Source organism: Rhodobacteraceae bacterium Araon29 (assembly GCA_039640505.1).
Taxonomy (GTDB): Bacteria; Pseudomonadota; Alphaproteobacteria; order Rhodobacterales; family Rhodobacteraceae; genus CABZJG01.
Map to the genome: position 1 here is coordinate 1532844 of CP046865.1, position 57671 is coordinate 1590514.

Sequence of the window (57671 nt, forward strand, 5' to 3'; positions counted from 1 at the left end):
ACAATTAGGGCGTCTAAATATCATTGATGTGTAGAAGAGAATACTGTTTAATATTCTTTAAGTTGTTGACTCGTAATAAATATTTAAATTTTGAGGATTTTGTGGATCATAATAACTTTATAAGTTCCGCGTATTTAGCTAGGCGTGCAGACCGAGACGAAAAAAATGAGGCGACACTGGTTTGGATGGTGTCATGGGGCGTTCTTTCTGCTGCTAGTTTTCCTGTGCGTTGGGCACTAAACCTCTATTTCATTACCATTCCGATGGCTGTGGGAGTTTGTTTTGTTCTAAGCGCTCTCTTGGGCTTATTTTGGCTTATTCGAGCAAAGAAAGTTATTCACAGCGCTCGAGATGAATACCATAGCCGCCGCAGGGAGTTGCAGAAAAAAATGCAAGAAGAGCATCTAGAGAAACTAAGAAAATCTTCATTATAGCATTCTGCCAAACAGGGTATTGTATGCGAATTATTGTGTAATGCGGCTTGAAGTATTTGGGGTGGATTTAGTTTTGGGACTTCTACAGCAACGCAGCCATTGACCTGTTTACGCCTCATAACTTCAATTGATACATTACCTCGATAGCGGTACTGCCTCCTGCTGAAACCCCAACAGGGCCAGCAATTGCGCTACAGCTTGCACCTACGCTGGTACCACTTCTATCTTCTTGATCTGACATTGTCTTTCTCCTTAATATAATTTGTTCAATGATTAACCTTCAGAAAGTCGAGCATCCAACTGTATCGAATTTCAATGGTCCGCTGTATGCAGGCCAATACATGATCGAATTCAAATTTCCGGCAGGTTCCCGATATCTCCAAAAAAAGTGGAAAAGAACTATAGTAAGTTTCCCTTAATTTGATTTCATCGAGGTTTTTTTCATAATCAAACAAGGCTGTGAATAGTCCAAATGCCAATGCCGTTTTATTTTTAAAGCATAGTAATCGCTGGTCTTCGGATAACCTTGTGTGCGCCAAAATGACCACTGAGTTTACTTCAAAACGTGAGTTTTTGCCTTTAATGTGAGAACCGGAAGGAAAGATAAGACAATCATCCCCATCTCTAGCGTTGCCAATACTAAGCCGAGATTCCCGTTGGTGAAGTGCTTCGAACAATGGTGTGTTTGGCCATAGACCTTCCAATCTTTGCCGCAACCCAGGGTCCATAAATTCACCCTTTGGCGTAAAATCGGCGACAACGAGGCCGAAAGAATAATCATCGCTCGTTGAAGTCTCATCAGTACCATTTAGAATAAGCTCGCTTGCCGATGCCATCGCATAAAATTCAACAAATAATTTAGCTTTCTCCAATACCTTGGAACTGTTGCCACTTTCATCATGAAAACCGACCTTAACAGGACTGCGCCAATAGGGTGGAATATCGTTATCAAACAGAAGATAAAAACGGCGAGCTCTATCTTCCTGCGTGCCAGCCGTTTGATCGGCACTTTCAGCGCTGCTTATAAATGGCAGGCACAATACGCCAAATGCAAAGAAGGCACAGGCTGAGGCCCAGCGTTTACAACTTAGTCCCATAATTTCCTCCTAATGTCGTCATCCCCAACTTTCGGAAAAAACTGAACTAAATTGGTTGGGCAGCTTTGGTTTGAACCATAATCAGGTCGCATGGCAGAAACACCGCCGTGCCAAAGACGCGAGTCCGGCAACCCCGAGGTTATGATCTCAAGTGAAAATACGGCAAGTGCGCTATTGGCAATATTGCCCAAAGTGACTGCCAGTGCCGCTACGCCGTCACCTAGATTAGAAATGCCCGTTGCAAAGAATAAAGACCGATAAGACCGGTTTGAAAAAAGTAAGTTCATGAACCCATAAAATGAAAATAAAAATAGCGGATGCAGCGGGACGCACGATAAATAGCGTACCGCCTTAAGTTAATAGTTTAAAAACAGATCAAGTTTTGATCGAAATTATGCCGCCGTGTCAAGGAACAGTCGTTACCATTATTGGACAGCAAGTTTGTATGAGCAAAACCTGCCCTCCGCGATTTCCAATGTGGCACCATTAAATATTTACGTGTGGCGCGTTACAGATCCTATCAAACCGAATTCAGTGGTCTGTCATTAGCTCTCTGCGGCATCCGCAGAATCTGCATTCAGTAATCCGTAGTTCTGTACGCCAATTTCATCCAAAAGACCGATCTGGGTTTCTAAAAAGTCGATATGACCCTGTTCATCTCGAATTAACTCTTCAAAAAGATGCATCGACGCATAGTCACCCACTCCAGAGCAATATTTTCTTGATTCATTATAGAGACTTACCGCTTCCATTTCGGCATCAAGATCACACGTCAGTGTTTCGCGTATATTTTGCCCAATACGCAAAGGATCAAGGGTCTGCAAATTTGGGTGCCCTTCCAAAAATATGATCCGGTCAATCAGCTTGTCGGCATGCTCCATTTCTTCAATGCTTTCTTCGCGCATTTTTTTGGCCAGCTTTCCATAACCCCAATCTTTTTGCAGCCGGTAGTGAAGCCAAAATTGGCTTACGGCGGTAAGCTCTACCTTCAACGCCTTGTTCAAATACTCTAAAACTTTTTTATCGCCCTGCATGTGAATTCTCCTTATTCAAATTTATGCACTGCAAGACTATTACTGTTTGGCAAGATCATAAAAAAAGTAGTTAGATGCTGTAGTGGCAATAGCAGCCATACTATTTCTATTTGCTTGGAAAAATGATCCTGCTCATCTCGCAGTAATTGCTGTTCTTCCCAAGATATACTCAGCGTTGCACGACAAAAGGAGCAAAGCAATGAAAACTTTGCTTGGAAATACCTTAAATATTAAGCCTGTGCTCCTAGTGGCTCCCTTAAAGTGCAGAGTTCAGCTGGGACTTTCAGGCTTTTATTCGATCGCATCGTCGCAACAAATAGCTTCATGCACCCACCACAATTGGGCGCTTTGCCCAATGCGTGATAGATTTTGCCGGGTGTGATGATTGCTGCCGGATCGGAAGAGCGCATCCATTCAACAGCAGAATGGATATCGTCATCAGAAATTATTTCACAGCTGCAAATGATCATTTAAGGACTCGTATCGGAATCAAGGATTATAATTGACTAAAACTGTCGGGTTGTCAATTCTGATAAAAAAACTAAGGATAGGTCTGGTGGAGAAAACAAATAGTGTATTTCACCTATTCTTTATGTCCGGTTTGCCATGAGGGGCTTGCAAATCTCTCTGACAGCACATCGGGGCATAGGCCAGTCCCGTAACGCAGGTTTTGACCCACCAAAAGAAACGTTTGTCTGAATAGAACAGGCCGCTTTGAAAGACATCTCGTGCAATCAAATGGCCCGATTTGAAAGAGCCATATACTTAGGCCTTCAAGTTCCGAAAAAGAAAATTTGTCAGCCGCTATTGCCGTAGGATCAAGCAGACGCGCCCGCCGCCACCCGCCGGGTGATCCAGCCGCCGCCTAAGATGCGGCTGCCATCGGGGTGATAAAACACGCAGGCCTGACCGGGGGCAACGCCCTCTTCGGGATTGAGCAACTCCACTTCGGCGCGGCCGCCGTCCAAGGGCCGCAGGATCGCCTCACGCGGTGGGCGGGTCGAGCGCACTTTAACCGCAACCTGCCATTCAGGCTGGCTGCCGAGCGGTGCATCGCCAAGCCAGTTGATCCCGCTGACCGGCACATGGCGCGTGGACAGCAGTTCTTTAGGGCCCACAACCACCTGTTTTTTATCCACATCAAGCGCGGTGACATAAAGCGGCTCGCTTAAACCGCCGATACCGAGCCCTCGGCGCTGGCCGATGGTGTAATGAATAATCCCATTATGACTTCCCAGCACCCGTCCGTCTGCATGGACAATATCGCCAGCATCGGCAGCCCCGGGGCGCAGCTTTTCAATCACGGCTGCGTAGTCGCCATTTGGTACGAAGCAAATATCCTGACTGTCCGGCTTGTCGGCCACCGCGAGCCCGTATTTTTGCGCTAGGGCGCGGGTGTCATGCTTTGATGCCAAATGCCCCAAGGGAAAGCGCAGAAAATCAAGCTGTTGTTGGGTGGTGGTGAATAGAAAATAGCTCTGATCTCGGTCTGCATCGCTGGCGCGGTGCAATTCGGCGCCATGCGCGCCAATTTTACGCTGAATATAATGGCCGGTGGCCATGCAGTCTGCATCCAAATCACGCGCCGTGTGCAGCAGGTCTTTGAACTTCACCCGCTCGTTGCAGCGAATGCAGGGCACAGGGGTGGCGCCGGCCAGATAACTGTCGGCAAATTCATCAATCACCGCCTCTTGGAAAATATTTTCATAATCCAAAACATAATGCGGAAACCCCATGTCATTGGCCACACGGCGCGCATCGTGGATATCAAGTCCGGCGCAGCAAGCGCCTTTTTTGGCCAGGGCCGCACCATGATCATAAAGCTGTAAGGTCACGCCCACCACATCATAGCCTTGCTCGGCCAGCTGCGCAGCGACAACCGAGCTGTCCACACCGCCCGACATTGCGACCACCACACGGGTTTCGCTAGGCGGCTTGTCAAAGCCCAAAGAATTCAGATTTTTTGATCGGTCGAGGGGCATAGCGCTGCTTTCAAAAGAACTGTGCTAAAATATAGTAAAATCTTAGGCAATCACAAGCCCAGGCTTCATCTTGAATTAACCGGTTGGTCGACAGTTTAAACTGGGTTTAGGATTTGGTGAACAAAGATATGTCGATCAAGGATAAAAACGGCCCCTGTGTGGTCAAACTGCCAGATAATACAATTCTGAGCCGTGCAGATCTACCGCCGAAAGACACAGCGCGCTGGGTTGTATCGCGCAAATTAATCGTGGTGCGCGCTGTTATCTATGGTTTGATAAGTCTGGATGAGGCATTGGATACATATGCCATCAGCGAAGAGGAATTTTTTACTTGGGTTGATTTGGCAGCACAGCATGGGGAAAAGGGCCTTAGGGCGACATATTCACAAATATATAGACAACCTTAACGAGAAATGACAAATTACAATAAATGGTAACGCGGGATTAACCTTTTCGCCGCACTCTAACGAGATCGTTGAACAAATTGGAGTTTAAGATGCGCGTTCTATTGGTCGAAGATGATCCTACCACAGCAAAAAGCATCGAAATGATGCTGACCCATGCCAATTTAAATGTCTATTCAACTGATTTGGGCGAAGAGGGCATCGATCTGGCAAAGCTCTATGATTATGATATTATTTTATTGGATCTGAATTTGCCGGATATGACTGGCCATGACGTGTTGCGGCAGTTGCGGCTGGCGCGCATAGACACCCCGATTTTAATTCTAACGGGATCGGATGATACAGAAAATAAAATCCGCGGATTTGGCTTTGGCGCCGATGATTATCTGACCAAACCGTTCCAAAGAGAGGAATTGGTGGCGCGTATTCATGCCATTGTGCGCCGCTCAAAAGGCCATGCGCAATCCATTATCTGGACCGGAAAAGTTGCGGTAAATTTGGATGCCAAAACCGTTGAGGTTGAGGGCAAGACCGTTCACCTGACCGGAAAAGAATATCAAATGCTTGAATTGCTGTCGCTGCGCAAAGGCACTACCTTGACCAAAGAGATGTTTCTCAATCATCTTTATGGCGGGATGGATGAGCCAGAACTAAAAATCATTGATGTATTCATATGCAAGCTGCGCAAAAAGATTGCTCAAGCAACAGATAATGAAAACTATATTCAAACCGTTTGGGGACGGGGCTATGTGCTTAAAGATCCCGAACCCCAACAGCAGCCTGAGGCGCGGCTAGCGGTCAGCGCTTAATCAGGTTTCGTCGTCTTAGGGTCTAGACCAATGCGGCCGGTCGATTTATCACCATAGTATGGATGATTTGAAAGGCCGCAATTCGTGAGTGATGAAAGTGATGTCTCTAGGTTGACGCCAGATCAGGCGCGATCTGAACTGGCCCGATTGGCCAGCCTGTTGCAGCAGGCTAATATTGACTATCATCAAAATGATAATCCATCCCTATCGGACGCTGAATATGACCGTTTAAAGCAGCGCAATGCGGCTATTGAAGCGCAGTTTGCTGGGTTAAAGCGCGGTGATAGCCCTAGTGATCAAATCGGCGCTGCTGCGGCACAGGGCTTTGGCAAAGTCACTCATGCTTTGCCGATGCTGTCACTTGGAAATGCCTTTGACGTTAAAGATGTACAAGACTTTGAAGACCGCATCCTGCGCTATCTTGGCATCGACGATAAAGCCAAGCTGGCCTATACGGCCGAGCCGAAAATTGATGGTCTGTCGCTGAGCCTGCGGTATGAAGGCGGCCGGCTGGTTCAGGCTGCCACCCGCGGTGATGGCCAAGTGGGTGAAAATGTCACCGAAAATGCTCGCACTATCAGTGATATTCCCCGGACTATTGAGGGTGCGCCGGATGTGTTAGAGGTGCGCGGCGAAGTTTACATGCGCCACAGTGATTTTCAGGCCTTGAATGCGCGGCAAGCTGAAAAGGGCGCAAAACTGTTTGCTAATCCGCGCAATGCGGCCGCCGGATCGCTGCGCCAGCTTGACGCGGCAATCACCAAAGAACGTCCACTACGGTTTTTTGCCTATGCCTGGGGTGAGCTATCAGCGCCGCTTGCCAGCCATCAAAGCGCGGCCATCGCACGGCTGCAAAGTTTTGGGTTTTCCACCAATCCGCTGACCAAGCTGTGCTCGTCTGTGACTGATCTTGTGGCGCAGTATCAAACGATTATGACCGCGCGCGAGAAGCTGGATTATGATATTGATGGGGTGGTTTACAAAGTCGATGATTTGGCGCTGCAGGGACGTTTGGGGTTTCGCTCCACCACACCGCGCTGGGCTATCGCGCATAAATTTCCGGCTGAAATGGCTTGGACCCGACTTGAAGCGATTGATATTCAGGTCGGCCGCACCGGGGCGCTAAGCCCGGTGGCACGCCTGACGCCGATCACCGTGGGCGGGGTGGTGGTGTCCAATGCAACTTTGCACAACGAAGACTACATCGCCGGGCGCGGCGCCAATGGCGGCCAGATCCGTGATGGCAAGGATATCCGTGTCGGCGATTTGGTTCAGATTTACCGCGCCGGGGATGTCATTCCGAAAATTGCTGATGTTGATCTATCCCAGCGGCTGGACGGCAGTGCTGTTTTTACGTTTCCCCAGCACTGCCCCGAGTGCGGTTCGCCCGCTGTGCGCGACCCTGGCGATGCGGTGCGGCGTTGCACGGGTGGGCTGATCTGTCCGGCGCAGGGGGTCGAACGGCTGAAGCATTTTGTCGCCCGTAAAGCCTTTGACATCGAAGGGCTTGGCGCAAAACAGATCGAGATGTTCTTTTCTGATGATCTTTTGCCGGTGCGTGAACCGGCAGATATTTTCACTCTTGAGGCGCGCGATGCGGTGTCATTGGCGCCGCTGAAAAACCGCGATGGCTGGGGCGGTAAAAGCGCGTCCAACTTGTTTTCCGCCATAAATGAACGGCGCAACATTGGGCTTGGGCGACTGCTTTTTGCGCTGGGAATTCGCCACCTTGGCGAAGCGGGCGGCAATTTGATCGCCGCACATTATGGCGATTGGGCGGCTTTGGTTTCCGCGCTGGATCAGGCGGCAGCGGGCGAGGGGCTTGAATGGGATAATTTGCGCGCTATTGACGGGGTAGGTGAGGTTATGGCCCGATCCTTGATTAGCGCTTTTGCCCCGGGACCAGAGCGCCGGGCCATCGACCGGCTGGCCTCGCATTTGACGGTGCAGGATGCCCCAAAGCCGCAAACCGATGGCAGCCCTGTAGCCGGCAAAACGTTGGTCTTTACCGGTACGTTGGAGCAAATGAGCCGCGCTGAAGCCAAAGCCCGCGCTGAAACCCTTGGCGCCAAAGTGGCCGGCTCGGTGTCGGCAAAAACCGATTTACTCATCGCAGGGCCCGGGGCCGGATCAAAGGCGAAAAAAGCCACTGATCTGGGAATAGAAACGATTGACGAAGCCGCTTGGCTGGCGCTGATTGAGGGATTATGAGCAGCCGCCCCGAAGCTCTTTTCCCGCTCTTTGCCGAGCTGACCTCGCTGGCAGGGGTGGGCCCGAAAGTGGCGCAGAATATGGCGGGGCTGTCCATTGCGCGCCCCCGCGATGTTATTTTTACGCTGCCCTACGCCGGCATTGACCGGCGGTTGGTGGCCTCGCTCAAAGGGGCCGAACTGCCGCAAACGCTCACGGTTGAGGTGCTGGTGGGCGCGCATCAGCCGCCGCGGACGCGCAGCGGGGCCTACCGCATAATGGTAGAGGATGCCGAAAGCGCCTTTCAGCTGGTGTTTTTTCATGCCCGTGCAGAGTATTTGCAAAAACAACTGCCCAGCGGCGCGCGGCGGCTGGTGTCGGGCAAGGTTGAGCTTTTTGATGGTCTGGCGCAGATGGTGCATCCTGACCATATTCTTTTGCCGCATCAGGCCGAAGAACTTGCCCATTATGAACCGGTTTATCCGCTCACAGCAGGTGTCACGCAGAAAACCATGACCAAAGCCACCCGCGCAGCGCTCAAGCTTGCGCCGGATTTGCCCGAGTGGATTGATCCGGCGCAAAAACAGCGGCAGGGATGGCCCGATTGGCAGGCGGCCGTGAGCGCCGCGCATCAGCCGCAAACCGCATCCGATTTACGCGCCGATCATCCGGCGCGCGAGCGGTTGGCCTATGATGAGTTAATGGCGCACCAACTGACCCTGGCTTTGGCGCGGGCGCGGGTTAAAAAAGCCGCAGGGCGCAGCACCTGCGGCACCGGCGCGCTGCATCAAAAGGTGCTGGCGGCGCTGCCGTATACCCCAACAGGCGCGCAAACCCGCACAACCGCGGAAATTACCGCTGATATGGCCGCGCCAGCCAAAATGAACCGGCTGCTGCAGGGCGATGTGGGCGCAGGCAAAACTTTGGTCGCCTTTATGGCGCTGCTAACGGCGGTTGAGGCCGGCGGGCAGGGGGTGATGATGGCCCCGACCGAAATTTTGGCGCGTCAGCATCTGCAGGGGCTCAAACCCTTGGGCGCAAGCGCGGGGGTGGTGGTCGATTTGCTCACTGGGCGCGACAAAGGCCGGGAACGGCAAACCAAACTGGCGGCCTTAGCTGCGGGTGAGATTGATATCCTGGTGGGCACCCATGCGGTGTTTCAGGCAGATGTGAATTTTTGTGACCTGCGGCTGGCAGTGATTGACGAACAGCACCGCTTTGGCGTGCGCCAACGGCTTGAGCTGGGCCGCAAGGGACAGTCGGCGGATGTTTTGGTGATGACGGCCACGCCGATCCCGCGATCGCTCGCGCTGGCCCATTACGGCGATTTGGATATCTCGGTTCTGGATGAAAAGCCGCCGGGACGGTCGCCGGTGACAACAGCGCTGATCTCTACCGAGCGGATCGACGAAGTGGTTGATCATCTTCGCCGCGCGATCGCCGAGGGCCGCCAAGCCTATTGGGTGTGTCCTTTGGTCGAGCAAAGCGAGGTTTTGGATTTCACCTCGGCCGAGGATCGCTTTCAACGGCTGCGCGCGGTGCTGGGCGAGGATCAGGTGGGGCTTGTCCATGGGCAAATGCCGGCGCAGGACAAAGACGCCGCCATGCAACGTTTTCAAAGCGGGCAAACGCGGGCACTGGTGGCGACCACCGTGATCGAAGTGGGCGTTGATGTGCCCAATGCCACCATTATGGTGATTGAGCGGGCCGAACATTTTGGATTGGCGCAACTGCACCAGCTGCGCGGCCGCGTAGGGCGCGGGGCAGGGCAATCGACCTGTCTGCTGATGTATCAGCCACCCTTAAGTGAAAGCGGCCAAAGGCGGCTGAGCACGCTGCGCGAAACCGAAGACGGGTTTCGCATCGCGGAAACCGATCTGGCCATGCGCGGCGCAGGGGATTTAATCGGCACGGCGCAATCGGGTCTGCCGCAGTTTCGGGTGGCCGATTTGGACAGTATGAGCGGGTTGATGGCCACCGCCCAAAGTGATGCCCGCGCGCTGCTGACCACTGATCCCGAGCTGACATCACCGCGTGGACAGGCGGCGAGGACACTGCTTTGGTTAATGGAACAGGATAAAGCAATTCATTTAATTTCAGTGGGTTAGCACAAAGTTATTCAAAAAGTTCACAAATGTTCTAAAATTGTTCTTTACAAATCCTTAAAGATATGAGAACAAAAAGGCAACAAATGACGGAGTTGTCCAATGATCACCATTTTGAAAACCGCTGTAGTGTCGTCACGCAGAACCATTTTGCAAGACAGTCTTGGGGCGGTATCGCTGTTGGTGATTTTGCTTGGCGGTTTACATTTGCCAGGCCTTTTTTAACCACCCTCTGCCACCGCGCGGCGCGCAGGGCGTTTCCCCAAGGCGCCTGTCAACCGAAGGTTTCGTAAGCCTCGACAAACGGAAACCGGATCGCTGACAAATCCCTGCAGCCGCGTGGACAGTTTGCCGCCGCTCCCCCTCGGGTGCGGCGGTTTTTTTATGCGCAGTCCTGATGTGCGGCCTTTTGCATGGCTTCGCTGGCCGCTTCCAGCGCCAGCAGAATCGAGGCATGGCGGTTTTTATAATCTTTCGCTGGCAAAAGCACCTCAAGCCCGTCAAAAGGCGCATCCGGGGTCGGGCCATTTGAAGTGAGCATCGCCTGCAGGGCATCGTGGGCTTTTTCAATTTGCGCCAGGTCGCAGCCGATAATCGACCGGCCAACCACCGATGCTGCAGCCTGACCCAATGCGCAGGCTTTCACATCCTGTGCATAACCCGTCACCTTGCCTGCTTTGACCTTAATATCAACCGTGACCACCGAGCCGCATAGGGGCGAGCGTTTTTTAACCGATATATGGGGGTCTTGCAGCGGCGTGGTTGCGGGCATATCGGCCGCCAGAGCCAGAATACGGTCAGAATAGAGTTTGATCAGGTCGCTGTCAGCAGACATGGGCTTTTCCTTTATTGCTGATCCTAATACATAGGGCTTAGAACAGGCGATGCAAAGAGGTTACGAGATGGATTTTGATCCAGCAAGTTTGACGTATAACGAAGCAGGTTTGATCCCTGCAATAGCGCAGGACAGCGAAAGCGGTGAAGTGCTTATGATGGCGTGGATGAACCAAGAGGCGGTTGCAAAAACACTGTCCAGTGGGCATGCCACTTACTGGTCGCGCTCACGTCAGGCATTTTGGGTCAAAGGAGAAACATCGGGGCATCGGCAAAAATTGATTGATTTGCGGGTCGATTGTGATCGTGATGCGCTTTTGCTTGTGGTCGATCAAACGGGTCCCGCCTGTCATACCCTGCGGCGCAGCTGCTTTTACACCTCGGTGGTGAGCGGCAAAGAGGTTGAGTTGATGGCGCCCGAGGCTTAGGGTTTTTTTTAGGAAATTTGGCCGTATCTGGCCTTTGAAGAGCTCTAAAACCACACCTGCGCAATACCACCGCGAAACCGACGCAATACCGACACTGTTTTTGGGGCTAGTCCAGTGGTTTAAAGCCCAGTGAGCGGCGAATGTCATTTACGCTTTGGCCTTGGCTGCGCAGCGTGGAAATGGCCGTGGCATCATCGCGTTTGGCCAGCCGCTTTCCGGTGCTGTCTCGGATGAGTTTATGGTGATGATAACGCGGTGTTGGCAGGCCCAATAAGGATTGCAGCAGTACATGGATTTGCGTGGCATCGGCAAGGTCAGCGCCGCGCACAACATCGCTAACCCCTTGAATTGCATCGTCAACTACAACTGCCAGATGATAGGCAATCTGTCCGTTACGGCGTTGAAGCACCACATCCCCGACCTGCGACAGAAGGGCCTCGGGCGTTACCTTTCTAGGGCCGCTGTCAAGACCGGTTTCATGATATAAAAGTGGTTCGGTAAGTGTTTCGGTGGCCAGTTGCATATTTAGCCGAAGCGCGTCTTCTGCACGCCCCTCACGCATTGCGCGGTGACGGCAGCTGCCCGGATATATCCGCCCATCGGGACCAAATTGCGCCACCCCTTCCTGCGGCGCCCCCGCCGCCGCTTCGATGTCTGACCGCCGACATAAACATGGATATATAAATCCACTTTCTTCAAGTAACTTCATGGGTTTAGAGTAATTAATTAATTTGTCTGATTGACGTTTAATAGGTGTTTCCCATGCCAACCCAAGCCACGAAAGGTCTTCGTAAATTAGCTCTTCCCATTGCCGGCGGGCACGCGATTGGTCAGTGTCTTCGATGCGGAGTAAAAACCTTCCACCGGCCTCGGTCGCCATCTGATGCGCCAAAAGTGCAGAATAGGCGTGCCCAAGGTGTAGTGGACCGGTGGGTGATGGAGCAAATCGAGTGGTGAAAGTCACAGTTTTTCAATAACATATACGTTTGACTTCAACCCCGCACCGGGCAGGTGATCACCATAATTGCAGGCCAGCAAGCGCGCCAAACCGTTGGCCGTGTAATGGTCGACTTTTGCAGGAAAACTCGGATCGGCAAGTGCGTGGTCATTAAACGAAAATGCGAACAGCCCGCCTGTCTCCAAAAGCTCCATCAGCGTGTCAAAGACTGGTAAAGGTGCCGCCCCCACTCCAATCACGCCAATGGCCGTAATAATACGATACTGACCTATGGCCACTGGGGGTGTGTGCTCGGGATTAAAAACGCGAAGATCATTATAAATGCCTTTTTCCTTCGCGATTTCAACCATTTCAGAGGAAACGTCTAGCCCGTCTATATGGCTAAACCCTTCGAGTTTAAGCGCCAGTCCCGACAGTCCGGTCCCGCATCCATAATCTAGGATAGGCTGGTTTAGATCGGTGACAAATTGCGCAAGTGTTTTGGCCGTCCGTCCCGGGGTGGCATAGCCGTTTTTTCCCACCTCTTGGTCATAAGTATCAGACCAATCGGCATAAAGCGCGCGCGAGTCGCCCGTTCCGCCATCATATGCTTTGTCCAAATAGGTTTTTGCCATAGTGATACTAAAGCAAATAAAGCCCTATCCGTCCAGCGTGGTTTTTTGTAGCCAATCTGTCCAAGCGGCTTTGGCGCGGTCGGTATAGGCTTTGTATCGATCTTTTCGGCCCCTGCGGCCCGATTTTAGGCCCTCTATGGGGCGAAAAAGGCCAAAATTGACATTCATAGGCTGAAATGTTTTAGCATCCGCACCACCTGTTATATGGTGGATCAACGCCCCCATGGCAGTGTCCGGAGGCACTATTGCCAACTCTTCGCCTTTCATTTCGGCTGCGGCCATCCGCCCCGCCAAAAGGCCCATCGCAGCGCTTTCAACATACCCTTCTACCCCGGTAATTTGCCCCGCAAAGCGCAGGTTCGGCTTTGATTTAAGCCGCATTTGAGCGTCGAGCAGCGTTGGAGAGTTGATAAATGTGTTGCGATGAATACCGCCCAGTCTAGCAAAGCGCGCTTTTTCCAAGCCTGGGATCATCCGCAAAATATTGGCTTGTGAACCGTATTTCATTTTAGTTTGAAATCCTACAATATTATACAATGTTCCCAATGCGTTATCGCGGCGAAGTTGGACCACTGCATAAGGTTTTTCACTGCTGTGAGGATTGGTTAATCCAACCGGCTTCATGGGCCCAAAACGAAGCGTTTCTGCGCCCCTTTCTGCCATAACCTCAATTGGCAGACAGGCTTCAAAATACTCAGCTGTCTCGTCTTCATGGAACTCGGTTTTTTCAGCCTCTAAAAGAGCCTTGATAAAAGCCTCATACTGGGCTTTGTCCATGGGGCAATTCAGGTAAGCTGTGCGCTCGGCTTCTGTGTCACCTTTGTCATAGCGTGACTGCATCCAGGCTTTGCTCATATCAATGCTATCGAAATAGATGATCGGCGCAATCGCATCGAAAAATGCCAGCGCTTCAGCGCCAGTTTCTTGTGAGATGGCGTTCCCAAGCGCTGAAGAGGTCAAAGGCCCGGTGGCTATGATCCAGTTCCCATCTGTAGGAAGTGCCTTTATCTCACCGTCATCGACAGTGACATTTGGATGGGCCCTAAGCGCGGATGTCACGCTTTGCGCAAAAGGGTCACGGTCAACCGCCAATGCGCCGCCTGCTGGCAATCGATGGGTATAAGCCGTTTTCATAATCAAGCTATCGGCTTGTAACATTTCCCAGTGCAGCAAACCCACAGCATTTTGCTCGTGATCGTTTGAACGAAATGAATTTGAGCAAACCATTTCGCCCAGATCCCCGGTTTTATGGGCAAAAGTGACTACTTTAGGCCGCATCTCATGGATGGTTACGCGTAGCCCCATGTTGGCCGCTTGCCATGCTGCTTCTGATCCGGCCATCCCACCGCCGATAATATGCAATTCTTTATTTTTCATAGCGCGTAAATACGGCATATGGCGAAAGAGTGACAGCCCCGAAAACAGCAATTTTGTAAATTTTAACAAAGCTCTTTTTGGCGCTGATGATTTCTTTTGCTCAAAGTTTCAATGCTTGTTCGAGTTTGGAACGAAAGATGACGCAAACAGACCTCTGGACACCCGCTGAAAAATGCGAAAAAAGGCCAAATCTACGCGCACTTTTTCTGCAAAAAGGAAAACACCATATGCCCTATCTTTTAGGGGTGGACACCGGGGGCACCTACACTGACGCGGTTATTTTACGCGACGAAGTTGAGGTTATTTCCTCTGCCAAATCTTTAACAACGCGCCATGATTTGGCGATTGGCATCGGCAAGGCAGCACAGGCTGCTTTATCTGAGGCCGCGATTGACCCCGCAGAGGTTTCGCTGGCTGCTTTATCCACCACTTTGGCAACAAATGCTTTGGTTGAGGGGCAAGGCGAAAGCGTAGCGCTCATCTTTATCGGATTCAGCCAAGGTGATCTTGATAAACATGGATTGAGCGATGCGCTTGCAAATGATCCGGTGTTGGAATTAGCTGGTGGGCATAATCATGCAGGCAACGAAGTGTGTGCCTTAGATACGGACAGTATTGAAAAATGGCTGAATGACCTGAAAGGGGTTTCTGCTTTTGCTGTAGCCTCTAAGTTTGCAACCCGCAATCCGGCGCATGAAACCCAAGCTATGAAGCTAATTGGCGAGGTGACTGGCCGGCCCGTCAGCGCATCACACCAGTTATCCAGTAAGCTCAATGGGCCAAAACGCGCCCTTACAGCAGTGCTAAATGCCCGGCTTATCGGGATGATTGCGCGGTTGATAAATCGCGCCGGCCATATCCTTGAAGATATCGGCGTTCAGGCACCGCTGATGGTGGTGCGGGGCGATGGGGCACTTATTTCTGCCAGCCAAGCACTTGAGAAACCAATTGAAACCATTTTGAGCGGACCGGCAGCATCAATTGTTGGTGCGCGTTGGTTGACACAAATTGACCATGCATTGGTGTCTGATATCGGTGGGACAACAACGGATGTGGCTGTGCTACGCAACGGACGCCCGGAAATTGATCCTGCGGGCGCTCAAGTTGGGCCATTTCGCACGATGGTCGAAGCGGTTGCAATGCGAACCACCGGCTTAGGCGGAGATAGCGAAGTTCACTTTGTAAGCGAGGGCTTGGCCGGCGGCGTAAAGCTTGGTCCTAAACGTGTGCTGCCCCTGAGTTTGGCAGCACGACAATATCCGGCAGAAGTGCATGATGCACTTGATGCACAATTGAAAAATTCAGTTCCGGGCGATCACGACGGGCGCTTTGTTCGGCGTGTTAGGGCGAATTCCCCAAGTTGTCTGCCGTCCCGTGACCAAGCGCTTCTTGATCGCATACCAGAGAATATTGTGCCAATTGCAGAGGTGATTAAAGCCCGAATTGAGCTGCAGGCCTTATCGCGCCTTGTGTCTCGTGGGGTGGTGCAAATCGCCGCTCTAACACCTTCGGATGCCAGTCATGTTCTGGGCAATGCCTGTTTTTGGGATCGTGAGGCCGCTGAAAAAGGTATGATTTTGTTTGGCCGACGGCGCACTGGGTCCGGCGAGCGATTGGCACAAGATGCAGCAATCATGGCCAAAGTAATTGTGGACCAGTTGACCTATCAAACCGTTTTGGCCTTGCTTGAGGTCGCCTTTGTCGAAGATCCGTTGGACTTTGGGCAAAGCCCAGAACAGTTGGCGCGCCATGTTTTGACCCAGCAGGGCTTAAAGCAGCATAATGGCTTGCTAAGATTGAACATGGGATTGAACGTGCCGGTCATTGGTCTTGGGGCATCTGCATCAAGTTATTATCCTGATGTCGGTGCGCGCCTTTCTTGTGATATGATCCTGCCAAAATATGCAGGAGTCGCAAACGCAATCGGGGCGGTTGTGGGCCGTGTAACGATTAGAGAAAGTGGATCTATTACGGCCCCAAGTGAAGGGCTTTATCGCGTTCATCTAGATCAAGGGCCTGAGGATTACAGCTCTGAGAAAACAGCTTTGGAGGCCCTAGAGAAAAAATTGCGTGAAAAGGCACTTGCCAAAGCGCGCACCACAGGGGCCGAAGACATTCAAATGCATGTCGCAAAAGATATACGAAAAGCACAAGTGGAAAATCGGGAAATTTTTGTAGAAGCAACGCTGACGGTCGAGGCCTCAGGCCGACCCAGAATTGCCCATTCCTGAGAGCGTCGATTTCTTTATCGAAGATGCCTCGAAAAGGTTTTAGACTTTCGGGGTTAGAGCGGACTAACTTTTTAGCAAATCAGCCATGGCTATGCGGCCTCTGGCCAAAAGATCGCCATAGGTTTGCGCGTCGATATTGGCGCCGCAAATCACGATACCGACCCTTTTGTTTTTCATGCTCTCTCGCAAGGGGCCCAAGAAGGCTGCCATAGCGGCCCCTGCCGCTGGCTCAACCGCCAGTTTTGCCTCCTCTTGCAAAACAGCCATCCCTGCGCAGATTTCGTTATCTGTGATGGTCACAATTTCATCCACATAATTGCGGCAAAGCGCATAGCCAAATGGCAAAGCCATTGGCGGCGCAAGGCTATCTGCGATGGTAGAGGTATTTTTTAGGGTAACTGGTTCGCCCCTTTTTAGGCTTTTAGACATGCTGGCGGCGCCAATTGGCTCAACCCCATAAACTTTGCAATCAGGCTTGATCAACTTTGCCGCAGCAGCTACGCCGCTGATCAATCCGCCGCCGCCAACAGCAACCACGAGCGCGTCGAGCTCAGGGACATCCTTTAAAAACTCAAGCCCTACGCCGGCAGTGCCGAGCGTCGTATCGAGACCTTCGAACGGGTGAATAAATGTGCGGCCTTCTTCTTCAACCAAACGCTCCGCTTCGCCAAAAGTTGCAGCACCAGCTGGCTTAAGAATAACCTCGGCGTGATGCGCCCGCGCGCGCGCGATGCGAAACGGATTGGCCGAGGATTGCATAACAACCTTGGCCGACAGGTCCAGTTGCTGCGCCGCCCAAGCCGATGCGATGGCATGGTTCCCTGCGCTGGCCGCAGTGATGCCGAAAGGGCGTTTTTGCTGTGGGATTTGATGTGCAACCGATAAAGCGCCCCTTGCTTTGAAAGTTCCGGTATGTTGCAGACACTCTAATTTAAGGTGGACGTCGCACTCTTTTATAAGGCTCGATATCAAGGGGGAATGCAAAGGCACGACAGGGGTATGCACGATAGACGCCGACAACTCTGATGACCGAGCTTCAATAGCGCTTTTTGTAACGGTGCTGATATCAATTTGGGTCACTGTCCATACTCTTGTTTTGACATTTCCGCTAGTAAGCCTTTGCAGACTTGCGATTTTGGATGGTGGTTTTTCCAATGATAAAAGTCAATAAGATCACGACAGCTTTTTTACAGGAAACGCCCAAAAGCCAAGCATCTTTTTAGACCCGAGGGCATCAAATCGACGCCCTAAGTTTATTTTTAAAGCTGAGGCCATTATTCCTCTGGACGACGAGATGCGCCGCAACTAATGTCCCGCTTGCTGCGTTGTCTTGAAACAAACTGGAGATTGGAATGAATGATATGAGTGAGGCAAACTATCGGGTGACTGCCGATGAGTTACGGCAGTTTATTGAGCGTTTCGAGCGGCTGGAGATGGAAAAAAAAGATATTTCTGATCAACAAAAAGAGGTTATGGCCGAAGCCAAAGGGCGTGGTTATGACACTAAAATTATGCGTAAAATAGTATCACTTCGCAAACGTGATCAAAGTGATATTGCAGAAGAGGAAGCTGTACTAGATATGTATAAAGAAGCTTTGGGGATGTAAGTATTGCTAAGGCAATATGAAGCGGACACTCGGAACTTTCAGAATATCTTTTAAATCATCATCGTAAAGATCTGTTAAATCTTGGACAAGCGTGTGGTCCCACCCAGGGGCCTCAAGTTCCTCAATAATTTTTTCGGTTTGGCCAAACTTTTCCGCAAACGCTGCCATGACGATGCGCAGTTGGCGCAGGGTCAAAGACGGATGCGTGCTGATATATGCTTTAAATCTATCAAAGCCTTCTTTAGATATAATGTCAGCAAATAAATCAAAATCACCAGCTATATTTTTTGGAGCTGGTAGCTGCCCCATCTGCCTTAGGATTTGGCCCCATATAAAAGGGCTGTCTTCGTTGCACCACATATGAATAGGAAGATTGGGAAAGGCTTGGTGTAGCCTTGAAGCAAGCTCAGACCACTGGATTTCCAAGGGATTGCTTGCCTTCATAAGTGCGCTAAATTCCGCCAGTTCCGAAGTTTCAAAAACGGTAGGTAAAAAAGATGCGGGATTACGAATTGAGAAATATAGTTCCACGTCATCCTGAGAAAATAGAAGCAAAAACTGCTCTAAAATCTTAACAGCATTTGGGTATAATTGTCCTGATCTTAGCAACTCTCTTGGGATTCCAAAAAACATTGGATTAGATAAAATCACAGTGTTTATTTGTGTAGATGTGCCCTCTAGAATGGTTTCCAATAAATGCTCACGAGCTCCGATATCAAGGTTGATATTTATCCCTTTAATGAGTGTCTTACGCAGCAGGTTTCGGTACAGCTTGGGAGGTGGCACCGCCACCCCTGCTTTTGCAAAGGTCTCTTTATTGCGCAATAAGGTTTTTATAAGACGTTCGTTATCAGTGCATTGTACACCAGCATGAAGAATAATGCGCATGGCAATAGCTTTCAGAAATGAAATAGGCCGATATGCTCTAGCACAAAAAATACGTCATTTTTATGGCGTTATTTGGAGGCTTCAATGCAAAGTGTTTTAAGTTATTTATCGCGCAGTTGCTTTTTTTTAATTTTGCCTCTTGTCAGACGCCCTGTGTTGTTTTATTCGGCGTCCGATAGCCCCTATAGCTCAGCTGGTAGAGCAACTGATTTGTAATCAGTAGGTCCGCGGTTCGAGTCCGTGTGGGGGCACCACATAAATCAAAGGCTTAGCGAAAATAACGCTGGGCCTTTTGTTTTTTGGGAAACAATGGAGCAATATTTTCCTGTAAAACCACCATATTAGGGGGTGAGGGGTCAAAAACTAGCATTGGTTAGGTTGCTAAGATACTGCTCTCACATTTTTTCTGTGCAAGGTTTGATGAATAAAATTTATATTTCCATGTGATGATTCAATTATAGGTTTTGTCTGCTCTTGATTTGGTTTGGTTGAAGTTCACTAATTATATCTCGACCAAGCTGTAGCGCGAGATGGAGAGTATCTAACATGCACCAGTTTTCAACGATCTTGCCGTTTGAACACCGCCACCAATCACAGTCACGCATAAAGACACGATTGCCTGTTGGCTCAATTCCAAGGAACGGTTTTACATGAACGCCTGTAATCATTTTCCAACCATGTAGAAATGCATAGTCACCGTCGCCTGCTTTACAATCAGCTGTAACTCCAGAAATCCCATCTTCTTTTCCTTCACCCCAGCCAGCAAAAGTCTTTTCAAAGGGACGTTGAAAAGCATCAAATGCGTCAATGGTAGCGTAAGTACCTAATCCTCCAGGTCCATACCAAACCATGTTATCACTCCAATAAGGCTTCCACTCAGCATCTTCTGTGGCTAATCGTTTGAGCATACCTTCCACTAAATCTGCACTGGCCCTAGATGTTAACGGGTTTGGTTCTTCAATAAGAACACCGTCATGCGTAGCAGGTCCAGGTACTAGGCCTTCATACCCCTTGCTAGGGCATAGGGGCCAAAGCCCTAGTGCAATGATCAATTCTGCCAGGCCCAGATATACATAGGTTTCAGTAATTTCCCCATTTTCCATTTTGTGAAATTCGCCAAAGCGCAGAAAAGCCATTTTGTTGCTTGGCGGGATGCCGAAGAGAGGCTTTTTGAAGTGCCCATAAAAATATCCATTTGAGGTGACCCATTCTGTACCTTGGTATTCTCCTCCAAGAACAATGTAATTTTGTCGGGTAAAGCCATCAAGTGACTGCGTAATTGGTAAAATTATATCTGAATAATATCCAATTCCTTGAGCGGCTTCATTGATTGGGTGACTGGCATTTATTTTTGCGGTGGTATGAAAGTGATCAATAACACCAGCTTTTATTTTTTCTAAATTGCTCGTTTCAAAATGACTGAGAAACTCAAAATAAGTTTTTTTGTTGTGAAAGCTTGTTTGAGTTGCAACTCCCATTTCAGCTCTATTCATTCGAGTACTCATCTCAGCAACCTTTTTGTAGCTCATTCCCACAATCATTCATGCAAAAGTTATCTGCAAGGGGGAGGGGGCAAAAATGTCTGGGATCAGGGCTTAAGGGTCTAAAGAGCGTGAAGTGCTAAGATAGGGTCAGTCATCCGAAGGTGAGACCAGTATTCGTCTAGTTTAGCCGCAGCCTCTAAAGCCCTTGTCTTAGCAGTCTGGCCAGACCTAGTCTTCAATCCCTAAACTATTCAAGGATAGAAATAATGCTGCACAAGACCAGCCAGCACAATCCTAATCTTCTCTTCTGCACAATAGTGCTTACGCGTCTTACGCTTGATACCTCTGACCAACTTATCAGCGGCTTCTTTCGATGTTCCGGATCTCTTATTCATCTTCGCTCCTTAAGAGCTGCGATGAACCAGAAATCCTCCCTTGCTTAAACCGCTAAATCTTTCCAGTAGGCGCTGACGTCAGACACCTACAAATCGTAATTTAACTCTCGTCAAAACCCATCCAGAGAAATAAAACCCAAGACCGGTGAGTATCGTCGTTGCATAGAAACTAACTCGCTCTGTAAACTCCATATCGTTCAAGAATGGATATGGAAGTCCATTCGTCACGGAACCCTCGGGCGTAGCATTAAGTGGCCCAGTTAGGACTTCTGTCCAAAAAATATAAAGTAAGCATATACCTATGATTGTTAGAGCACCCTTTTTAACTTGCGTAAATGAGTTATTAAAAAATAATGCATCAAGAATTAATAGTAGCGGACCTAGAATATGGAGGTAATATTCCTGAAACCAGACAATTGACCCCGAGTAATTCACCAATTTTGGGTCGATAAAATATAGCTTCCAGTATAAGAAAACGACCATCGCATTGAGAACTGCTATCGCCGAAACAAATCCAAGATAACCTTCTGGAAGACCCTGGCGTTTTATCCAGTATAAAAGCCATGTAGCTATCATAGCACCGGTCAAACCCCAGATGGTGAGATAGCGAAAATGGATCCCAAAATTATCATAGTTTGCTGCTGTAAATTGGTAGAGAAAATACCCAATTGAGAGCAGCAGGCAGACAAACCTGTATCTCAAGATAAATCTATGATTAAACTTTAGCATCACTCACCTACAGAATAACAAACGGATGTCTTCTACCTACCTATCCAAATAAACTAGACCCATCAGGAAAGCAAAGAAACTGCTCAAAACAAAATTAGGGTAGAAAATTTGTACATAAATGGACTCAGAATTGGCACACATAGACTCAACTGGGTACAACTAAGTTTCTGCATTTGTTATTAGTTTAAAAGAAATGGTGCAGTTGATCGGAACAACCTAGAACCCGTAATGAGGGATTTAATGCGTTGATTTAAGGTACTGATAGTCAACTGTCTCGTGAATGCGATCATTCAGATTTAAGACTTTTCTAAGTTCCATCTCAGCTAATCCTTTAAGCACATCAAGTATTAAGGATGCCCCCACTTTACCGTTGGCAATTAACTCATCACAATGATCACGATCTTGTAGAGTTAAATTATAAGGCTCCACTGCATTCCAGAACGCTAGATAGTCCAGTGGTTCCAACCACTCTGTAATATCTTGAAGATCTTCAAAAACAACCATAACTCGATCATATCAAATCTGGAATGGCAAATACAAGCTTCGCTAATAGGGGCGGATGGATATAAGCTTCTTTGCTTTGTCTTAGTACCTCTCACCCAATCAAGAAGTGCCAGGCCAAAGCAGGTTATAACTGACTTTTGTTAAATGCGGCGAAAAGCGACATTTATCAGTTAGCGATTTGAAATTCGTTATATTTCTGGTGGTCATTGCGATGAACGTTTCACTAAATTAGAAAGTCAATTATGTTTCAATGGCTTATATGCTATTTAAACAGCAGAAATATCATTGAAAGGTTTTTGCGCACCAATAACTCGGAATAAATATTACATAATACCCATTAAAATAAGGGCTTTAAAAAAACATTATCTTGCAATAATTGAAAAGGTCATTTATTGATGGTTTCAATCTATGGAGAATTCAAATGGCTGATGCGACAATCAAATTAGAAAACGGAACGACGATAACTGTTTCAGGATCGGCGGAGGAGATTGCGCGTGTTGCGATGCTTTACGGTGGTGGATCTAAGCCAGCGACCAAGTCCCCAAGAAACAACCAGCAAAATTCGGATAAACAAACCAAGGCAGCCGACGAACTTCACGAGGGAGTCGATCTTTCTCAAATTGCAAACACAATAAACGATTGTGAAGAATCTGAGGCGCTGGAAGAACATGTGTTGGACAGCAATGACGCTGTAAACAAAGTCATGATGTGCCTCTACATAAATGATAAGTATTTTGACTCAAATCCTGCTTTGACCACAGGAGATATTAGTAAAATACTGTCACAACTTGGTATACCTGTATCCACTTCTGGAGTTTCACTTGCTATATCCCGCAAAGCCACCAGATATGTGATGAAAGACAATGTCACTAAAAAGGGCGCGATTATCCGTTACTCAATAAATAGACCGGGTAAAAAGTATTTTGAAGACGTCTTGAGTGGCAAGAAAGTGATGCTGGCAAAAGCCAAACCACGGAAGCAACCTTCTAAGGCGGCTGAAACAAAAACGACAAATTCAGTTAAGGGCGCAACGCCCGTACCTAAAGGAAAAAGATCGACTGCATATAAGCCAAAATACAATGCAACGCTCGACTTACATGGATTGAGTAAATTTGCTGCGACGTACAAATCGAATAACAACTCTGAGCATTTGGTGGTGTTTCTTAAATTTCTTGCCGATGAAGCTAATATTGAAGCCATATCAGGAGATGACATCTACACTTGTTTCACGGAACTTAAGTCAATGATCAAATTGCCTGGGTCGTTTATGGATACGCTTCGGAACGCGCAGAATCGTGATCACTTGATTGCCTATGAGAGAGGCTTCACGGACATGACGTTAACGCCAAAAGGCGAAAACTTGTTCAACCATGACATCGTAAAGCGGGAAAAGTAATTGGCCAGCCTGCAAGAACTATTGGGCTTTTGTGAAAGCGATCAAGAACTCGAAAATCGCGAGCTCGTCGAGCTTATGGTTTACTATGAGACCGTGGTTCATGGAAATGATTTTTGCTCTTCTGCGGAAATCCGAAATATGTTCACTTCGATCAACCATCCAATCCCAGGCCGTATTGCTCAGTACCTTACCGAAGGAACCAGCAAGCAGCGTCGTCAGTATGTCAAGCGGGGCAAAGGCTACGCACTTCACCGTATTAATTTGACCAAGCTTGACGAGAAATTCTCGAGTTACACCGGTGTTGTGAAACCCGTATCAAATGAAAACATTTTGACTGCTAGTTCGTGCACTGGCGGGCGAAAGTATTTGGTTTCATTAGTGGAACAAATCAATGGCAGCTACACATATGGGTTTTATGATGGCACCGCTGTATTGATGCGCAGAATGATGGAATCTCTCATCATTTCATCTTTTGAGAATAAAGCTAAAGAGGCTCAAATTCGTGATGCAGATGGTAATTATCTAATGTTGAGAGATTTGATCAGCCAAGCCAAGAATCCTTCCAACTTTAAACTCTCGAGGGGTATGGGCGAGGTGATGGACTTGATTAAAGATTTGGGTGACACTGCAGCTCATAATAGGTCGTACATAACAAAAAAGATGGATATTGATAACGTTCAAAGCAAATTTCGTCGCTTGATAGAGGAGCTTTGTGTGTTGGCCGGGATTCCAAATTCTTGAATACGGTTGCAACTGCAACCCTGTCACATGGCGAATGGCAGAACTGCCCTTGGATGTCAGCTTTCTGGAATACGCTTTGATCCTAACCATCACCAGCCAATGACCGATATGGGCCATTCTTTCTCGGGGATGCAACGGGGGCTTTGCTCCCTTGCCAAGAAGTAGGGGTCTGCCCCCACACATCTTGCATTTGTTTAAGTGTTTGCACTCCAGAATATCAACGCTGGAGTAAAATTACATTACTTGGGTTGCGGAGATTTGTCCATAGTCCCGCATAACAGAGCTGCCTCACAGCTTGCGTCGTGAAGTGGGGCTGTGGTCAAATCGAATGTGATGTTTCTGAATGTAAACTAGAACCCACAAGTGAAAGTGATGTAAGTCCTTATAATTGAAGAATAAAAGCGGATTAACACGTTCTAAATATGCGCTCGAATCTATGTTAAGAGAGGAGCTTTTAAGGTGTTTAAAAACACAAACTAGAACCTCGAATAATACAAATAACTCAATAGGTTAACATCAAAATTCGACGTAAAGTTTGAAATGGTGCCCAGGAGAGGACACTGGTTCCCTACTAAGGCCCCAAGCAGACCCCCGTATCTAACGATATCAATAGCTTAGCTGCTGTGGCCTTGTGTTGTCTAGGGCACTTTTGGTGGCCTCTTTGGTGGACCCGAGTTGGGTCCCATAGTCGACTTTAGAGACCCCCGGTACCTTTGGTTTCTAATGGTTTTCAAAAGTAGGGCTAAAGGTCGGCCGTTGTTGTTGCTGTTGTCTGATCAGTTGTTAGACACGGGCAACTAAAAGCACTCACTAGAGAGGCCCTTAGAGCCCCTCAGAAGCCTCCTGAGTGGGGGTAATTCTGGGGTTGGTTTGGTTGCTGGGGGGCTTTGGGGAGTCCTAGAGGGCCCTGTGAGGCTTGGGTGTGCTGGTGGTAGACTTTGGATACCTGTGTGTGGCTGCCGATGCAATTTTTATTGGTTTCCCAGGGCGTCTTTTAAAGACAGAAAGGGTCGTGAGTTATGAGTGAACCATTGATAGATTACAACGTCCTTGCTTTTGCTAAATACTTGGACTGCATGTCATTGGCATGTTAGGAAAAATAGCGCTTCAAATTAGGAATGCTGGTTAAAGGGGAGCCAACATGAGAGTTTTGATCACTGGTGCAAATCGTGGCATTGGGCGCGCGCTTTATGATGGTTACGTTGCACGCGGCGACGATGTCATCGCCACAACTCGAAACCAGGCTTCTGACGGCTGGCTACAACTGGATGTCACAGACCCTGCGTCGGTTTCTGTGATGGCAAATCAGTTAAAGGGAGAAGCGATTGATCTGTTGATTTGCAATGCGGGTGTTTATCTAGATAAAGGCAATGAACTCGGTAATGGTTACACGTCGAATGTCTGGGCTGATACTTTTGCGGCCAATGTCACTGGCGTTTTCCTCACTATTGAAGCACTGCTGTCAAACCTACGCGCAGTAGGTGGCAAAGTGGCGATCATTTCCTCGCAGATGGGGTCCAGCGAACGTGCAGGCGGCAACGCATTTGCTTACCGCGCGTCCAAGGCTGCCGCACTGAATTTGGGGCGCAATCTGGCCGTAGATCTGTCCCCTGATGTCGCCGTTGGGATTTACCATCCGGGCTGGGTGCAAACCGATATGGGAGGTGTGAAGGCTGACATCACAGTGGACGAGTCGTCCTCCGGATTGCTGCGGCGCTTCGATTTGCTTGGGCCAGACACTACTGGCTGCTTTGAGATGTGGAACGGCGAGGCGATGCCCTACTGACACCCCGTCTTTTCAAGCAAAGGGCACTGTCAGAGCAAAACTAGTTGAGGTGGGCATCTCTGCCGATATCTTGGGACACGAAAAGAAGACCATGACCTATGGATTATATTCTGGGGGATCTTCGATGGAATAAAAAGCGGCGGCAGTGAACCTGATTGACTATGGTTTAAGCTAAAACACTGAGCAGAAAGAACCTTTAAGGCATGGCATACACATCGTAACCGTCTGGTCTCCCCCCTCTGACGCTTTTGGGGATGGCTTGATAATGTGCACCATCGTTAGTGGACATCTTGAGGTACTCTATGGCGGGAAAGAAGGGTCAGAAGAAAAGGTTTTGGTCTGACGACGAGAAATATTCGATCTGTGCGCAGGCGCGGGTGGCAAGTATTTCTGTGGCGCAGGTCGCACGCCGGTATTTGATGAATGCCAATTTGATCCACAAGTGGCTTCGCGACCCTCGGTTTGCCGCTGATGTTTCGGATGATGTTCTGGAGATTGATGAAGTGCCGGCCTTTCTGCCTGTTGAGATTGAGGGCGTGGCTCCATCCCTGGCGTCAGAGCCCCCACCGGCGCTGGAGGCTCCTCTGTCGGCGCAGCGGGTTGATATCACCTTGTCGGATGGCCGACGTATATTGGTGGAAGGCGCGACGTGCTTGTCTGCTGTTGTGGCTTTGGTCGAAGGATTGATGGTTTGATCCCGGTCCCGGCGCAAACGAAGATATGGCTGGCGGCTGGGGTGACGGACATGCGCAAGCAGTTTAATGGTCTTTCCGCACTGGCAGAAGCTGTGTTGAAGCAGGACCCGTATTCGGGTCATCTGTTTGTGTTTCGAGGCCGGTGGGGCGACTTGATCAAGATTATATGGTGGGACGGCCAGGGGGCGTGCATGTTTTCCAAGCGTTTTGAGAAGGGCAAATTCGTTTGGCCCAGTGCTAAGGACGGTAAGATCAGCGCGACACCTGCGCAACTGTCGATGCTTCTCGAGGGGATTGACTGGCGTATGCCAAAGCGGACATGGCAGCCTTTGGCGGCTGGCAATTTAACAACAAATTCAGCGGTGTAGGATTCCCATTTGTACGCCTATCCGCTATAGGATCGGCAATGCTGAAAGACCTTGATATCACCCCGGATGACCCCGCTGAACTCAAGGCCGTGAACCGACTTTTGGCGGCTGAAGTCAAGGCGCAAGCGCTGCAAATTGAGAAGCTCAAGCACCAGCTTGCAGGGCATCAGCGGCATCGGTTCGGGTCAAAAGCGGAATCGGCTGACCAGCTTAATTTGCAGCTTCAGTTGGAAGAGGAAGAAACCGCCGCCGCGCGAACTGCACCGCCGGAAGAAGCCTCTGCCCCAGAGCCGAAGCAAATACCAAAGCGCAAGCCGCTGCCCCCAACTCTGCCGCGCAATGAGCAGGTTCTGAGCCCTGGCGAGACCTGTAAATGCGGCGGCGATTTGCGCACCATCGGCGAGGACGTGACCGAAGAGCTGGATTATATTCCTGGGCGCTTCATCGTAAATCGCATCGTCCGGCCCCGGATGGCGTGCACGTGTTGTGAACGGATCGTTCAGGCACCGCTGCCATCGCGCCCGATTGAGCGCGGTCGGCCCGGCGCTGGTCTTTTGGCGCATGTGTTGGTCAATAAGTACGCAGATCACCTTCCGCTTTATCGCCAATCGCAGATATTTGGCCGCGAGGGAATTGATCTGGACCGGTCCACACTGGCGGGTTGGGTTGGTCAGTCCTCAAAGCTACTGGAACCTCTGGCCGATGCCATCGGGCGGCATGTTCGTCAGGGACAAGCTATTTTCGCGGACGATACGCCGATCAAAATGCAGGCCAAAAAGAAATGCGCAACCGCACGCATCTGGACTTATGTGCGTGACGGGCGGCCTTGGGCCAGCGGTGATCCCCCGGCGGCTTGATATAAGTTCAGCACGGACAGGCAAGGCAAGCATCCCACCGATCACCTTAGCCAGTACAAGGGATGGATCCATGCAGATGGCTACGCTGGGTTCAACGACTTGTTCGCCAAGGATGAGGTTCATGAGATGGCCTGCATGGCCCATGTCAGGCGCAAATTTGTCGATATCTTCCAGTCGCAGCAATCACAGATCGCCGAAGAAGCCATCAAACGCATCGCGCTTCTCTACAAGGTCGAAAAGGCCGCCCGTGGAAAGCCGCCCGAAGAACGGGTCGCCCTGCGCCAACGCGACGCCAAACCGGTCTTTGATGAATTGGAAACCTGGCTGGATGCCCAGCTGAACCGCATCTCGGGCAAGTCAGAACTGGCCAAAGCCATCCGCTATGCCCTGGACCGAATGACGAAAATGCGCAGTTGTCTGAACAACGGCTCACTGGAGATCGACAATAATTCAGCCGAGCGTTCAATTCGCTGCGTGGCTTTAGGCCGCAAGAATTTCCTCTTTGTGGGCTCCAAAGGTGGAGGTGAGGCCGCGGCCATCGCCTATACCCTGATCGAAACTGCTAAATTGAACGGCATCGATCCCCAAGCCTGGCTCACATGGGTCCTCGCCCAAATCGCCGACCATAAAATCACACGTCTGGACGAACTCTTCCCATGGCGTTACGCTGCCATAGCAGCGTAACAGAGCTGACCAACCCGCGCCAGAGCCCCCAGACCAAACGCAGACTCATCTTGAGCTATCCGCTTCAATCCTTCAAAAAGTGTTCCCGTGGAGATGCCCATAAAGCGGTTAATACAAACGTTTCCAACATAGGTCTCATGCTCAGTTAATCGGTATGCGGGCCAGAGAGGTCAGCCTTCGCTTTGATTTCTGCCCCTTCGATCACCTTGTGCAAACGCGGTGCGCGCGGGTCAGTGGCGGTGTCGACAATATGTAAATTGTTCGAGCGGACGCCGGGTAGGATAAGATATTTCCGAGACATGGAACTATCGTCGTGGCAGCTTGAGCAAGCATTCCAGCCCATGTGATGCAACTCATCACCGATACCTGGCATTTCCAGCCGGTGGATGACTTGCGAGTATGTTGGACTATCAGGGTCTACGTCAACCGTTGCTAAATAATCCGGCTTTTGGATGCCAGTTCCAGTGTAAATTGCAATCGTGTACAGGAGCTTTTCGCGAGGAGCTTCTATTGCTTCTTGGGGACTTGAATACCCTGGACCACAACAATCTTTCATCTCAAGTTCCCATTCTATCCGCAATTGCAACGATACGATACATGTCGCGAAGGACGGGCTTTTCGATCAGCTTACCGTCTATCACAATGAGACCCGTATTCGCCTTTTCAAACTCAGAAATTATGCGCCTTGCGCGCGTAATTTGCGCCTCCGAAGGCGTAAAGACTGCGTTCAGAGCAGCAATTTGCTTTGGATGAACAGAACCTTTCCCAGAGAAACCAAGATCGCGAACACGCTCAGCTTCTACGCGCATCCCTTCAGGGTCATCCAAGTCAAGATATGGAACATCAATGACATCAAGACCTGCAGCTGCAGAGGCATGCACAACTCGTGAGCGTGCATAGACAAGAGCATCATAATTATTTTGGCATCGCAATTCTGCGGCCATATCCACACCACCAAAAAACATTGCGTCAATGCGATCCGAGCATTTGGCAATTTCAAACGCGGACTCTAGGCCCTCATTGGTTTCGATAATCACGTGCAGGCGCGTCTCGTGGGCTGCTTCAGTCAGTAATTGATCAAGGATGATCACCTCATCAGGCGTTCTAACCTTCGGCATCATCAGAGCGGGTGGTGGCGTTTTGCTTGCAAGGATTGCATTGACGTCCTCAATCCCAAACCGTTCACGCATCGAGTTAATCCGCACGATCCTCTCGACCCCATCGTTGGCTTGAGGTTGTTCGAATAAAGCAAGTGCGTTTTTGCGCGCCTCAGCCTTGTCTTTTGGCGCAATGCCATCCTCTAGTTCCACACAGACAATGTCAGCACCTGATGCCAAGGCTTTCGGATACATGTCAGGACGAAGCCCCGGCGTGAAAATGAAGCTACGGCGCGGACGTATGATGCGGTTTGTCATCTAAATTCTCCCCCAAAATTTTTCTTTTATCGTTCTGTCTGTTGTCAGGGTTTTTCGGACTGGTGAAGTGTTTTCCTAACGGAGGCTCTGGTTCAGTTTCTGTTTGAGTTTAGGCTGCAACGGATTGATGTTGCAAGCGTCGCTTCTGGAGTGTCTGTTTTTTGATTTCCTTTCTCATTTTCAGGATTTTGCTACCCTGCCCATAGTAGACGTCTGCAGGCGTAAGGTTTTGTAAGCTCTCATGGTAGCGAGTATTGTTATAATGATCGACAAATGCGCCTATCTGCCTTTCAAGATCCCCCGGCAGGTAGTAATTCTCAAGGAGCACACGGTTTTTCATTGTCTGATGCCATCGCTCAATCTTTCCCTGAGTTTGTGGGTGATGCGGCGCCCCACGAACATGATCCATCCCCTTGGCGTCGAGGTAATCAGCGAGCTCTGCGGCGACATATGATGATCCGTTGTCACTCAGAAGCCGGGGCTTGTGTAAAACGGTTGCTCGATCGCACCCAGACACGTTAAGCGCCAAATCCAGTGTTTCAGTGACATCGGCAGCCTTCATTGTGGTGCAAAGTTTCCAGGTGATAATATAGCGGCTGTAGTCGTCGAGGATGCTCGATAAGTAATACCAGCCCCAGCCAATGACCTTGAGATAGGTAAAGTCAGTCTGCCAAAGCTGGTTCGGGAAACTGGTTTTATCGTGGAACTCATTGGCTGCCTTAATGGCCACATGAGCTGGGGCAGTGATCAAATTTTCAGCTTTGAGAATGCGATAAGCTGATGATTCAGAGACAAAGTATCGCTTCTCATCTGTGTATTTGACCGCCAGTTCACGCGCCGTCAGATCCTCATGCTCTAGCGCAAACGCAATGAAGCTATCTCGTACTTCATCCGGGATGCGGCTTCACACTGAACGAGGTCGTGGAGAACGATCCACCAGCGCGTCCAGGCCGCCTTCAACCCACCGAGCATACCAATCGTAATAGGTGCTGCTAGGAACCCCAATCATCGACAGGGTCTGTTTGACCGGCAAGTGTGAGGCTTCCACGGTGTGGATGATTTCAATCTTCTCAGAGGCGGAATATCTCATTCGTCGAACTCCCCATCCCCGAGCATGCTTTTTTTAAGCAGGCGGTTCTCAAGCGTTAGCTCCGCGACCACCTCTTTCAAGGCAGATGATTGCGAACGCAACTCTTTGACCTCAGGAGAGGACGCCTGGCGTGCAGTATCGCCCGCCAAACGGTTCTTGCCAGCCTCCAGGAATTCCTTCGACCATGAGTAGTAAAGGCTCTCGGCAATACCCTCGCGGCGGCACAGACCTGCAATGCTTTCCTCGCCGCGTAGACCAGCCAGCACAATCCTGATCTTCTCTTCTGCACAATAGTGCTTACGCGTCTTACGCTTGATACCTCTGACCAACTTATCAGCGGCTTCTTTAGATGTTCCGGATCTCTTATTCATCTTCGCTCCTTAACAGCTGCGATGAACCAGAAATCCTCCCTTGCTTAAACCCCTAAATCTTTCCGGTACGCGCTGACCTCAGACACTCAGTAATGCTTTCATTGAAAGGGAAAGGCGGCTTTTTTTCTTGTGTTTAATTTTCACTGAAAAGGAGAAAGAAATGGGTTGGCTGTTTTACCATAACCGCGTTGACGATGTTGAAGCTGAAATCAAAAAACTGTGCACATATGATTCAGATGAAGTGTCTCAATTTCCCGTCTACATAACACATCATGGATCAACTTGGTACGCTGCCATAAAAACGACGTTTAAAAAGAAGGTGCGCGATAACTTAAGTTATGGGACGTGCGGCTGATTGGAACGATATCCCCTCATAAGGGTTGGGTTTCATCCATATGAGTAGATATTAAAAAGCGGACTCTGATCACGTCATTTCCGGCTGACTCGCCATCATCTTTTCTTTAACGAATTCGGTGCGTTCCTCGACATTTGCGCACGGCAGCTCCACAAGTTTATACCCTGACTTGTCATAGACTTTGACCATTGCTTCATAGGTTGCACTGGCTTCTCTGAAATTTTGTTTTCGTTCTGCGTCCCGGGCGTAGATTTTCTTCCAAGGAGGGGCTATGAAAACAGTTCTATTGTATCGGAACCGACGCGTAGCTTGGTGCATATATTCGGGAATTTCCTGCCCGATGGCCGTCAAGAACCCAAGCGGATCCAGAATGCCGCGATCGAAGGCAGTTTTTTGTGTCGGATCCGTTTCGCAATATGTCACTAGGCCGACTCCGAGTTCCATCTGGGCGTATGCCATCGGGTCCTTCCACGGCAGAACATCGCCTCCAATCACTTGTTGGGTCTGGATGATCCTGCGTCCGCTTTCTGGTACGCTAGCAACACCGAGTGTGCGTAGAGCGTTGATCAAAGTGGACTTGCCGGATCCTGGACCGCCGGTAAGGATAAAGAAATTGTCACGCAATTCAGCCATGGGTATCGAGCCCTTCTAATTGGTCGTAGAGGCCTTGTGTTTCACTTTGGTATGTATCCTGCAAAATTTGATCCAAAAATTTACTGAAGCGCGTGTGCAGTACTAAGCCTTCGCCTGGCTCACATGGGTCCTTACCCAAATCGCCGATCACAAAATCACACGTCTCAACGAGCTCCTCCCGTGGCGTTACGCTGCAATAGCAGCGTAACTGAACCCATCGATCCGCGCCAGAGCCCCCAGACCAAACGGGTACCCAACCTCGATCAATAATCGCAGATCAAATCATACCAAAAAAGAGGGGGTTGCCTTGATGCTTACTACAGAGCCATCATGGGAAGCGTGCTCTCTCACTTCACCGCCACGGGAACGCTCAGCAAAGCCTTTCGCCTTTGCCTGAATTTCCGCCTTTGTACCGGCACGCGCGGATGCTTTCTGTCCACCAGCTTTCTGCGCTTTACAGCCTTTCCCGTCTTTAGAGATATGATAGTATGACATCGAATCGGCTCCGTTTGCATCAGTTTTTTCGTAATCAGCAATTAGGCAGAAAATTGAGGTTTGACCACGAAACTGAAGATCTTGTGCAAAATCATCAAGAACACGCCGGTTGGGCGAACACCTTAGTGAACCGCAGCGAACATAACCTCCTGTTCTGTCGCGCCTACACCTTCGAATTCCTCTACGATCTGCCCCTTTCGCGCCACGAGAATACGATCGGACATGCTCAAAATTTCAGGCAAGTATGAAGATACCATGATTACGGCGATACTGTCTTCAGCCAGTTGTTCGATGAACCGGTGGATTTCCTTTATCGCACCAACATCCACCCCACGGGTAGGTTCATCGAAGATAACGACTTTCGGTTTTTGGACCAAGCCTTTGGCTATCACAACCTTTTGTTGATTTCCGCCAGACAACTCAACTACATTCGCATCCGGGCTGATTGCACGAATATTCAGCTTGTCAAACCAGTATTGCGACAGCTTTCGCGCTTCAGCATAATCAATCACGTTCCACAGTTCGGTTTTACTTACGAGATGGCCTAGCTGAATATTCTGCGTAATAGTCATATTCTCAAAGAAACCTTCGATTTTACGGTCTTCGGTTACATAAACTATGCCATCACGAACAGCCTGACGAGGTACCCTGTAACGCACTTCGCGCCCTTCAAATACAATGTTTCCTCCATGAAAAAGATCGCGCTTGTATACACCTGCAAGTACTTTCATCATTTCGGTTCTACCAGACCCTATAAGCCCGAAAACACCAGTAATCTGACCAGAGAAAATCGAAAATGACGTGTTTCGAACAGAGGCTCCCATCGAAAGGTTTTCAACGCTCATAATTTTTTCTTTTCCGGACCGGATTATGCGGGAGTTCCCTCCCACATCCGCATATGCTGAATTGGATAGGTCCCTTCCGATCATCGCTTGAACAATGCGGCCACGGTCAAACTTACCGCATTCGTCATTGTCCACGATGCGCCCATCACGCAATACTGTGATCGTATCAGAAATATCCAGCGCTTCTTCTAGGGCATGTGAGATGAAAACCAAAGAAACACCACTAATCCGAAGACGCTTCATCAATTCAAAAAAGTGATATTTTTCTTCCGGTGTTAGTGTTGCTGTCGGCTCGTCAAATATGATTACACGCGCCTTGTGATGTACTGCTCTAGCAATCTCAATCATTTGGCATTGTGCCGCCCCAAGTGAGGAAACCAACTGGGTCGGATCTACATGAAAATTGAGTGATTGCAGGAATTGTTGTGCGGCTATATTTAATTTGCGCAGCCCATTAAACATGCTTTCATCTCCCAGAAATATATTCTGAGCAACTGTCATCGTCGGAACAAGACTGTTTTCCTGGAATACCATCGCGATACCACTATCCAGCCCTTCTCCAGGGTTGGCAAAGTGTTGTTCCGTACCATCGACAAAAAGTTGACCCTTGCTAAGAACATGAACACCGGCAATTACCTTGGTCAATGTAGATTTGCCTGCACCGTTTTCTCCCAATAGGGAATGCACTTCTCCAGGCATCAGCTTGAAATTGACATCTTCGATTGCAATAGCTCCCCGGAAATCTTTGGTTCCGTCGCGGATCTCAACAATCGGTATTTTTTTTACTGAATCCATTTTCTATTTTATACTATTAAATTTCACCAACACACCATCGCCTTTTGCTGCAGCGAAGATCGATTCCCCATTATTTTCAGCTTGTTCCACAATGCTGGTGACACCATGTACATTTCCATCAGCGCGGCTGTGCAAGCTTTCAATCGGTTGAAATTCCTCATTCAAACGTACAGCCAATCCATATGAAAACACAGGAGCCCATGGTTTCAATACGCCTAACTGCTTGACCGCACCCCATTGCATTGGCTCATGAAAGCTACGGCCACCACGAAGGGTGGGCGCTACCCAGAAGGGCTTTTCGATATCACGCATCATTCGAGTGCGATATTCTTTATCGTTTAAAACGAACTCCACCAGCTGGTTTCTGGGTGCGAATATTGCCAGCCATACGGATCCATCAGCATTTAGTGTCAAGGCACCAGGATAGCCGGGTAAACGGGAAAGGATAGTTTCAACTCCATTTTTTTTCGACTTCTGGCTGTTAGGATTGGACAAAGCACACAGCCTATGCTGCCATGCCTCAGTAAAAATAAGCCGGTTATCATTGACGCCAATAAGACCTGCAGGATAGGCTAATCTCGAGAGCAAAACCTTTGGAACTCCTCCGCCTGTCTCCCAAATCAAAATGCTTCCACTGCTGCCTTTTGACATCAGATCAGCTTGCCAAGCTGATGGTGCGAAATGCTTTGATCCGCAAGCGATAATCAGATGAGTTTTGTCCCAGAATAGGAGAGCTGTGGGGCAGAAAACATCTATTTGCTCTGTTACATCGTCTTTGCCTGAATCAAAGATCAATACTATTCCTTCGTTCAGACCAATTGCAAGTCGGTTCTCAGACCAGTAGGCCAAGCTGGAAATCTCAGAAGTGAACTGACGCACTGGTCTAAAGCCGCTGGCATCAACGCGTCCCAATTGATCTCCACTCGTGGCCCAAAGCTCGTCCAGACCGACTGTTAGATTATCAATTTCTGGAACTTCGACGATACGTTCCGCAGCATCCAGTTTTTCGTTTGGTTTCATCGGGCCATCCATCACCGGCATGAGAATTGCTGCATCGCCCCGCCCGAGCACCCGGTTAAAGGTGGATTTTATTACTCTAATCATGACAGATTTCCCCAATAGGACTTAGAGCCGGTCCAATCTTGATCAGAATCGGGAATTTTATATTTCCCAATCCGATTGTTTGAAACCCCTCCGAGATAAAGATAGCCCTTATGCTCGCGCATACTTGAAAGCATGGGGTGGTTTACTCCTCCCAAATCCCACAACGCATCTAAGACTTCCCCGTTTTCGTCGAACTTTAAAACACAACCTGTATTGATATTGGGAAACAGCCATGAATCATCTGATACTCGGCGCGCCATACGTTTTCGGAAACTTGGCATTGTCTGCGCCAAATCAAGAGCTGGGCCACGCATTCCCAGCAGTGCCAGCCAGTAAGTGCCATCAGAAGCCCGGTTAATATTGTCAGGGTATCCAGGAAGATTTGGAATAACCGGTTCGACGGATCCGTTTTTCGGTCCATTAATCCAGTAACGGGAAATTCGGCAGGCCCAGGATTCTGCAAACAAGATGGATTGACCGTCATGGGAGGTGCAGATCCCGTTAGGAAAGATAAGGTTGGAAACGATGGTTTTTGTTTTGTTGGTTTTCGGGTCATGACAGACAATCCTCCCATTGCCCCGGCTTTCAAGACAGTCTACCGCCCAAGTGTGAGTGTCAAACCGTTTTGTTGCTTCAGAAAAATAGATCTTACCATCAGGAGCGATATCAAGATCGTCAGCTAAATTGAGACGTGAATCATCAACAACCGAGGTCCAACTCCGATTTGTTTGATCGGTGATCTTAGAGACGCTACCCAGTGGTGAAACCGAATAAACCCCCATGCTCGCAACGCAGGTAATCAGATTACCGTTTGCATCAAATGCCATCCCCAGCGGGCGTCCACCGATATGAGCGAATGTCACCATTTCCTTGTAGTCGGGAGCAAGAAACTTGGCGATGTCACCCTGTCGTGTTCCAGCATAAAGGTTGTCATCTTCGTCAAGGATAACATCCTCTGGGCCTTCAATCTTACCCAGGCCGATAATGTCGACATGGTGGAGCTTGTTGTTTTCGGCATATGGGGAGTCGCTCTTTGCCGAGGTTGAAGGAGCTGGGAAAAGCCGCATGTAAGTTGGTGAAACATACACTTTGCTCAGAATTTTACCGCGATTTTTCAACCATCTGACATCAATCAACACCGCCAACATCAGAATTACACCAAATATCAACGAGCTTGCACCTCCCTGAATGCCCAATCGGATCAAACCGTTCGACAATAACAGCACGATGATCGCTCCAAAGATTGCCTTGGCAACGGATCCTCTGCCTCCACCAAGACTGGTGCCGCCTAGAACAGCTGCTGTGAGAGCCATGATCTCCATTCCATTTCCAGCATCTGAACTTGCACTTGATAATCGAGAGGCGAACATGAAAGCCGCGATGGCACAGAGCAAGCCGCTAGTCACATAAGTCAGAAATACCGTCCGCTTAACATTCACACCTGCATTGTGAGCCGACCGGCGTGCACCCCCAACAGCCATCAAATGCCACCCTGGCCTCATGCGGCTGATCCCGATATGGAGAAATAGAGCAATTAAGCCTGTGGCGATGAAGGTGTAAGGAATGTTCCACACGTCATCCTCGCCAATAGCGAACCAGAGGTTAGAATCCGGGAATATTGCCATGATCCCCACCGCATGTTTCTGCAACAGAAGATCAACGATTGAGCGAAAAATGATAAGCGAGACCAGCGTGGTCAAAAAGGCACGTAGTCTTAAGTATCCAATAAAGTATCCATTGAAGGCACCACAAAGAATGCCCGCAAGGCAAGTAAGGCAAAATGTCGGCAGAGGGTGCATCCCAAAAATATGCACACAATAAAGAGCTGTAAAATTACCAACCGCAAATATTGAACCTACAGAAAGGTCAATACCACCGCCTATCATCACAATGGTCATCGCCAGAACGACCAACCCCAGTTCGGCAATCTGACGGGAATAATCCGTTATCGCATAAGCAGTGAAAAAGTTTGGAATGGCCAGTTGTAGACATATGATAAGAGCCAGCAAAGTAACAAATGGTATTGCATTGTCTGTCCAGCGTTTTGTCAGGATTTCGCCGATTACGTGATCAGGTATCAGCTTATAGCGCCACCTGCGTACTGTTTCGCGGTTCATTCAAAACCCCATTGCTTTGCTCAACTGTTTTCTATCCGAGTGTCAAAATACATTTCTGTATTGTGACACTCTTCATAGAAAGCTATTTTCCTTAGTTTCCTGAAACTGACTCTTTAGTCCAGCAAGCGCCGTTTCTGCGTTGGACATTGAGATTTTCTTTAGTCATTATGGTCAAGGGAGAATAATGCGAATATTTGAAAGCACCAGCCTTGCTCTCTACCTGTAGCAGCGCACGCGCCGCATTGGCGAGTTCAAGAGCCTGACGAGGTACATCGTATGAAATGGCAACGTCGAATGTTCCGTTTTCAAGATTGTCACAAGCATCCTTATGCCCGCCGCCGGACGTTACCACGAAAATGTCATCTTTCAGGCCTGCTTCCTTGATTGCAGCACTGGTTCCGACGTCCATTGTATCCCAGAATCCGATGGCAGCACAAAGATCAGGATGCTGTTGCACTACGGTCTCCATAATCGCGCGAGCTTTTGAAGCATCCCAATCCGCTGCCTGATTAGACACTACCTGAATATGGGGATGTTGATCCAGGATATTGTAAACCCCGCGAACCTGAAAAATGCTTGCAGAAGCAGTGAGGACACCCTGCATAATGGCAACTTTTCCGCTGGAGTCCGGACCACATTGTTTGGCCGCTAATTTTGCAACTTCTTCTCCAACCTGAATCCAATCGGCACCGACGAAAATGTCCGATGAGTGAGAGGAATGCATCTGAATTTGCACAACATGCAGACCTTCTTTTTCAGCCTTGCGCAAAACACGCGAGTAACTTTGTTCATCAGGTGACTGAACCATAATCAGGTCAGGCCGTTCCCCGATCAGTGAGGTCAGCGTGCGCACGCCGGCATCGACACTCCAGTTTGGATCACGAATTTCAAGCTCAATCCCCAACGGCAACAGCTCGCGTTTCAGGCCAGCCCACCATCCTTCTGACAAATCGTAACCCATTCCAATTGGAATATACACAACCTTTTTGCCCTTCATTGTATCTACGTATTTGTCGTGTCGTGGGTCAGGTAATCCTTTGTCCTGGGCAAAAGTTGGCGAAACGCAGGTTAGAATCGTGGCTACTACTGTGAGAGCCAGTTTGTTGATCAGTTTTCTCATAAATTTTCCTCCTATTTATTTTAAGGAGACAGGACCACGTCTCTGGTTTGTCTTGGCCAAGAAAGTTATATGACTCCTTGCTGGCTGGTTTGTTCATTATTATTTTAAGGAGACAGGACCACGTCTCTGATTTGTCTCGGCCAAGAAAGTTATATATCTCCTTGCTGGCTGGTTTGTTCATCACGTGGGTTCACCAAAGTGTCGATGACAATAGCAACCAGAAGAACGAGTCCCTTGATCAAATTCTGTTCCGTATGGGAAAGGTTCATAATGGTCATACCGTTCAACAAAACCCCGATCATAACCGTACCAAGTAGAACGTTGATCATCCCGCCTTTACCACCTGAAAGACCAATTCCTCCAACAACTACAACCAGCAAGACATCGTAAATCATGGTTGAGGTGTACAGTCTGGTGTTGATCTGACTAACAGCACCTGAAATCAGCAAACCAGCTACGAGCGCAATCAGGCCGGACACAATATAGATGAGCATTATTGTAGGTCTGACGGGAATGCCTGCCGATCTTGCTGCAACTGGATTGTCGCCAATCGCATAAATGTATTTCCCAAGGGTTGTGCGGCGGAGAATTAACGTGAAAACAAGCGCAATTGTGAGAAAGCAGATTATTGGTATAGGAACACCAAAAATTTTCCCGCGCCCCAGAAACTCGACCCAACCTGCATCGGCAGGTAGATAATTTGAGTCGCTGGAAATCAATCCTACCCTTCCGATGCCATAGACGATTCCGCCCATCGCCAGCGTTGCAAAAATTGCCGGCAGCTCTCCATAGGCGACCAGAAAGCCGGAAATAGCTCCCATAGTAATTACAAAAATGATGCCTGCTGAAAGTGCTAACCAGAATGGCACACCGCTTTCGAAAACACCTCCTGGTTGCGCTATCACCACCGATATTGCGGTTCCAATCACCATGATTGCCACCATAGAAAGATCAACGCCGCGGGAAATCACAACTAATGCCATACCTATTCCTAAGATACCTAATACCGATACGCTGCGCAAAAGGGAAAGAAGATTATCGATGCTTAAAAAACCGTTCAAAAACAAAGAGAAGACAAGAAAAAGTGTGGCCGTAATAAGCGCAACAATCTTTGACTGATCGATCAACATTACCCCCCCTAGCTGATATTATTACCTCAAATGCAACACGCATTTGAGGTATTTGTTCTCTTGAAAATAGGACATGAATGGGGTTGGCGAAATTAGAATTGAGAGATAGGCTCTATACCAAAATGTTAACGTATTGCGGTGGTAAGTAACCACAGTTGATAGCTAGAAGACAACTACACATTCCCTGTTTTATCTTTCTTAGAAAAATTGAAATGAAAGCACTTCCTCATAATTAGAAGCATTAATGGTCAATACCAATTCAAATCAATCTGTTTCGTTGATTAGTACAATACGACCAGTTACTTGGCCACACTTCAAGTCATCGAGAGCTTCATTGACCTTATCCATAGGGCGGATTTCAATCGGCATCTGAGCGATTTTTCCAGCACGTACCATTTTAATGAGTTCCCGCAACTGTTCAATTGTTCCTACATGGCAACCGCGAATAGTCATTGCTTTTTGTGGCAACCAAGGCTGCGGCATTTTAAAATCCCCGCCATGCAGGCCCACTACCACGTAGTGCCCTCCCTTGATTATGGCATGTACCGCCAATCTGGCAGTTGATGCCACTCCGACCGTGTCAAGCACATCAGTAAGCTGGTTGTTCGTGATTTTTCTGAGTTCATCAATTACTTCGGCATCTTTGGAGTTCAATATAGCCGCCGCTCCCATTTCTCGAGCCGCCATGAGATTTTCATGATTGATGTCAACTGCGACGATATTTTCAAATCCGAGTGCCTTTGCGATGGCAATTGCATTGAGGCCTAATCCACCAACCCCCATCACTGCTAACCAGCTATCTTGATGAGGTGGGCCGAGATTACCAAGGGCATTGTAAACTGTAAGTCCGGAACAGGCATGACTGGCCACAAGGTTTGGGTCTAGTCCATCGACATTGACTAACACAGTAGCATCTTCAACCAGGATGTGGGTCGCATATCCGCCATCCTGAACCAGTCCGATTATCCGCATTGCCATACAGTCATTGGTACGGCCTTCTTCACAAGCACGGCAAGAACCACATCCAATCCAGGGAAAGACAAGCATTTGTTGGCCCACCAATGAAAAGTCAGCATCAGCCCCGGTTGCAATCACCTTGCCAACATTTTCGTGGCCCAATGTGCGTGGAAGTTTCATGCCACGATCCGCCATTCGCATGATACCCTCTTCACCGAGGTCGAATTCACCTTCGATAATGTGCAAATCAGAATGACAAACCCCTGAACGAAGTATCTTCAGCAGCACTTCGGAACCCACTGGTTTGGGGATATCACCAGTTACTTTTTCGAGCGGCTTGCCAAAATTTGTGAGATCAAAATGTGAAAACTTGTTCATGTCATTTTCCTATCAAAATCATACGAAAAATTGATCGCGGGCTTAGCCCTAGAAAGCCTTCCATGAAGGTTTTCTTTAGGCAGCCAGTATGCAAAGTCTTTTCGGAGTTTTATTAGACCATCCACGTCAACATTGGTAGAAAGCCCCATCGATTCGAGCATGTAGACTGTGTCTTCGGTAGCAATGTTGCCAGTTGCTCCCGGAGCAAAGGGGCAGCCACCAAGACCGCCAAGTGCAGCATCAAAGGTTCGAACATCAGCCTCGAGCGCGGCTGTCACATTGGCGAGCCCCATGGCTCTTGTGTCGTGGAAATGGGCTGCCAACGGCACATCTGAAATTTCCTGCCGAACTTTTTCGAACATGCTTCGGACCTGCTTCGGGTTACCGTATCCAACCGTGTCCGCTAATACGATTTCTCTAGCACCTTTCTCAGCAAGCAAAGCGGCAATTTCAACTACTCGTTTTTCTGGAACATTTCCTTGCAACGAGCAGCCGAATGAAGTGGCTATTGCAGCTACAACACTTGTTTCCGGGTGACGCTCTTGTTGCCAAACATGAATCTCCGATAGCCTTTCTATAGATTGGTTGGTACTACAACGCGCATTGGATTGGTTATGCATCTCAGACGCGGAGAGTACAAAACATATCTTTCTAGCTCCGGCTTCCATTGCTCGTTGTGCACCCTTTACATTCAGCGCCAGCGCTGACGCAGTTAGGCAATCAATTGAGTTCGCATATTCTACAATTTCTGCTGCGTCAGCAAATTGCGGCAATAGCTTTTGCGGAACAAAAGAGGTTACTTCAATATCTGAAAACCCCAACGAAGCTTGCCGAAAAATCCATTCTTTTTTTTTGGAAGTTGAAACAAAGTAATCAACGAGTTGCAATCCGTCGCGCAGGCCAACTTCACGGACAACAACGCATTCTCTCATGCCCTATCGCCCCCTGAACTCCGGTTTACGCTTTTCAATGAACGCGGCAACGCCCTCGCGCCTGTCTTCGGTTGGGATGGTTCGATTGTACGCTTCGATCTCGAACGCAAGTCCATCTATCAAACCCATCTGCAACCCCTTATGAATTGATTGTTTGGCCTGCCGCACCGCTATTGGTGCATTCGCCGCAATTGTGCTTGCCATCTCAATTGTCTTGGGGAGCAACTCATCAGCAGAGAGGACTATATTTACCAGCCCCCAGTCATGGGCTTGGGCTACAGAAAATGGCTGGCCTGAAAGAATAAGTTCCTTTGCACGGCGCTCACCAACTGCCCGAGCAAGTAACTGGGTTCCTCCGACACCTGGGATAATGCCAAGCCGGGTTTCTGTCTGAGCAAATTTAGCATGGTCAGCCGCATATATGAAGTCCAGTGCACAAGCCAACTCGCAACCACCTCCGAACGCTGCCCCATTGATCGCGCCAATAACCGGTGTCGGGCATCCGACGATTGCGCGTACCATGCGCTCATAAACCAGATGCTGATTACCCCATTCCTGATCACTCATACCGTGGCGTTCTTTCAAGTCACCACCAGCGCAAAAAGACCGCTTCCCGCTGCCTGTTAATATGATAGCGCGAGTGTCACCCGGATCGAGCGCCAACTCTTCAAACAATTCTATCAGATCACGCGCCATCATTGTATTGAGGGCATTGGAAGTATCTGGCTTGTTCAAATGAACAAGTAACACATGCAAAGCTGGTTCGCTGATTTTGAGGGTTTCATAATTCTGCTTCATCTAACTTTCTTCGATCAGATGTTCAGGATAGTCTCAAATAAAATATGGTGATTTAGAATATCGCAGAAAGTTATCGCTGGTATATCGCCATACGCAATTAACTCTGTAAGTGGGTTTGCCAGCTGCCTTCTTCCCGCATTTTTTTGGCAACAGAAAAAATGGATTTAACCACAACTTCCGTCACCCGAGATTTTAGGCTGGTGTGGGACCGTGCCAAGATTAGTTGACGTTCTGCACGTTGAGGCATTATTCGCCGCACTTCAATTTTTTCCATCCGGACAAGATTTGACAGGCTAGAAACTGGCATAAACCCATGACACATTCCGCTAGCCACCATTGAAACAGCAATTCCGAAGCTATCCACTTGGAATTCCGGTTCCAAAGAAACGCCAGCCGAAGCAGCAATCTTATCTATAATCAATCGCGGTCCGAATGGTCTGTTCGGCAAAGCTAAAGGCAAATCTGCAATATCCTTTACATCAATTTCATTACTGGGCGGAAGGCTGCCGGGTGGGCTCATCAGACCAATTTCTTCATGGAATAATTGATTTGATTGGAGATGATAGGACGAAGCCGGACCGTAGAGAAAACCGGCGTCAAGTTCACCCGTCTGGAGCCATTCAACTAGATTTACCGAATAGGCCTCTTTTACATAAAGCTTGATGTTGGGATGTTTTTCCCGGACATATTGCAGCAGTTGAATCGAGAACTCGTTGATGATCGTCGGAAGCACGCCGAGTTTGACTTCGCCGTGAATAGCCTTGTCGAGCGACCTAACCTCAAACACTGACTGTTCCAGCTGACGAAGAGGCCCGGAGATGCGAGCTAGTAGTATTTGCCCGGCATCAGTCAAGTCCATTCCCCGAACATGGCGTACAAAAAGCTCGGTTCCGACGGTTTTCTCAAGCAATTTGATTTGGCGTGAAAGTGCCGGTTGCGCGATCCGTAACCTATCTGATGCCCGGCTTAAAGCTCCGCTCTCAGCCACGCAAATAAAAGTTTTCAACTGACGCAGGTCCATGCATAATCCTTACCGAATTGGTATACCTATTATATAAGCATTGTTATTTTTTTATATTACTATCAGAGCTTAGTCTACAAAGGTCATCGTTATTTTGGATTGCCTGGTGGAAAAAGCATGAGCTTGAACAGAGAACTGGAAGATATACTCGTGGTTTCCATTGAACAGGCAGTAGCCGCCCCCTATTGTGGTCTTCTGCTGGCGGATGCTGGGGCACGGGTAATCAAGGTTGAACGTCCGGGAGGTGATTTCGCCCGTAGTTATGATGCGGGATTAAATGGCGAGAGTGCAATTTTCGCTTGGTTAAACCGGGGCAAAGAATCAATTTGCCTCAATCTGAAGACAAACACCGATATGCAACTCATACTGCGGCTTTTGAGCAAGGCGGATGTGTTTGTTTCAAACCTTGCACCGGGCGCGGTTGATCGAATGGGACTGGATGGTGAGACTCTTAGAAGGTCAAACAAGGGTCTTATCACCTGCCAGATTACAGGGTACGGCAAGTCAGGCAAAGCTGCGAAAAAGAAAGCTTATGATTTTCTGGTTCAGGCGGAAAGCGGGTTATGTTCAGTAACCGGGACACACGAAAACCCTTCCAGAGTTGGCATGTCCCTCGCAGACCTTTCCTCAGGGCTGACATCTTTTTCAGCTATTTTGAGAGCACTGATCCAACGTGGTAAGACCGGAACGGGTTCAGATATTTTCGTCTCAATGTTTGACGTAATGGCCGACTGGATGAACATGTCACTTTTGGCCCAGCGCTACATGGGTGGCGCACCAAGAAGATCCGGCCTGCAACACAGTTTCATTGCACCGTACGGTGCTTTCACCTGCAAAGGCGGAGACCAAGTTTTACTTTCAATCCAAAGCAATCGCGAATGGTCCGTGTTCTGTCAGCAGGTTCTTGCACAACCGGAACTGGTTGATGATGCACGTTTTGAAAACAACCCCGAAAGATACTCAAATCAGCGAGAACTTGACGCTCTTATAAATACACATTTTTCAAACCACACATCTACTGAAATCATTGCAAAGCTAGATGAAGCAAAAATTGCAAATGCGGCTCTTAACAGTGTGGCAGAACTTTCTGATCACCCGTTTTTGAAAAATTCCCGCGCAGAATACAATGGCATAGAGCTGGAAATTGCCCGCCTCCCTGTTAGTTCAGAGTCGACAGAAACTTCTCATGTTCCATCCTTTGATGAGCATGGCCAATCCATCAAAAGCGAATTTGGTAAACAGCATGAAAAAATATCAGCAATACATAAACGGTGAATGGATAACACCATCATCTGGAGAATATTTCAACACGGAAAACCCATATACAGGCAAGGTTTGGGCAAGAATCGCCCGCGGCAACACAGATGATGCAGATCGTGCAACTAAGGCAGCCAAAGCTGCATTTGAAGGCGAGTGGGGTGAAATGCGTCAGACACACCGGGGCAAACTGCTCACAAAACTTGCTGAAATTATAGAGCGTGAAGCAATACGACTGGCGGAGCTTGAGGTGCGTGACAATGGCAAACTGATTGCTGAGATGGGAGTGCAAACCAAATACCTAGCTGAATGGTACCGCTATTTTGGCGGATTGGCCGACAAAATCGAAGGAACTGTGTTGCCATCTGACAAACCTGGTATCTTCAATTTCACGCGTTACGAGCCATTGGGCGTGGTTGCGATGATAACTGCATGGAACTCCCCGCTTCTCCTATTGGCCTGGAAACTGGCTCCGGCACTTGCATCTGGAAACACAGCGGTGGTGAAACCCTCTGAGTTTACATCTGTTTCTTCTCTTGAGTTTGTGGAACTGATTAAAGAAGCCGGAATTCCAGATGGCGTTGTAAACTGCATCACTGGTTTTGGACTCGAAGTGGGGGCTCCACTGGTCGAGCATCCAGACGTTGCGAAGGTAGCATTCACAGGTTCTGATTTTGCTGGCCAGAAAATCTATGAAAGTGCTGCAAAAAAGATAATGCCGGTAACGCTGGAGCTTGGCGGTAAATCTCCTAACATTGTATTTGAGGATGCTGACTTTGAAGCGGCGGTAATGGGAGCGATATCCGGCATTTTTGCTGCTACTGGCCAGACTTGCATTGCGGGATCTCGACTGTTGGTCCAACGCTCTATCCATGACCGGTTTGTTGAGCGGCTGGTTGAAGTTGCTGGTGAAGCAAAGATCGGTGACCCAATGTCAATGGATACCCATGTGGGGCCAATTACAACTCGGCCACAATATCAAAAGGTTTTGGATTATATAGAAATTGCAAAAAGAGACGGCGCAACTTGTGTGTTAGGGGGGAAACCTTACAGCGGAAAAGGGGTAATGGGCGATCAGTTTGTAGAGCCCACAATTTTCACAGGAGTTTCCAATGAAATGCGGATTGCACAGGAAGAAGTGTTTGGTCCAATCCTTTCGATCATTCCCTTTGACACCGAAGAAGAGGCTATTTATATCGGCAATGATATTGTCTACGGTCTTGCAGCGGGTGTTTGGACCTCGGATATCGGGCGGGCATTCAGAATGTCTGAAAAACTAAAGGCCGGTACTGTGTGGGTTAACACCTATCGCGCTGTAAGCTTCATGTCTCCGTTCGGCGGATACAAACGCTCAGGCCAGGGACGTGAGAGCGGCCAAGAGGCAATCAAGGAATTTCTTCAAACGAAATCAGTGTGGATCGCAAAACAAACAACTACGGCCAATCCGTTCATAATGCGTTAGGGCGTCTGATGAATTACGAACTCAATCACCAAGAAATTCGCGATGGTGTCGCCCGGCTCTGTGAAAACTTTCCTGGAGAGTATTGGAGAAAGTGCGACCGAGAACAGACCTATCCAGTTGATTTTGTCGAAGCGCTTAGTGATCGCGGTTATCTCTCCGCGCTCATTCCAGAAGAATATGACGGGCTAGGCCTTCCGATATCTGCTGGTGCGGCTATTTTAGAAGAAATTCATCGTGCAGGATGCAACGCTGGTGCTTGTCATGCCCAGATGTATACAATGGGCACTTTGTTGAGACATGGTTCGGATGCGCAGAAGAATATGTATCTGCCCAAAATTGCGGATAGTTCACTGCGTCTGCAGGCATTTGGTGTTACAGAACCAACAAGCGGTACGGATACAACAGCGCTAAAAACCCGAGCCAAGCGCGACGGTGACAAGTATGTTGTTAACGGTCAGAAAATCTGGACCAGTCGTGCCGAATACTCTGATCTTCTGCTGTTGCTTGCCAGAACCACGCCTTTAGAAGCGGTTGCGAAGAAGACGGATGGCCTTTCGGTATTTCTGGTCGATATGCGCGAAGTGCTAGGAAAGAGCCTCACTATTCGTCCTATACGTACGATGATGAACCACGCAACGACAGAGTTGTTTTTTGATAACATGGAAATCCCTGCCTCCAGTCTAGTTGGCAAGGATGGAAAGGGTTTTCGTTACATCATGTCGGTGATGAATGTGGAGCGCATGTTGATATCGGCCGAGTGCATAGGTGATGCCAAGTGGTTTCTTAAAAAAGCAGTAGATTATTCAAATGAACGGGAGGTGTTCAAAAGGCCGATTGGCCAAAATCAGGGCATACAGTTCCCTATTGCGCGCGCCTATTCTCAAATGCGTGCCGCAGAACTGATGGTCAATCAGGCAATCGCAAAATATGAAGCTGGCGAAAACCCTGGTGAAGAAGCAAACCTTGCAAAACTGCTGGCAGCGGATGCCAGTTGGGCTGCTGCAGAGGCCTGTATCCAAACCCATGGTGGTTTTGGCTTTGCCGAGGAATACGATATTGAGCGGAAATACCGCGAGGCACGGCTCTATCAAGTTGCGCCAATTTCCACCAATATGATCCTATCCTATGTGGCAGAGCATGTACTTGGCATGCCGAGATCTTATTGATGTCAATCACAGATCAATTTGTAGACTTTATAACCGCTGCACCTGTGGAAAATGAAGCCGCATATCACATTACCAGTCTTTCCCTTCTGGATTGGGCAGCGGTTACCATTGCCGGAATGGATGAACCGATTGCGAACATCATTCGCTCACTTGTTGAAGAAGAATGTGGTACACAACAGGCTTATGCAGCCGGGTTAAGTCAACATGTTCCCGCGCGTGCTGCAGCACTTGTTAACGGGACAACTTCCCATGCACTTGACTATGATGATACGCACTTCTCCTATATTGGCCATCCTTCCGTTGTTGTGTTTCCCGCAGTTTTTGCCTTTGCCGACAAGATTGGTAGTGATATGGTTTCCATTAAGGAAGCCGCTTTGATTGGTTTGGAAACGACTACCCGAATCGGAGTTTGGCTTGGGCGAACACACTACAGGACTGGGTTTCACATAACCGCTACAGCCGGTGCCATTGGGGCGACCGCAGGATGCTCCAAACTTCTTGGATTTAGCGCCGAGCAAACCCGGACGGCATTGTCGCTTGTCGCTTCAATGGCATCAGGCGTCAAAGAACAATTTGGGACTATGGGAAAACCATTTCATGCCGGGATGGCTGCGTCCTCTGCGGTTGAAGCGTGTTTGCTGGCTGAAAAAGGAATTGTATCTGGTTTCGATGCACTGACTGGTGTTCAGGGTTTTGGTGCTACTCATCACAGTGAAGAAAATTCCTTTGCATGCGATGGTTTGGGTAAGGACTGGTTATTTACTGACGTAAGTCACAAGTTTCATGCTTGTTGTCACGGGACTCACGCTATGCTTGAGGCACTCGCACTTATCAAAAATGCGCACTCATTTGCCCTAGAAGAAGTTGAATACATCGAAGTGTTTACCCATCCCCAATACCGCAATGTTTGCGACATCAAAAGCCCTGCCACTGGAACGGAAGCCAAGTTTAGTTATCGATTAATCGCGGCCATGGGATTATCGGGAATTGAAACCGCTCGTCCGGACTGTTTCTCGGATGATCTCTGCAATATTCCAAATTTGATAAGATTGAGGGATCTGACGAATGTCATAACCGATGACTTACTTTCCGATACCCAAACAAAGGTCACTGTAAACCTATCAAATAGTCGTAAACTTCGATCCGAATACGATCTACTGGATCTTAGGGCCCCACATGAACGCGAGGCAAGAGTAAGAGCCAAGGCAGCGAGTTTGTTGGGTAGGGCAAGAGAGGAGCATCTATGGCAGATTATCGGCAATGTCTCTCTTGCAAAACCAAGTAGATCTTTTTGCGCATCATTGCTGGGTGTCTGTTGTCAGGGTTTTTCGGACTGGTGAAGTGTTTTCCTAACGGAGGCTCTGGTTCAGTTTCTGTTTGAGTTTAGGCTGCAACGGATTGATGTTGCAAGCGTCGCTTCTGGAGTGTCTGTTTTTTGATTTCCTTTCTCATTTTCAGGATTTTGCTACCCTGCCCATAGTAGACGTCTGCAGGCGTAAGGTTTTGTAAGCTCTCATGGTAGCGAGTATTGTTATAATGATCGACAAATGCGCCTATCTGCCTTTCAAGATCCCCCGGCAGGTAGTAATTCGTACCCGTTTGGTCTGGGGGCTCTGGCGCGGATCGATGGGTTGAGTTACGCTGCTATTGCAGCGTAAAGCCACGGGAGGAGCTCGTTGAGACGTGTGATTTTGTGGTCGGCGAATTGATCCCGAATATGAGCCAATAAAACCATATCCGTTCTCTGACTTTGGTTGATTGGTCGTGTGCGATAGGCGCGGTAACCACGTGCACTGACATTCATAATATGACACAGACGATTGATTGGAAGCGTGCCACGGTGTTCTTCGATAAACTTAAACCTCACGGTTTTTGCTTCGCGAAGAACTGTGTTGCCTTTTTTAATATTTCCCTCTCCTCACGAAGCATGCGGACTTCTTTTCGCAGCCGTTCGTTTTCGTGAATCAAATCAATTTGTGGCTCAGGCGTAGAAACTGTATCGCGTTCTTCTTTGATCCAGCGGCTCAGTGTCGAAAAACCAATCCCAAAGTCCGATGCGACCTGCTTACGGCTAAGCCCACTTGTTAATGCTACGCGCACAACTTCCTGTCTAAATTCTGCTGTTGGTTTGTTTCCCATGTGTATTCTCCTTTAGTGCATAATATGCGGTTAAAGGAGCGGCACAATTCCGCGACAGGTCCACCAATTCAGATGGGGAGGCTCAGCGAATGGAGCGGGCCAGTCGGACTTGGTCTATTGGAAAGGGATTTTTCACCTGTGTTAAGCTTGAAATTGGGTTCAAGCGAGGCGAGACGCCGAAGCGCAAAATAAAAGCGGCATGACATGCCACCAATTAACCGTCAGGGATTACCCAGAGAGAAAAGTTACTAACCTCGAAATCACAGCTTATCCTTTGACCTGATGAATGAAAGTTATTCAAAGGTTTCTGAAAGGTGCGAATGAGATAGGTTTCCGATAGTGTGAGCTTTGGGTTCCCGATAGTGCAAATATGCGCCATGAATAATTCATGGCCTTGCTACCTGAGTGACACCCACAGAGAGATTTTTTCATTCTCGACATTTCGGACGTGGTTCCTGAGGATGACACCGCGTCCATGGAACACCCCCTGTTCTCACTGGCGACCAAGCCAGACATGCGCCATCTATCAAATCACCAGATTGGGCGTAAGAAAAAGGCCGCGAGATCGCCCGTGAAAAAGGCTGGCATTATCACGCCCTGTGCTCAAACTGGTTGGAAATGGCGACAGAGGAAGCCACCACAGGCAACCCTCCAAAGAACGCCGGTGCGGCCTTCATCGGATATTGCAACAAGCAGTATACCTTTCGTTAACACCTACAAACTAGGAGTACCTACCATGCGATTTCTCGATATTGTATATAAAACACTCGTCATATTCGTCTTCTTCAGCGCGACTTTTTTATCTGTCTTTGGGGGCGATTTTGTATCAAATGGCTGGCGCATATTCTATGCCATCATGTCAATACTCAGTGCTTGGCAAATCTTTTTTAGTAGAGAATAGACACTTTAAATCGGAGGGCTTCCGACGAAATCACACCGATCATTAAGAGCCTGTTCAAAAAGTTCATTTGCCAGATACCCTTCTCTCTCTAATTTATTTATTGCATCGGCGATCTGCGAGGCTAAGGAGTTTGTGCGAGATATATTTTCATACTTAAACGAAGAAAGTATGTCTTTCAATTCACTAATTGCCGCGCCAGCGCCACCCCCCCAAATAGCAATACGACCGATCCTTTTTCCAGCCTTTTTCGGATCAAATCTTCGAATAAAATTTCTTATTTTGGATGTCAGTTTTCCAAAATAACCGCTTACCACCGCTAAAAATAAAGCTTCCTGTGTCGCAAGAAGTCTATCGGACCCCGGAGCCGATTCAAGTTGCGACTGGAGTCGCGAAATATTATCTGCAAGAGATTCGAGGCGTCGATTGTTTGCATCAATATCCCGCTTTATCTGCCGACAATTATTGATCCTAGCATCCTTCTTGCTGAGGACAGGTCTACCCGTAGCCTTCACGACAGCATCTTGCAGCGTTCTACCACGAAATTCGTATTGCATTGCAACTCTCCAAATAAATTTACGTTGACGGTAATTCTCTGCGGTTAACAAAGCAGAAACCATGCGTGCGGTGCTATCTACGGCCCCCCTAAGCGCGCTCACAAACCCTGCTTAGGCTCGCCTTCCCGTTGGTCAGTCAGTACGGCCAGTGCTTGCCTATGGTCGGCACTCTGATGCTCTGCCTGTTCCCGTAGCGCCTCGATTTGATCTGTGAACTGCTCGCGCTCGCGCTCGGCATCCATGCGGTCGATCTACCCACGAAGCATCTTAAATTCGATTTCTAGGGCGCTGTTCTAGCTGTTTTTTTAGATTGTCCAAAGGGGGCGGTTTCGGTTTTAGCCGTGGTTTTAAACCAGTTTACGGCAAAACCATCCAATCAGGGAAGGGCGTGGGTGTTTTCTGTCCACTACTACGGTTTTGGCTTAGTCGGATTGAAGCCTTCTGGTGAAGACCGATCTATCGGGCTTCATTCACGAAAGCCCGTAGACGGCCTTACTAATCGTAATTGGAATGAGCCCCATCATTCATGAAAATTTTATGCTATCCAAGGGCTATTCAAGTCGTAGGATGAATATCAAAATGGCTATTTGCAAACTTTCAAATGCGTTGACTGATGCTCTCAAGCATTATGAATGGGTAACTGGCGAAGTATTTGCTAAAATCCCAATCCTCAAAATTCACAAAGACCTGAGTTTTTGGGCTATGGTCAAACCTACAGCAAGCACTATTGAATTACATGTTAATACTGGAATAACAGCCACATTAGAAGAGCTGTGGATGCAAGCATGGGGATCGTCGATATTAACACTGCCTGACGGACAACGCATTATCGCGCAATCTGATGATTATGCGATTGAGCATATGGTTCACTTATCTTTGGTTTGGTTCATGTTGCACGAATTGATGCACATCCAACTATCTCACTTTTCAATTGTACGACAGGCTTCACTGGTCAGAATATAACAATCAACAGGTGATGATGAGGTTTTTCTCATCTTCTCAAACAATTCGCTAAATCCGATCACCAAAAAATACGCCAATGCATTGAATTGCAGGCGGACTCTGAAGCAACAGATTTATTTTTAGAACCTTATTCGCGTGCCTATTGGGACATTTTACGAATGAGATGTGCTGCAATTTGCGCTGTTATGGTACTAATAGAAAAATCTTCAGCACAAAGTCAGCTCATCAACACCCATCACCCAATGGCGACCACCCGTTTTTTCACGCTCATTGGTCACTTATTCCAGATGATGCTCTATCCCAAGGCAGAACAGCAATTTAACGGCGCTGTGATGGGGCAAACTGCCAGCAAAGCCAAGGTCAATGCAGAAACCGCCCATCAAAATGGGTTGAGCAAAGCCAGAGAAAGCTTTGCTGGCCGCTTGCTTACGGATGCGCAATTCAACGAAGCCATTCACATCACAGAAATTCTAGAGCGCGAGATTTATAAATCGGGCAGTTTCAAAGACAAGCTTGGGAATTACGCCTATGCCATGGGGCGCTCGGAAAATATGGACCCCAAGCGATTGGAAACGACCCTTCGTGATTTATACCGCGAGCGCACGGGGCAAACCATGTTCCAGCTGTGCGAAAGCCTCAAAGAGCGCGAGGCCGCCGTACAATCGAAAGCCCAGGACATCGCCCTGAATGCGGCTCATGAGATTGAGCCCATGATGGCCAATGGTGACAAGATCAACTTCAATCGCGCTCTTGCGGAAAAAGCGCAAATGCTGGCCGATGACTATGGCGTGCGTGACAATCACGCCAAAAAGCTGATGGCCGATGCCTTTGTTGCCGAACAACGCGCCATAGGCGTTGAAACACCGCTGGAGCTGCGCGATTGGGGCAAACAATTGGATGAACACTATTATCGCCCCCAGATTGAACAAGAAAAGCAGGCGCGCGCTGCCGCCAAGCAAAATCAGGACACATCAGCGCGGTCGTTCAGCCGCCGCTCATGACCATAGATTCTGGCCTGCCAGACACGCAAAATACCCTGCAACCGATCAGGCAGGCTGTCCCGAACCCTCAAAGACCGAAAGCCGCAAAATGACACGAAAACCACCCCATAACCACGGACATGATCCGACACCCTCCATCACCATCGACTGGGATTTTTATGCCCAGTTTCTTGAAGATGTGGATATGAGCGATGATGAAACGCTTGAATTTCTCCAAGCCCTTGTTTCCATCGTGATCGGCTTTGTTGATCTTGGCTTCAATGTCCATCCTGCACAACTGGCAACGAAAGATGCTTTTGCAAAAAACCAGACCTGTGGGTCGATTGCAGATAGAACGCCAAATCTGCCGCTTGATGTGCTAGGGTCACACCATGCCAATCACACATCAAAGAATGACGCCACGACTGCGAGGTCTAAATGACTGACACTAATCAAAAAGCCCTGATCTATTGCCGCGTGTCCTCCAAAACACAAGAAGAGGAAGGCCACGGGCTGCAAAGCCAAGAAACCCGTTGCCGCGAATATGCGGCGAACAAGCGCTATGGGGTTGAGGCTGTCTTTCCCGATACCATCACTGGCGGCGGTGATTTTATGAAACGCCCTGGTATGGTGGCGCTTTTGTCCTATCTCGATGCCCAAAGACCAAAAGAGCCAACTGAAAACTATGTGGTCATCTTTGACGATCTCAAACGCTTTGCGCGGGATACGCGCTTTCATCTGGATTTGCGCGATGCGCTACGTTCACGCGGGGCCACCATTGAATGCCTGAACTTCAAATTTGAAGACACGCCCGAAGGCGAATTCATCGAAACCATCATGGCCGCGCAAGGGGCATTGGAGCGCAAGCAAAATGGTCGTCAAGTTGCTCAAAAAATGCGGGCCAGAATGCTGGGTGGCTATTGGATACATAATGCGCCTGCTGGTTATAAATATGAAACCCGAAAAGGCCATGGCAAAATACTGGTGCGAGATGAGCCTCTTGCCACCATCGTCACCGAAGGATTTGAAGGCTATGCCTCTGGCCGCTTTGAAACACAGGCCGAGGTCAAACGCTTTTTTGAAACCAAGCCTGATTTTCCACGCAATAACAGAGGCATAATTACTCAACAGCGTGTCACGGATATTTTGACCCACCCGATCTATACGGGCTATATTTGTTCCGAGAATTACCAGATTGATTGGCTCAAAGGCCATCACCCCGCGCTCATCTCACTCGAGACCTTTGACAGGGTGCGAAAACGCCGCAAGGGCCCCGCCAAAACCCCCATGCACCAGAATATCGGCAAGGATTTTGCCCTGCGCGGCTTTGTGACCTGCGGGTGCTGCAACACGCCGCTGCGCTCTTCCTGGTCCAAAGGCAATACAAAACACTATGCCTATTATCTGTGCCAGACGAAGGGCTGCGAGGCCTATGGCAAATCCATCCCCCGCGATAAAATCGAACGGGAAGTCGGCCAGATCATCAAAGCGCTTGAACCCAGCCCGACCTTGATTGAGCTGACCACCGCCTTGTTCAAAGACATCTGGACTCAACGTGTCAAACAAGCCGAAAAAGCTCTGGCCTCCGCCAAAAGCCAAATCAGAGCGATTGAAAAGCAGACAGAATCCCTGCTCATGCGCATTGTTGATGCAAGCTCACCAACGGTCATTCGCGCCTATGAGGTCAAAATCGCAGATTTAGAGCAAAATAAGCTCAGATTGGCCGATCAGCTGGCAAATTACACCAAACCATCAAACAGCATGGACGAAAAACTAGAACTCGCCCTGCAATTCCTCGCAAACCCTTGGAAACTATGGGAAACAGGTGAGATCACCCTGCGTAGAACAGTGCTGAGACTGGCCTTCAAAGACCGTCTGCAATACCACCTAAAAAAGGGAGCTAGAACCCCTTATTTATCATTACCTTTCAAGGCCTTAAGGGGTAATTTTTCTCAAGAATTCTGTTTTGGTGCCCAGGAGAGGACTCGAACCTCCACGTCCATAAGGACACTAGCACCTGAAGCTAGCGCGTCTACCAATTCCGCCACCTGGGCAGGTGTCTTGAGGTCGGCGTTTAAACGCGCAGTGAAGCAGAGTCAACGGTATGGTGGAGCAAAATATAAGCTTAGGCCGGGATCTCTATTGGTCAGCGCTGCAGTGCGTAAAGCCGTTGGTTCACAGAGCGCGGTCTGCTAAAAGCCGGATATGAACCAATTGCTTGAAACTGATCTTTATGGCCCGATAAAGGCTCTGTTTGAGGCCAATGGGTTTGAGGTGAAAGCCGAAATAGGCGCGTCGGATGTTGTCGCCATACGGTCAGGCGAAGATCCGGTGATTATTGAATTAAAGCTGGGGTTTTCATTAACTCTACTGCATCAAGCTGTTGCCCGGCAATCGATAACCGAGCGGGTTTATGTGGCCGTTCCAAAATGGAAAGGCAAAGCGGGCTGGAGTGCCTTTAAACGAAATACCGGACTTTGCCGGCGTTTGGGGCTTGGGGTGATTGCCGTGGATATTGCCAGCGGCGCGGCCGACATTCGCTGTGATCCTGCGCCCTATGCGCCGCGTAAATCAAAATCAAAAAAGGTGGCATTGAAGGCGGCATTTGAGCGCCGCAAAGGCGATCCCAATCTCGGCGGAACGCAGCGCAGCGCATTGGTCACCTCGTACCGGCAAGAGGCGCAAAGATGCGCTTTTTATCTGCTGGACCATGGCCCCAGCAAAGGCGCAGATCTGGCCAAATCGGTAGCGGTGGCGCATGCAACGCGGCTGATGGCGGAAAACTATCATGGCTGGTTTATCCGCGTTGCGCGCGGGATTTATGATCTGTCAGACCAAGGGCGTGAAATGGCCAAAGACCTTAAGGCGTCAAAAGCTTAGAGCGCTTGGCCAACTGCGCCAATTTAACCGGATAACCAACTTGTCTATTGGGCTTATACTGGATACATCTGGGCCAAAGTGAAAACCAGCAGGATCTTATTTGATGTCTAAACTTGTGACTATTTTCGGCGGATCGGGATTTGTAGGGCGCTATATTGTGCGCCATATGGCGAAAGAGGGCTGGCGCGTGCGGGTGGCTGTGCGGCGGCCCAATGAAGCTCTGTTTGTAAAGTCCAATGGCGCGGTTGGTCAGGTCGAGCCGGTATTTTGCAATATCCGCGATGATCGGTTGGTGCGCGATGCGTTACAAGGGGCCGATGCGGTGGTCAATTGTGTAGGCACATTTGATGTCGGCGGAAAGAACAGCTTTGACGCGGTGCAGCTTAAAGGCGCCGAACGTATTGCGCGGATCGCAGCTGAAATGGATATTGCCAACATGGTGCATCTTTCGGCCTTAGGCGCTGATGAGAACGGTGACAGCGCTTATGCCCAATCAAAGGCGGCGGGTGAGGCGGCGATCCTTGCACATATTTCCGATGCCATGATCCTAAGGCCCTCGGTCATCTTTGGAACCGAGGATCAGTTCTTTAACCGCTTTGCGGCAATGTCCAAATTTGGGCCGATCTTGCCGATCGCGGGCGCGGCCAGCCGTTTTCAGCCGGTTTATGTTGATGATGTGGCGCAGGCTGCTGTGCGCGGTATTTTGGGTCAGTCCCCGGGCGGCATTTATGAGCTTGGCGGCCCGGATGTGGCCAGCTTGGGCGATTTAATGGGCCAAATGCTTAAAATCATTCAACGCCGGCGCTTGGTGCTAAACCTGCCATTTTTTGCCGCGCGGCTTATGGCACTCGGCTTTGATAGTGCGCAAACTCTGAGCTTAGGCTTGTTCCATAACGGAATTTTGACCCGTGATCAGGTCAAACAACTGGCCCAAGACAATGTTGTATCCGAAGCGGCTAAAGGGTTTGCAGATCTTGGTATTGAACCGACACCGATGGCATCCGTGCTGCCTGACTATTTGTGGCGTTATCGTCCATCTGGGCAATATGCCGAGATTAAGGCCTCGGCTGGAAACCTGCGGTCAGATAGCTAAATGGCCGCTTTGCAGGACGGTTTGTAATGTATATCGGGATTGCGCTTTTATGCCTTTCCTACATATGCAGCCAGTTTTTTCGCAGCTTT

General features: G+C 48.8%; 53 protein-coding genes, 2 tRNA genes and 5 pseudogenes (1 of these 60 only partly in view). 27 read left to right on the forward strand and 33 right to left on the reverse strand.

Annotation, left to right across the window (positions count from 1 at the left end; genetic code table 11):
• Positions 1–700: 700 nt before the first annotated feature.
• From GN278_07210 to mnmA, 5 genes are all read right to left on the reverse strand, one after another.
• A complete protein-coding gene (locus GN278_07210; protein ID XAT60618.1) occupies positions 701–1531 on the reverse strand; it encodes a hypothetical protein in 831 nt (276 codons plus the stop codon).
• Positions 1522–1818, reverse strand: coding sequence for a hypothetical protein (locus tag GN278_07215; protein ID XAT60619.1), 297 nt, complete (start codon positions 1816–1818; stop codon positions 1522–1524). Before GN278_07215 ends, GN278_07210 begins: the two co-directional genes overlap by 10 nt.
• A 258-nt stretch (positions 1819–2076) precedes the next feature.
• Positions 2077–2565 (reverse strand): bacterioferritin, encoded by a 489-nt coding sequence (gene bfr, locus GN278_07220; GenBank protein ID XAT60620.1) that lies wholly within the window; start codon positions 2563–2565, stop codon positions 2077–2079.
• Between the two features lie 230 nt (positions 2566–2795).
• Entirely contained in the window at positions 2796–3035 is a 240-nt protein-coding gene (locus GN278_07225) for a (2Fe-2S)-binding protein (protein ID XAT60621.1), read from the reverse strand.
• 348 nt (positions 3036–3383) lie between these two features.
• Positions 3384–4547, reverse strand: a complete 1164-nt coding sequence (gene mnmA / locus GN278_07230; protein XAT60622.1) for a tRNA 2-thiouridine(34) synthase MnmA — start codon at positions 4545–4547, stop codon at positions 3384–3386.
• 128 nt (positions 4548–4675) lie between these two features.
• On the opposite strand from mnmA, the gene GN278_07235 reads away from it, so the two are divergent.
• The 4 genes from GN278_07235 to recG all read left to right on the forward strand — a co-directional run bounded on the left by GN278_07235 (position 4676) and on the right by recG (position 10058).
• Positions 4676–4954 carry a DUF1153 domain-containing protein gene (locus tag GN278_07235; GenBank protein XAT60623.1) on the forward strand — a complete coding sequence of 93 codons (279 nt, stop codon included), beginning with the start codon at positions 4676–4678 and terminating at the stop codon, positions 4952–4954.
• 89 nt (positions 4955–5043) lie between these two features.
• Positions 5044–5760 carry a response regulator gene (locus GN278_07240; protein XAT60624.1) on the forward strand — a complete coding sequence of 239 codons (717 nt, stop codon included), beginning with the start codon at positions 5044–5046 and terminating at the stop codon, positions 5758–5760.
• Between the two features lie 84 nt (positions 5761–5844).
• Entirely contained in the window at positions 5845–7971 is a 2127-nt protein-coding gene (gene ligA, locus GN278_07245) for an NAD-dependent DNA ligase LigA (protein ID XAT60625.1), read from the forward strand.
• Positions 7968–10058 carry an ATP-dependent DNA helicase RecG gene (recG, locus tag GN278_07250; GenBank protein XAT60626.1) on the forward strand — a complete coding sequence of 697 codons (2091 nt, stop codon included), beginning with the start codon at positions 7968–7970 and terminating at the stop codon, positions 10056–10058. Before ligA ends, recG begins: the two co-directional genes overlap by 4 nt.
• Positions 10059–10437: 379 nt before the next feature.
• Here recG and GN278_07255 read toward each other — a convergent pair whose 3' ends face one another.
• Complete coding sequence (locus tag GN278_07255; GenBank protein ID XAT60627.1) at positions 10438–10890, reverse strand: iron-sulfur cluster assembly scaffold protein; 453 nt, start codon at positions 10888–10890, stop codon at positions 10438–10440.
• 67 nt (positions 10891–10957) lie between these two features.
• Between GN278_07255 and hisI the strand changes: the two genes are divergently transcribed.
• A complete protein-coding gene (gene hisI, locus GN278_07260) occupies positions 10958–11317 on the forward strand; it encodes a phosphoribosyl-AMP cyclohydrolase (protein XAT60628.1) in 360 nt (119 codons plus the stop codon).
• A gap of 106 nt (positions 11318–11423) precedes the next feature.
• Here the strand turns inward: hisI and GN278_07265 are convergent, their stop codons facing one another.
• From GN278_07265 to GN278_07275, 3 genes are read right to left on the reverse strand one after another with little or no spacing between them, the layout of a single operon-like run.
• Entirely contained in the window at positions 11424–12281 is an 858-nt protein-coding gene (locus tag GN278_07265) for a tRNA glutamyl-Q(34) synthetase GluQRS (GenBank protein ID XAT60629.1), read from the reverse strand.
• Positions 12278–12889, reverse strand: a complete 612-nt coding sequence (locus GN278_07270; GenBank protein XAT60630.1) for a methyltransferase domain-containing protein — start codon at positions 12887–12889, stop codon at positions 12278–12280. The genes GN278_07265 and GN278_07270 overlap by 4 nt, the downstream gene beginning before the upstream one ends.
• A 24-nt stretch (positions 12890–12913) precedes the next feature.
• The gene (locus GN278_07275) at positions 12914–14266 is read right to left on the reverse strand and encodes a methylenetetrahydrofolate--tRNA-(uracil(54)-C(5))-methyltransferase (FADH(2)-oxidizing) TrmFO (protein ID XAT62586.1); all 1353 of its coding nucleotides are present in this window, start codon (positions 14264–14266) and stop codon (positions 12914–12916) included.
• 227 nt (positions 14267–14493) lie between these two features.
• On the opposite strand from GN278_07275, the gene GN278_07280 reads away from it, so the two are divergent.
• A complete protein-coding gene (locus tag GN278_07280; protein ID XAT62587.1) occupies positions 14494–16497 on the forward strand; it encodes a hydantoinase/oxoprolinase family protein in 2004 nt (667 codons plus the stop codon).
• A 63-nt stretch (positions 16498–16560) separates the two neighbouring features.
• Here GN278_07280 and GN278_07285 read toward each other — a convergent pair whose 3' ends face one another.
• On the reverse strand, positions 16561–17577 hold the full coding sequence (locus GN278_07285; GenBank protein ID XAT60631.1) for a pyridoxal-phosphate dependent enzyme: 1017 nt from the start codon (positions 17575–17577) through the stop codon (positions 16561–16563).
• 272 nt (positions 17578–17849) lie between these two features.
• Here GN278_07285 and GN278_07290 point away from each other — a divergent pair, with 272 nt between their 5' ends.
• Positions 17850–18104, forward strand: a complete 255-nt coding sequence (locus tag GN278_07290; protein XAT60632.1) for a DUF2312 domain-containing protein — start codon at positions 17850–17852, stop codon at positions 18102–18104.
• A gap of 6 nt (positions 18105–18110) precedes the next feature.
• Here the strand turns inward: GN278_07290 and GN278_07295 are convergent, their stop codons facing one another.
• Positions 18111–18992 (reverse strand): hypothetical protein, encoded by an 882-nt coding sequence (locus tag GN278_07295; protein ID XAT60633.1) that lies wholly within the window; start codon positions 18990–18992, stop codon positions 18111–18113.
• A 178-nt stretch (positions 18993–19170) separates the two neighbouring features.
• Here GN278_07295 and GN278_07300 point away from each other — a divergent pair.
• Positions 19171–19246 (forward strand) — tRNA-Thr (locus GN278_07300).
• A 201-nt stretch (positions 19247–19447) separates the two neighbouring features.
• Here the strand turns inward: GN278_07300 and GN278_07305 are convergent.
• The 4 genes from GN278_07305 to GN278_07320 form a co-directional block, all read right to left on the reverse strand.
• Positions 19448–20533 (reverse strand): hypothetical protein, encoded by a 1086-nt coding sequence (locus GN278_07305; GenBank protein XAT60634.1) that lies wholly within the window; start codon positions 20531–20533, stop codon positions 19448–19450.
• 194 nt (positions 20534–20727) lie between these two features.
• Positions 20728–20871 (reverse strand): hypothetical protein, encoded by a 144-nt coding sequence (locus tag GN278_07310; GenBank protein ID XAT60635.1) that lies wholly within the window; start codon positions 20869–20871, stop codon positions 20728–20730.
• A gap of 78 nt (positions 20872–20949) precedes the next feature.
• Positions 20950–21600 carry a hypothetical protein gene (locus tag GN278_07315; GenBank protein ID XAT60636.1) on the reverse strand — a complete coding sequence of 217 codons (651 nt, stop codon included), beginning with the start codon at positions 21598–21600 and terminating at the stop codon, positions 20950–20952.
• 237 nt (positions 21601–21837) lie between these two features.
• Positions 21838–22104 carry a hypothetical protein gene (locus GN278_07320; protein ID XAT60637.1) on the reverse strand — a complete coding sequence of 89 codons (267 nt, stop codon included), beginning with the start codon at positions 22102–22104 and terminating at the stop codon, positions 21838–21840.
• Positions 22105–22525: 421 nt separating this feature from the next.
• Between GN278_07320 and GN278_07325 the strand changes: the two genes are divergently transcribed.
• The 6 genes and pseudogenes from GN278_07325 (at position 22526) to GN278_07350 (ending at position 28631) form a co-directional block, all read left to right on the forward strand.
• Positions 22526–23500, forward strand: coding sequence for a hypothetical protein (locus tag GN278_07325; protein ID XAT60638.1), 975 nt, complete (start codon positions 22526–22528; stop codon positions 23498–23500).
• Positions 23501–24241 (forward strand): hypothetical protein, encoded by a 741-nt coding sequence (locus tag GN278_07330; GenBank protein ID XAT60639.1) that lies wholly within the window; start codon positions 23501–23503, stop codon positions 24239–24241.
• Positions 24242–25382: 1141 nt separating this feature from the next.
• Positions 25383–26027 carry an SDR family NAD(P)-dependent oxidoreductase gene (locus GN278_07335; protein ID XAT60640.1) on the forward strand — a complete coding sequence of 215 codons (645 nt, stop codon included), beginning with the start codon at positions 25383–25385 and terminating at the stop codon, positions 26025–26027.
• Between the two features lie 302 nt (positions 26028–26329).
• The gene (locus GN278_07340; GenBank protein XAT60641.1) at positions 26330–26722 is read left to right on the forward strand and encodes a transposase; all 393 of its coding nucleotides are present in this window, start codon (positions 26330–26332) and stop codon (positions 26720–26722) included.
• Positions 26719–27090: an IS66 family insertion sequence element accessory protein TnpB gene (tnpB, locus tag GN278_07345; GenBank protein ID XAT60642.1), complete on the forward strand. Its 372-nt coding sequence runs from the start codon at positions 26719–26721 to the stop codon at positions 27088–27090. The genes GN278_07340 and tnpB overlap by 4 nt, the downstream gene beginning before the upstream one ends.
• Before the next feature lie 89 nt (positions 27091–27179).
• A pseudogene (locus GN278_07350) lies at positions 27180–28631 on the forward strand (IS66 family transposase).
• Between the two features lie 151 nt (positions 28632–28782).
• Here the strand turns inward: GN278_07350 and GN278_07355 are convergent.
• The 4 genes and pseudogenes from GN278_07355 to GN278_07370 form a co-directional block, all read right to left on the reverse strand.
• Positions 28783–29187: pseudogene (locus tag GN278_07355) on the reverse strand (selenium-binding protein).
• 1 nt (position 29188) lies between these two features.
• Positions 29189–30046, reverse strand: coding sequence for a CoA ester lyase (locus GN278_07360; protein ID XAT60643.1), 858 nt, complete (start codon positions 30044–30046; stop codon positions 29189–29191).
• Between the two features lie 109 nt (positions 30047–30155).
• Positions 30156–31507 (reverse strand): annotated as a pseudogene (locus tag GN278_07365) (IS3 family transposase).
• 424 nt (positions 31508–31931) lie between these two features.
• Positions 31932–32495: an AAA family ATPase gene (locus GN278_07370; GenBank protein ID XAT60644.1), complete on the reverse strand. Its 564-nt coding sequence runs from the start codon at positions 32493–32495 to the stop codon at positions 31932–31934.
• Between the two features lie 112 nt (positions 32496–32607).
• Here GN278_07370 and GN278_07375 point away from each other — a divergent pair.
• A pseudogene (locus GN278_07375) lies at positions 32608–32703 on the forward strand (hypothetical protein).
• A gap of 74 nt (positions 32704–32777) precedes the next feature.
• Here the strand turns inward: GN278_07375 and GN278_07380 are convergent.
• The 10 genes from GN278_07380 to GN278_07425 all read right to left on the reverse strand — a co-directional run bounded on the left by GN278_07380 (position 32778) and on the right by GN278_07425 (position 44187).
• Positions 32778–32990: a DUF2188 domain-containing protein gene (locus GN278_07380; protein XAT60645.1), complete on the reverse strand. Its 213-nt coding sequence runs from the start codon at positions 32988–32990 to the stop codon at positions 32778–32780.
• A gap of 122 nt (positions 32991–33112) precedes the next feature.
• Positions 33113–34630, reverse strand: coding sequence for an ATP-binding cassette domain-containing protein (locus tag GN278_07385; GenBank protein XAT60646.1), 1518 nt, complete (start codon positions 34628–34630; stop codon positions 33113–33115).
• 3 nt (positions 34631–34633) lie between these two features.
• A complete protein-coding gene (locus GN278_07390) occupies positions 34634–35734 on the reverse strand; it encodes a hypothetical protein (protein XAT60647.1) in 1101 nt (366 codons plus the stop codon).
• A complete protein-coding gene (locus tag GN278_07395) occupies positions 35731–37851 on the reverse strand; it encodes an ABC transporter permease (protein XAT60648.1) in 2121 nt (706 codons plus the stop codon). The genes GN278_07390 and GN278_07395 overlap by 4 nt, the downstream gene beginning before the upstream one ends.
• Before the next feature lie 91 nt (positions 37852–37942).
• A complete protein-coding gene (locus GN278_07400) occupies positions 37943–38971 on the reverse strand; it encodes a substrate-binding domain-containing protein (protein ID XAT60649.1) in 1029 nt (342 codons plus the stop codon).
• 149 nt (positions 38972–39120) lie between these two features.
• Complete coding sequence (locus tag GN278_07405; protein XAT60650.1) at positions 39121–40101, reverse strand: ABC transporter permease; 981 nt, start codon at positions 40099–40101, stop codon at positions 39121–39123.
• Between the two features lie 264 nt (positions 40102–40365).
• Complete coding sequence (locus GN278_07410) at positions 40366–41436, reverse strand: alcohol dehydrogenase catalytic domain-containing protein (protein XAT60651.1); 1071 nt, start codon at positions 41434–41436, stop codon at positions 40366–40368.
• A complete protein-coding gene (locus GN278_07415) occupies positions 41433–42368 on the reverse strand; it encodes a hydroxymethylglutaryl-CoA lyase (protein ID XAT60652.1) in 936 nt (311 codons plus the stop codon). The genes GN278_07410 and GN278_07415 overlap by 4 nt, the downstream gene beginning before the upstream one ends.
• 3 nt (positions 42369–42371) lie before the next feature.
• Positions 42372–43166 carry an enoyl-CoA hydratase gene (locus GN278_07420; protein XAT60653.1) on the reverse strand — a complete coding sequence of 265 codons (795 nt, stop codon included), beginning with the start codon at positions 43164–43166 and terminating at the stop codon, positions 42372–42374.
• Between the two features lie 97 nt (positions 43167–43263).
• Positions 43264–44187 (reverse strand): LysR family transcriptional regulator, encoded by a 924-nt coding sequence (locus GN278_07425; GenBank protein ID XAT60654.1) that lies wholly within the window; start codon positions 44185–44187, stop codon positions 43264–43266.
• A gap of 117 nt (positions 44188–44304) precedes the next feature.
• Here GN278_07425 and GN278_07430 point away from each other — a divergent pair, with 117 nt between their 5' ends.
• From GN278_07430 to GN278_07445, 4 genes are read left to right on the forward strand one after another with little or no spacing between them, the layout of a single operon-like run.
• Positions 44305–45462, forward strand: coding sequence for a CoA transferase (locus GN278_07430; protein XAT62588.1), 1158 nt, complete (start codon positions 44305–44307; stop codon positions 45460–45462).
• A complete protein-coding gene (locus GN278_07435) occupies positions 45431–46906 on the forward strand; it encodes an aldehyde dehydrogenase family protein (GenBank protein ID XAT60655.1) in 1476 nt (491 codons plus the stop codon). The genes GN278_07430 and GN278_07435 overlap by 32 nt, the downstream gene beginning before the upstream one ends.
• 8 nt (positions 46907–46914) lie before the next feature.
• Positions 46915–48072: an acyl-CoA dehydrogenase gene (locus GN278_07440; protein ID XAT60656.1), complete on the forward strand. Its 1158-nt coding sequence runs from the start codon at positions 46915–46917 to the stop codon at positions 48070–48072.
• Positions 48072–49412 (forward strand): MmgE/PrpD family protein, encoded by a 1341-nt coding sequence (locus tag GN278_07445; protein ID XAT60657.1) that lies wholly within the window; start codon positions 48072–48074, stop codon positions 49410–49412. Before GN278_07440 ends, GN278_07445 begins: the two co-directional genes overlap by 1 nt.
• 296 nt (positions 49413–49708) lie before the next feature.
• Here GN278_07445 and GN278_07450 read toward each other — a convergent pair whose 3' ends face one another.
• On the reverse strand, positions 49709–49939 hold the full coding sequence (locus GN278_07450; protein ID XAT60658.1) for a hypothetical protein: 231 nt from the start codon (positions 49937–49939) through the stop codon (positions 49709–49711).
• Positions 49936–50211, reverse strand: coding sequence for a transposase (locus tag GN278_07455; GenBank protein XAT60659.1), 276 nt, complete (start codon positions 50209–50211; stop codon positions 49936–49938). The genes GN278_07450 and GN278_07455 overlap by 4 nt, the downstream gene beginning before the upstream one ends.
• 475 nt (positions 50212–50686) lie before the next feature.
• On the opposite strand from GN278_07455, the gene GN278_07460 reads away from it, so the two are divergent.
• Positions 50687–51112, forward strand: coding sequence for a hypothetical protein (locus GN278_07460; protein ID XAT60660.1), 426 nt, complete (start codon positions 50687–50689; stop codon positions 51110–51112).
• Between the two features lie 5 nt (positions 51113–51117).
• On the opposite strand, the gene GN278_07465 is transcribed toward GN278_07460, so the two are convergent.
• Entirely contained in the window at positions 51118–51666 is a 549-nt protein-coding gene (locus GN278_07465) for a hypothetical protein (protein XAT60661.1), read from the reverse strand.
• Between the two features lie 579 nt (positions 51667–52245).
• Here GN278_07465 and GN278_07470 point away from each other — a divergent pair.
• The 4 genes and pseudogenes from GN278_07470 to GN278_07485 all read left to right on the forward strand — a co-directional run bounded on the left by GN278_07470 (position 52246) and on the right by GN278_07485 (position 55562).
• Positions 52246–52629, forward strand: a complete 384-nt coding sequence (locus GN278_07470; protein ID XAT60662.1) for a hypothetical protein — start codon at positions 52246–52248, stop codon at positions 52627–52629.
• Positions 52630–52814: 185 nt separating this feature from the next.
• Positions 52815–53630 carry a hypothetical protein gene (locus GN278_07475; GenBank protein XAT60663.1) on the forward strand — a complete coding sequence of 272 codons (816 nt, stop codon included), beginning with the start codon at positions 52815–52817 and terminating at the stop codon, positions 53628–53630.
• A gap of 88 nt (positions 53631–53718) precedes the next feature.
• A complete protein-coding gene (locus GN278_07480; protein ID XAT60664.1) occupies positions 53719–54051 on the forward strand; it encodes a hypothetical protein in 333 nt (110 codons plus the stop codon).
• Positions 54048–55562, forward strand: a pseudogene (locus tag GN278_07485) (resolvase). The gene GN278_07480 and the pseudogene GN278_07485 overlap by 4 nt, the downstream one beginning before the upstream one ends.
• A gap of 14 nt (positions 55563–55576) precedes the next feature.
• Here GN278_07485 and GN278_07490 read toward each other — a convergent pair.
• Positions 55577–55663 (reverse strand) — tRNA-Leu (locus tag GN278_07490).
• Positions 55664–55814: 151 nt separating this feature from the next.
• Here GN278_07490 and GN278_07495 point away from each other — a divergent pair.
• The 3 genes from GN278_07495 to GN278_07505 all read left to right on the forward strand — a co-directional run.
• Entirely contained in the window at positions 55815–56489 is a 675-nt protein-coding gene (locus tag GN278_07495) for a hypothetical protein (GenBank protein ID XAT60665.1), read from the forward strand.
• A gap of 103 nt (positions 56490–56592) precedes the next feature.
• On the forward strand, positions 56593–57582 hold the full coding sequence (locus GN278_07500) for an NAD(P)H-binding protein (GenBank protein ID XAT60666.1): 990 nt from the start codon (positions 56593–56595) through the stop codon (positions 57580–57582).
• A gap of 26 nt (positions 57583–57608) precedes the next feature.
• Positions 57609–57671, forward strand: partial view of an MFS transporter gene (locus tag GN278_07505; GenBank protein XAT60667.1) — the beginning only. 1116 nt of this gene lie beyond the right edge of the window; only the first 63 of its 1179 coding nucleotides appear in the window; its start codon is at positions 57609–57611; its stop codon lies off the right edge, out of view.

Bases quoted from the DNA above. Each gene is read 5' to 3' on its own strand.
- GN278_07280 (XAT62587.1), top strand. From the start codon at position 14,494: ATGCCCTATCTTTTAGGGGTGGACACCGGGGGCACCTACACTGACGCG.
- GN278_07215 (XAT60619.1), bottom strand. From the start codon at position 1,818: ATGAACTTACTTTTTTCAAACCGGTCTTATCGGTCTTTATTCTTTGCA.
- recG (XAT60626.1), top strand. From the start codon at position 7,968: ATGAGCAGCCGCCCCGAAGCTCTTTTCCCGCTCTTTGCCGAGCTGACC.
- GN278_07440 (XAT60656.1), top strand. From the start codon at position 46,915: ATGAATTACGAACTCAATCACCAAGAAATTCGCGATGGTGTCGCCCGG.
- GN278_07370 (XAT60644.1), bottom strand. From the start codon at position 32,495: ATGGCTGAATTGCGTGACAATTTCTTTATCCTTACCGGCGGTCCAGGA.
- GN278_07380 (XAT60645.1), bottom strand. From the start codon at position 32,990: ATGTCATACTATCATATCTCTAAAGACGGGAAAGGCTGTAAAGCGCAG.
- GN278_07275 (XAT62586.1), bottom strand. From the start codon at position 14,266: ATGAAAAATAAAGAATTGCATATTATCGGCGGTGGGATGGCCGGATCA.
- GN278_07310 (XAT60635.1), bottom strand. From the start codon at position 20,871: ATGAATAAGAGATCCGGAACATCGAAAGAAGCCGCTGATAAGTTGGTC.
- GN278_07225 (XAT60621.1), bottom strand. From the start codon at position 3,035: ATGATCATTTGCAGCTGTGAAATAATTTCTGATGACGATATCCATTCT.
- GN278_07390 (XAT60647.1), bottom strand. From the start codon at position 35,734: ATGATTAGAGTAATAAAATCCACCTTTAACCGGGTGCTCGGGCGGGGC.
- GN278_07445 (XAT60657.1), top strand. From the start codon at position 48,072: ATGTCAATCACAGATCAATTTGTAGACTTTATAACCGCTGCACCTGTG.
- GN278_07340 (XAT60641.1), top strand. From the start codon at position 26,330: ATGGCGGGAAAGAAGGGTCAGAAGAAAAGGTTTTGGTCTGACGACGAG.
- hisI (XAT60628.1), top strand. From the start codon at position 10,958: ATGGATTTTGATCCAGCAAGTTTGACGTATAACGAAGCAGGTTTGATC.
- GN278_07465 (XAT60661.1), bottom strand. From the start codon at position 51,666: ATGCAATACGAATTTCGTGGTAGAACGCTGCAAGATGCTGTCGTGAAG.
- GN278_07425 (XAT60654.1), bottom strand. From the start codon at position 44,187: ATGGACCTGCGTCAGTTGAAAACTTTTATTTGCGTGGCTGAGAGCGGA.
- GN278_07495 (XAT60665.1), top strand. From the start codon at position 55,815: ATGAACCAATTGCTTGAAACTGATCTTTATGGCCCGATAAAGGCTCTG.
- GN278_07430 (XAT62588.1), top strand. From the start codon at position 44,305: ATGAGCTTGAACAGAGAACTGGAAGATATACTCGTGGTTTCCATTGAA.
- GN278_07255 (XAT60627.1), bottom strand. From the start codon at position 10,890: ATGTCTGCTGACAGCGACCTGATCAAACTCTATTCTGACCGTATTCTG.
- GN278_07500 (XAT60666.1), top strand. From the start codon at position 56,593: ATGTCTAAACTTGTGACTATTTTCGGCGGATCGGGATTTGTAGGGCGC.
- GN278_07290 (XAT60632.1), top strand. From the start codon at position 17,850: ATGAATGATATGAGTGAGGCAAACTATCGGGTGACTGCCGATGAGTTA.
- GN278_07470 (XAT60662.1), top strand. From the start codon at position 52,246: ATGGCTATTTGCAAACTTTCAAATGCGTTGACTGATGCTCTCAAGCAT.
- GN278_07325 (XAT60638.1), top strand. From the start codon at position 22,526: ATGGCTGATGCGACAATCAAATTAGAAAACGGAACGACGATAACTGTT.
- GN278_07410 (XAT60651.1), bottom strand. From the start codon at position 41,436: ATGAACAAGTTTTCACATTTTGATCTCACAAATTTTGGCAAGCCGCTC.
- GN278_07480 (XAT60664.1), top strand. From the start codon at position 53,719: ATGACACGAAAACCACCCCATAACCACGGACATGATCCGACACCCTCC.
- GN278_07435 (XAT60655.1), top strand. From the start codon at position 45,431: ATGAAAAAATATCAGCAATACATAAACGGTGAATGGATAACACCATCA.
- GN278_07420 (XAT60653.1), bottom strand. From the start codon at position 43,166: ATGAAGCAGAATTATGAAACCCTCAAAATCAGCGAACCAGCTTTGCAT.
- GN278_07335 (XAT60640.1), top strand. From the start codon at position 25,383: ATGAGAGTTTTGATCACTGGTGCAAATCGTGGCATTGGGCGCGCGCTT.
- GN278_07385 (XAT60646.1), bottom strand. From the start codon at position 34,630: ATGGATTCAGTAAAAAAAATACCGATTGTTGAGATCCGCGACGGAACC.
- GN278_07305 (XAT60634.1), bottom strand. From the start codon at position 20,533: ATGATTGTGGGAATGAGCTACAAAAAGGTTGCTGAGATGAGTACTCGA.
- GN278_07315 (XAT60636.1), bottom strand. From the start codon at position 21,600: ATGCTAAAGTTTAATCATAGATTTATCTTGAGATACAGGTTTGTCTGC.
- mnmA (XAT60622.1), bottom strand. From the start codon at position 4,547: ATGCCCCTCGACCGATCAAAAAATCTGAATTCTTTGGGCTTTGACAAG.
- GN278_07270 (XAT60630.1), bottom strand. From the start codon at position 12,889: ATGGCAAAAACCTATTTGGACAAAGCATATGATGGCGGAACGGGCGAC.
- GN278_07415 (XAT60652.1), bottom strand. From the start codon at position 42,368: ATGAGAGAATGCGTTGTTGTCCGTGAAGTTGGCCTGCGCGACGGATTG.
- GN278_07455 (XAT60659.1), bottom strand. From the start codon at position 50,211: ATGGGAAACAAACCAACAGCAGAATTTAGACAGGAAGTTGTGCGCGTA.
- GN278_07320 (XAT60637.1), bottom strand. From the start codon at position 22,104: ATGGTTGTTTTTGAAGATCTTCAAGATATTACAGAGTGGTTGGAACCA.
- GN278_07295 (XAT60633.1), bottom strand. From the start codon at position 18,992: ATGCGCATTATTCTTCATGCTGGTGTACAATGCACTGATAACGAACGT.
- GN278_07395 (XAT60648.1), bottom strand. From the start codon at position 37,851: ATGAACCGCGAAACAGTACGCAGGTGGCGCTATAAGCTGATACCTGAT.
- GN278_07210 (XAT60618.1), bottom strand. From the start codon at position 1,531: ATGGGACTAAGTTGTAAACGCTGGGCCTCAGCCTGTGCCTTCTTTGCA.
- GN278_07460 (XAT60660.1), top strand. From the start codon at position 50,687: ATGGAACACCCCCTGTTCTCACTGGCGACCAAGCCAGACATGCGCCAT.
- GN278_07405 (XAT60650.1), bottom strand. From the start codon at position 40,101: ATGTTGATCGATCAGTCAAAGATTGTTGCGCTTATTACGGCCACACTT.
- GN278_07400 (XAT60649.1), bottom strand. From the start codon at position 38,971: ATGAGAAAACTGATCAACAAACTGGCTCTCACAGTAGTAGCCACGATT.
- GN278_07235 (XAT60623.1), top strand. From the start codon at position 4,676: ATGTCGATCAAGGATAAAAACGGCCCCTGTGTGGTCAAACTGCCAGAT.
- GN278_07360 (XAT60643.1), bottom strand. From the start codon at position 30,046: ATGACAAACCGCATCATACGTCCGCGCCGTAGCTTCATTTTCACGCCG.
- GN278_07240 (XAT60624.1), top strand. From the start codon at position 5,044: ATGCGCGTTCTATTGGTCGAAGATGATCCTACCACAGCAAAAAGCATC.
- bfr (XAT60620.1), bottom strand. From the start codon at position 2,565: ATGCAGGGCGATAAAAAAGTTTTAGAGTATTTGAACAAGGCGTTGAAG.
- GN278_07475 (XAT60663.1), top strand. From the start codon at position 52,815: ATGGTACTAATAGAAAAATCTTCAGCACAAAGTCAGCTCATCAACACC.